This is a genomic window from Halomonas sp. 3A7M, assembly GCF_014897875.1.
Taxonomy (GTDB): domain Bacteria; phylum Pseudomonadota; class Gammaproteobacteria; order Pseudomonadales; family Halomonadaceae; genus Vreelandella.
This window is the reverse complement of sequence record NZ_JABUZD010000171.1, coordinates 1-57671: the sequence shown is the minus strand read 5'-3', so window position 1 is coordinate 57671 and position 57671 is coordinate 1. Positions and strand designations below refer to the sequence as shown.

Sequence of the window (57671 nt, the reverse complement as noted above, 5' to 3'; positions counted from 1 at the left end):
AACATCTGGTGGTACAGGATCTTTTTGTCACTGAAACCGCTCAGTTCGCCGATGTCATTCTGCCTGCCTCTGCTTGGCCTGAGAAGGACGGCACCGTCACCAACACCAATCGGCAAGTGCAGATGGGGCGTGCGGCGTTGCCGCTGCCGGGCCAGGCCAAGCCGGACTGGTGGATTATCCAGGAAATGGCTAAACGCTTCGGTCTCGACTGGAAATACCAGCACCCGCAGGACGTGTTCGCCGAGATGAAGCAAGGTATGGCCTCTCTCGACCATATTTCTTGGGAGCGTTTGGAGCGTGAGCAGTCAGTGACCTACCCATGCCCAGCGGAGGACGCACCGGGGCAAGACGTAGTCTTCAGCGAGGTCTTCCCTACGGCCAGTGGCCGGGCGAAGTTCGCGCCTACGCGTCCGCTGCCACCGGATGAGCCGGTAGATAACGACTATCCGACGGTGCTGACCACTGGTCGTCAGTTAGAACACTGGCATACCGGATCCATGACCCGCCGCGCCAAAGTGCTCGATGACCTGGAGCCAGAAGCCGTGGCGAGCTTGGCGCCCGCTGAGCTTATCCGGCTGGGGTTGGCGCCAGGCGATGACCTAACGATCACCACCCGGCGAGGGGCCATTACCCTCAAGGTCAGGACGGATCCGGGCATGCCCGAGGGGATGGTTTTCGTGCCTTTCTGCTACGAGGAAGCGGCGGCGAATCTACTCACTAACCCAGCGCTGGATCCATATGGAAAGATTCCAGAGTTCAAGTACGCCGCTTGCCGGTTGAGCCGCCCGGAAACCCATATAAAGCGAGTTAGCCAGTAAGCTTTGACTGAAGGCAGTAGCGATTGATCAGGCGCTCAATAAAGGGCGCCTATCAACCAGCTACTCGGAATGATCGGTTGGGTCAGGTTGTAGCGTTGTCTGCCTCGAAATTGTAGAGCCAGTAAAGGTCTACGAGCGCTTAAATATGGTGTGAAAAGCCATTGATATGACGGCTAGATCAGCTTCAATAGTGGAAAGGGAGGCCGTCTTAGTTGACGGTCTCTTTTTATAATATCGTCATAGTTAGCATGTCAGAAGGGTGGAAATAAATTGTCTGGAGTATCAATGTCATAGCATACACCAGGATCATTGAGTGAAATTTTTACAATATGATTACTATACCGCTGGAGAATAGCGGATGCGCCGTTGGGGTGGCTTAAGTCAGCGATATGTTCCCAAAATCTTCTACCAAAAATAACCGGGTGGCCTGGGATCTGTAGGTGTGTTGGCTGAACGATATTTTCTGCGCTAGACATGTCTGCTAATAACTTACACGTTTTTTGAGTCACCCAAGGGAGATCGGCAAGCCAAATCGCCGCGGATCGGTAATTATTAAATTTTTCGTCTGAGCATAGATATTTGAAAGCATCGCTAATGCTGTATCCAAGTCCTAAATGACTGCGCGGGCTAACCAGCGTTGGCGTGATTGGAGAAAGACCGAGTGATTGAGCCTTATCATCTTCTCTAAGCACAACGATAATGTTTGGAAAGTGCTTCTGAATAGTTAACAACGTGGAGGTCAGTAGTGTCTTTCCATTGCTTAATTTAGCAATTCTTTTATCGCTACCAAAACGACGAGACTGGCCAGCCGCCATGACAATCACGATGATATCACTACAGCTCATGACGTGTTTTTCCACGATAAATGCGGTGAATATTGGCCATGACGGCTAACGCAATTTCAGCAGGTGTTTTGCTGCCTAAATTAAGCCCAATGGGCATGTTAATTCGTGCTACTTGGGCACTTGTTAGGCCGCCAGAGCGCAGCAGCCGCTCTGCACGTTGTTGTGAGGTCTGATGAGAACCCATGACCCCAATGTAAAATGCATTCGTACGGACGGCTTCGATCATGGCTAAATCATCAATACGCGGGTCATGGGTCAAGGCAACAATGGCGGTATTGGCATGGCAGCCACCTGATGAAATAAACACCGAAGGTAGAACGGCCTGCACTTCTATGCCGGGTACATCGAAATTTTTTCGGACTTCGTCCCTGGGTTCACAGACAATCACTTCAAAACCAAGCGTTTGGGCAAACAGCGCACAGGGCGCAGAGACGGAGGAGATCCCCGCGATAATCAGCCGTAGCGCAGGGCCTATGCGAATATTGACGCTAGCGGTATCAAAAATAACGGTGGGCTCGGTGTTCTTCGAGGGGTTAAAGCGCTTGCCGCTGCCATCCAATTTGATACAGCGGGTTAGCGGTTGGCGACCCAGTAGCGTGGCATGCACCACTTCTAGGTGAGTGAGGTTTTCGGTGTTGGGCGCTAGCCGTTCAACCAGCACTTCAAGGCTACCACCGCAGGGTAAACGAATATTCGCTGAACCAGCGTCACCGCCATAGCGCACCCGCTGAACCGGTTCGTTGAACGCTCCCGTTTGAAGCCTGGTGATAAAGTCCTCTTCGACACAGCCGCCCGACAGTGACCCCAGATAGTCGCCTGTCGAACATGCTACTAGCATGGCACCCGGCTCCCGGGGTGCCGAGCCAAAGGTTTTTAGCACCGTACACAACCAAATAGTCAGCCCCTGGTTGGCCCATTTCAATGCGCGTTCGATAACCTGTAGATCAAGGTGTTGCATTAACTAGCCGCCTCCATCGGGAATCGATGGGATGCTTTCAGCGCGTCGCGAATGGTGTCAGGGGTAAAAGGAGGATGGGTAAAGCGCACCCCCGTGGCATCAAAAAGCGCGTTGGCAATCGCAGGAGCGCCGGGCAGTGAGGCGGACTCGCCTACGCCGAGTGGCGGCAGTTCTGGACGATCAAGCAGCATGACGTTGATGGGGGGGAGCTCCGAGAAACGCAGAATAGGGTAGCCGCCCCACTCTTTGCTGGTCGGTAAACCATCCTCAAAGGTCACCCGCTCCTTTAACGTGCGGCTGAGCATTTGGATCACATTGCCATGCACCTGATGGCGAACGCCTGCGGGGTTCACCATTAAGCCCGCATCCTGACCTACATATAAATTCTCGACGACAATCCGTCCACTCTTCACATTGACTTTAAGCTCAATTACCCAGGCGGCGAGCGCGGCGCCAAAGCCGGGGAATTTGCTATGCACGTACTGGGCGTAAGCGAAGCCTCGGCCGTAGCGCCACTCACCCTCGCTTCTTGGGTTGGTGTTAGCGATGCTGGGCTTCCAGTTCGCACGTTCGGCTAACGCTTCGACAAGTTCGCAAGCGCGATTATCGGCTAAATAGCGCAACCGGTAGGTGACTGGATCTTCATTTGCTAAATAGGCAAGCTCATCAATATAGCTTTCGTGGGCGAAGGTGCTGGGCAATGCCGAGACGCCACGTAGCCAGGAGGCGCGCACCAGAGTCGGGACGTCGTCGCAGACTATTTGGCGATGAGGGTAGCGGTAGGGTGGCACCGACGTTCTATCTCCCATCTCAAAGGGGATATCAATAGGCGAGGCAGCACCGGTTAGCAGTAGTGCCAGGGTGGGCGCACTGTTAGAGGGGTAGCGCGTATTAAAGCGATAGCCTGCCGGGCTGCCATCTGCATTTAAACCGCCCTGGATCGCCATATACTGAGCAGCTCCTTTAGGCTCCCAGGTGTGCTCCTGCTCACGGGTGAGTTGCACACGGACGGGGCGGCCAACCGCCTGAGAGAGTAGTACAGCATCCGCGCCAACATCGTCGGCGCAATTGCGCCCATAGCAGCCCGAGGTTTCCATGCGGGTAATGGTGATAACGCCTTCGTCTAAACCGGTAAGGCGGGCGAGATCGGCGCGCAGGCTGTGTGGATTTTGGGTGCCCGACCATACGTGCAGGCCATCTTCATTGGCATCGGCGACGGAGCACGAAGGGCCAATGGAGCCGTGCAGCTGGAAAGGCCACACATAGTGACGATTGAGCGGATATTGCGCGGCGGCTAGCGCATTGTCGAGATCACCCTCATCGAGGAGTATGCGCTGCTTGTTGGGTAAGTCGAGCAGTGCTTGCTCTATGTTGTCCAACTGAGGCAAGCCTTCGATGGGGCGCCACTGGATCTTGAGCTGTTTGGCTGCGGCAGCAGCCTGTTCTTCACGTTCGGCCACCACACCAACAAAGTCACCGACCACCACGACACTGACCACGCCTGGCAAATGTGCCACGGAGCTTTCATCAACCGCGATTAAACTGTTGCCAATAAAGTCGCCGTTATCATGGCCTACATAAGGCGGGCGAATCACTCGCCCATGCAGCATATCGGGCAGGCGTAGGTCGTGGATAAAGGTCAATTGCCCGGTGGCCTTGGCGGGTATATCCACGCGAGAGGTCGATTGGCCGACCAGGGTATAGTGGCTGACCGGCTTAAGCGGCACCTCATCGGTAAGCTTTAATGCATGACGGGTCCCCCGCAGCAACTCTCCAAAGCTCACGGATGAGTGGTTATCATCACTGGGCATAATAGCGCCGTTTTGGCAGCTAAGTAGTGAGCGCTCAGTGTCAAAGTGCTTTGCTGCCAGTGTTAATAGATACTCCCGCGCTTGAGCCGCCGCGCGGCGTAGAGGTTCGGCAGTGATTTGAATCGACGCACTAGCAATAGTGGGGCCTTGGTTGGGGGCTTCAACAGAGTTGCCCAGCACCATGGTAACGCTGTCGAACGCGACGCTAAGCTCTTCCGCAACAATTTGAGCGAGCGCCGTGCGTATACCGGTGCCCAAGTCTACGTGGCCGTTGAAAGCCACGATGTGGCTATCGCTCAGCACGGCAATAAATATCTCAGGCTCATGGGGAGTGAAGTTTGAGTGTGTACCTGGCTGTCCGGGCGCGGGCTTAGGGGGTGTAACCGGGTCGCGATAGATCACCAGAACATCAGATCCATACAGCAGTGACTCTCTTGTATAGTCTGATTTATCGGCCATGCTTGCCTCCCACGCTAGCGTTTTAAGTAATCAGTGCAGATGAATTTGAGGTGATCAACGAGCAATAACTAAGGTAAAATTGTAGCGTGTACGCCATAAAAGCATGGTGAATTGATCCAGCGCAAGCCGTATTTAATACGTTGATGCATCATTTTGTTAACCAGTGCCATACTCGATACACGTCGTCGCTAATAGATTAAGGAGATGGAATGACAACGGATAGTGCGCTCAAACACTCGTCTTCCGGCGAGCACCCCACGCCTTCAGAGCAGGGGTATGATTTTTCTGAGCAAGTAGGCCATCTACTGCGTAAAGCCTACCAGCGGCATACGGCTATTTTTCAGCGCTACAGCAGTGATAAACAGCTTACGGCCATTCAGTTTGTCACGCTGTGTACGGTGATGGAGCGAGGTCCCAGCTCGTTAACCGACATCGTTAACGCCACGGCGATTGATCCAGCCACCATCCGTGGCGTCATTAAACGCCTTAAAGCACGTGAGTGGATCTCGCTCACCACCGACCCCAATGATCAACGCAAAGTCATGGTAGTGATCACCGAGCCTGGGGAGACATTAGTCGAGGGCATGGTGCCCAGTGCCAAGCAAATTAGCGATCAGACCATGAAAAATCTCAATCCGGCAGAGCGGGTTGCTTTAATGCACCTGCTGGAAAAAATGAACGCGGACGGATGACACAGCTGAGGTGCCCGCTTCACTTGCGTTTTCGGGCACTCCTAACGCTTCATTAAGTAACCCAGTGTTTCATCCAGTCTAATTACATCCCCATATTTGCTATCGATATCAAACAGGTTGGCTTCATGGGGCGCGGGGTGGCGATCGCCCACGCAATCACGTACCACCATCACCCGAAAGCCGTGCTGTACGCCGTCAACGGCGGTGGCGCGAATGCAGCCGCTGGTGGAACAGCCGGTAATGATCAGCGTATCGACGCCCATGGCGACCAGCGTGAAGGCAAGCGAAGTACCAAAGAAGGCGCTGGCGTACTGCTTGGTCATTATCAGCTCATCTTGATGGGGGGCCACCTCGGGGCAGAACTCGGCGTAAGGGTTGCCCGCCACCATCGCCCGCATTACCGGCGACTTCTTGACCCAAATGCCACCATCAATTTGATCCGGGGCGTGATAAAGGATGTTGGTGTGGATGACTGGCGTGCCAGTGCGCCGTGCGGTATTGAGTAGCGGTGGCATATTGGCCACCGCATCCACCACGCCCTGGGCAAATAGCGGCGAGCCTGGCGTGGTGTAGCCTTGCATAAAATCAACCACCAGCAGTGCGGGCCTTTTGCCAAAGCCAATGCGTCCATCCCACACGCCCTTGTAGTTGTCCGAGGCCGTATTATCAGTATTGTGCTGCGACATGGTCGTCTCCTTAATCAGCACTCTAGATCGTTAATCAGCACCTGATCTCGTTAGTAAGCCCCTGACAAGAGAGCACCCGCGCCCGGTACGATGGGTTCCAGGTCGAGTGCCTTGAGCATGGCGTAGGTGGTCGCGATAGCTGCGGTCACCACTGGCTTACCGGTCAGGGCTTCAACCTTGGCAACGGCCGGTAGCGATGGCATTTGTACACAGGCCGACAAGACGATCGCATCCACGTTACTTAAATCGAGGCTGGCGACGATTTCGGGGAGATTGGCGGGATCGTGGCGAGCGACATCCAGGTTATTGGGGATCTCAAGCGCCCGGTAGTCGAGCACCTCAATGCCTTCCTGACGGATGTAGTCGACCACCATTTCGGTCAGCGGCTTCATGTAAGGCGCCACTACCACCACACGTTTGGCTTTCATCACACCCAGGGCATCAACCAGCGCACCGGCGCTGGTGACCACCGGCGTGTCGCAGCCATTCTCTTCGGTGCGGCTGCGCAAACGCTTTTGCGACGCTCGGTGGTAGCCGGGCCCCATCGCCATAATGGCAACCAGGCAGGCATACCCCATCACATCCACTGCTGCATCGGAGAGCTCCAAGGCACAGCGGTCAGACTCCGCATCCATCGCGGCCAGCTCGTCCTTGCTGACGGTTTTCATACGCATGCGGCTGGAGTGGAAGGTAAAGCGCTCCGGGCGGATTAACTGCCGCGCCGTAAGCATGGCGGGTATTTCGGTCTCCATGGTGATATTGGAGCTGGGGACGATTTGGCCGATGCGGTAGGTCTTGGTGCTCTGAGTCATGATTATTGGCCTTGGTTAGAGTTGTGTGCCCAGGAAGTCTTCAAACGCGGCAAAAAAGCCGTCGAAGTCATCCCAAGGAATCATATGGCCCGCCTGTACCGCGGTTGTGATGCGAATGGTCGGCAACAGGTCGAGAATCTCAGCGCGGTCTTCATCCTGGATAACCCCGCCCTTGCCTGCACACATCAGTAGCGTGGGCACTTTGATAGCGGGGAAGTCCTGGTGGATATCGACGCTGTGGAACTCTTCAAACGCCTGAACAATGGCGGGCTCAAAGCAAGTGTGTAACCACTCGGCGCGTAACCGCAGCTGCTCGTCGCTCCAGGTGGGGCAGTAGTGGCGCATGGTTTCGATGTCTGCGCCCCGGGTGCAGTCGCGAATCGAGTCTACATACCAGGGCAGCTTGCTGGGGTACTCACGGCGCCCTGGCCCTGAAACCGGTGGGTCGATAAGTACCAGTTTGTCGATGCCCTTGGCGCCGCGATTCATGGCGCGCAGCGCAAAGCGCGCCCCCATGGAGTGGCCCGCCAGAATGACGTTGCTTAAACCGAGCGCATCAATAAAGGCGATCACATCGTTGGCACAGGTGTCGGTGTCATAAGCAAGTTCAGGCCCGGTGGACGACAAGCCACGCCCACGGACATCCAGCACATAAGTGTCGAAGTGCTGGCCCAGGCGCTCGGCCACAAAGCCCCAGGTAATCGCCGGGCTGGTGATGCCGGGGATTAGCACCAGCGGCTGGCGCGCTGTCTCGGCGCTGTCACCAAAGCGCAGGTAGTGCTGACGAATTCCATTGGCGTGTACGTTGGCGCCATAGAGATAGGTGCTGCTCATGCTGGGCTCCCTTGACTGGTGGGTTGCTTCAGCGGTACTTCAAAGGGGTCATAGGCGAATACCCAGGCCGGGTCTTCGTCTTCCCGTAACCAGGTATTGTCGTGGGAAACCTGCTGAACCCGCGAAGCGCGTTCAAAACGGTTGGTGCGGTAAAGTTCGAATGCTTGCTGGTAGTTTTTGGCGCCCACTTCTTCCAGGCAGCGTACCAGCATGGCGGCGTCTTCAATGGCCATGGCCGCGCCCTGGGCCATATGAGGCTTCATCGGGTGGCAGGCATCGCCCAGCAGCACCAGTCGATTTTCATGCCACAGTGGCAGCGGGTTGCGCTCCAGCAAGGGCCATTTGGTAACGGTTTCAGTGCAGTCAATTAGTGCTTGTACGGTGGGATGGTAACCCTCGAATGCTTTGCGCATCTCTTCCCGGGAGCTGTCGACGAAGGAAGTGCCGTGGCTCCAGTCGGGTTCAGGCACGCCAGTCACGTAGTAATACTCCTTCTCGTCGCCGGTCACGAAGTAGACCATCATGTGGCGGTCTTCCGACCACCACTTCACGCAGGCTTCGAAATCCAGGTCGTATGCCTTGAGTTTTTCGGCAGAGATAATGGCTCGGTGAGCAACCCAGCCGCTATAGATTGGCGCCTCCGGACCCAGCAGCTTCTCGCGCAGTCGCGAATTGACCCCATCGGCGCCGATCACCAGGTCGGCCTCTTCTGTCGTACCGTCAGCGAAGGTCATGACGACCTTGTCGCCGCTGTCGTCGACATCGACCAGGCGCTTATCGAAATAAAGATTGTCCTGGTCGAGCGTGCTGACCATTAATTCGTGCAGATCGCCACGGTGTACGGTGATATAGGCTGCGCCATAGTTTTCGCGCGCAAACTCGCCTAGCGGGATACGAGACTGGTACTCGCCGGTCATGCCGTTGCGGCTGAACCAGTAATCGGGGTGTGAGCCCATGGTATTGAGCTTCTCTTCAATGCCAATGCGGCGCATTACTTTCATCACGTTGGGGCCAAGGTGAATGCCTGCCCCAAGGCGCGCAAACGCGGGTGCCTGTTCGTACACCTTGGTGGGGTAACCCGCTTTCTGCAGTAGCGCGCCTGCAGCGGCGCCGCCAAGGCCCGCGCCAATAACGGCTATGGTGGGTTTATTGTTCATATTCTGGTTTCCTCGCTGTTTTATTCGCCTATCACTCGTTTCTGCATGCGTTCGCGAATGCTATAAAACAACGTATACACCATTTATTTTTTGGTCAAGAATTAGTTTTGAAATTATTTTTAAACGAAAAAAAAGCGGTGTTTTTATTTAAATATATGAATTTAATGTATTTACAGCTGTTTTTTTGGTTTTATGCAAAAACTTGAAAAACGCATCCATTGAGTGCTATACGTTTATTAGGCTTGTTTTTATAGCGTACACACCTTTAGTGCTCGGTGGGTGTTAGCTCTGCACTTAGCTGGTGCAAGTCGATTGGCCGTATATGAAAGGGAGATGAAAATAGGCTGGATGAAGGTGCTACGAAGCGTGTTTGGCAGGCAGTACTTATTAGTAATATCTAAGTCATATCCAAGCCCTATTCAGAGCAAGAGGGCGGGCTTAACAATAACGATGATGATCCCCTATGACGCTAAAGCTAACTATCAATGGGCACGAACACGAGTTGGCCGTGCCGCCACAGACACCATTGCTCAATGTGCTGCGTAACGACCTAGCGCTCAATGGGCCTAAGTATGGCTGTGGTTTGGGTGAGTGTGGGGCATGCAGCGTATTGATTGATGGCATGGCCGCACGCACCTGCGTGCTGCCCGTGTCTGCTGCTGTTGGTCATGAGGTAACCACCCTTGATGGTCTTTCCCATGGCGATGAGCTTGATCCTGTACAGCAAGCCTTTATCGATGCTCAGGCAGCCCAGTGTGGCTACTGTTTGAACGGTATGATCATCACTATTCGTGCGTTGCTAAATCATAATGCCCACCCCTCTGCGCATCAGATTCGCACCGCTTTAGAGCATAACCTCTGCCGATGTGGCACCCATGTTGAAATTCTCCAGGCAGCGGAGCGTGCCGTGGTTATTAACGCGGCCGCGTTGCAGGAGGCTTCTCATGAGTGAAGGGGCGGTGCTCCATGGCCAGCAAAAACAGGCCGACATCCCCGCGCTGCTAGAGAAGGCACGTTTTGGTGTCGTGGTGCGTCCACCTTACTACCGGTGGAATGGCGAGCGTTTTGAGAGTGATCGCTTGGTTGGCGTCGATCGCAGTAGCATTGCCTCACTCTCTGGCTCTATTGAAGTCGTGGTGGACGGGAATTTTGTGGCGGTGGTTGCCGATAGTTTGGCCTTGGCGACCGACGCCGCTAAACAGTTGAAGATTGAGTGGCAGGCCGTTCACCAGGCATCCGAAAAAGTGCCTGAAGGAGGTCAAGGGCCCTCTGAGTCGCCTCTTGTAAAGCCTAACCAGTCGTCCATGCATTCGAACCATGCGTATGGCTGGCCGAGTCGCATGCGCTGGGGCAATCACCCCAGTTGGGTAATTGCCGATTGTCGCGACCAACAATTGAGCGTGTGGGGGCAAACCGTCACCCCTGCGGCGCTGAAACAGGATTTAAGCCGGTTAACCGCGCTGGATATTAGCCAGATTGAGCTTTACAGCGCCGACGGTAAGCACGCATCAAATCAGGCCTCAGGGCTGGGTCGCCACAGCGGTGACGATGCCGCCGTGGATGCGGCGCTGATGTCGCGGACGGTGGGCGGCCCGGTAGCCGTTTGGCTCGATGCCCACTACGCCAAGGACGCTCAGGCATTAGGCCAAGCGCAGCGAATTAGCCTAAACGCAGACATTGCCAGTAGTGGTGAGATAGCCCGTTATCACTATCAGCAGGCCAACCTCACGGGGGAGGTGGCTGGCGTAGGGTTGCTGTTAAGCGGTAGGGCCGCGATAACCACCGCTAGCGCTGAGGCCACCACCGGTGAGCAAGACACAACGCCATTCTCGCCCTATGTATTTCGCGACCAATACCTTGCCGCACGCTCCCAGCCAGCGTCACTCTCCACTAATGCCACCTTGATGGGGATACAGCAGACGTTTGCGCGGGAGTCTTTTTTAGATGAGGTTGCCCGCGAGAGCGACCAAGACCCTGTCGCGCTGCGGCTTCGCCATCTTGACGATGCCCGTGGCATAGAGTTGATAGAGTCCGTGGCTAAACGGGCCGAATGGCCAAGGGCATCCAATCCATCAGCGGACGCTTTACCCCAGGATCTACTGCGCGGGCGGGGCTTTGCCTACTCGCAGTTGCCCGATCGGAATCAGCGCGTGGAATCGGGAGTGCGCTCTGCCTGGATTGCCGATGTTGAGGTCAATCGTGTTACCGGTGATGTTCAGCTTACCCGTTTGGTGGTGGGGCAGGACGCTGGCCCTGATGTGGATACTGATCGCCTTCAGCAAACGCTACAGGCCCGGGTATTGGGCGAAGCGCGCCCCCTTTTGGGGCAAGCGCCCAGTTTCGACGAGTGGGGTGACGGCAGTCGTACGCTAACGAAAAGTGACTATTCAGCGGGCTTACCAACCAGCGCTTCTTCGTCAAGCCCTGCTGAGGAGGGTGTTAATCACAGCGTCAGTAAAGATGTATTAAGCGGTGCGGAGCTATCGCCGGGTGTTGCGGTAATCGCCAATGCGCTTTTTGATGCCACCGGCCTGCGTTTTCGCCAACCACCGTTTACCGCCAAACGTGTGCGCCAGGCACTCGAAGCTTCGTCCATCGAGGAGGCAGGGCGCCCATCTACATTGAAACCGACGCGGTCAGTGAAACGTCGCTGGTTAGCCGCTGCAGCGTTTACCACCATTGCGGGCACTGCGGCCGTGGCGTGGCCGTGGAAAGGGGCCATTGCGCCTGTCTCACGGCCAGCCGCCAACCTTTATTCCGCCGAGACCATTGAACGCGGGCGACTCGTGGCGGCTGCAGGCGACTGCGCGGCGTGTCATACCACAGAGGGTGGCGTGACCAATGCCGGTGGGCGTGAATTTGAAACCCCTTTCGGGACGCTCTACAGCACTAACATTACTCCGGATGAGGCGACGGGGATTGGTCAGTGGTCTTACGCAGCCTTTGAACGCGCCATGCGCCATGGCATTAGCCGTGATGGCAGCCACCTGTATCCCGCGTTTCCCTATACGGCGTTTGCCAAGACCAGTGATGCCGATTTACAGGCGCTTTACGCCTACTTAATGGCTCAACCTCCTGTCGCGACTGAAAAAAACGCCAATGCGCTCACGTTCCCCTTCAGCGTGCGTAGCTTAATGGCAGGCTGGAATACGCTTTATCACGATGCAACCCCTTTCCAGCCTGACCCCATGCAAAGCGAACTGTATAACCGGGGAGCCTATCTCGCCGAAGGGTTGGGCCACTGCAGCGCCTGCCATAGTCCCCGCAATGCCATGGGGGCTGAGAAAAACGGCGAGGCGTATTTTGCCGGTGCCTTTGTAGATGGTTGGGAAGCACCACCGCTTAATACGCTGTCGCGTGCGCCCATCCCGTGGAGTGAAGCATCGCTCTACGACTATCTGCGCCACGGTGAATCTGAGTTTCACGGCGTTGCCTCTGGCCCTATGGCCCCGGTGGTAGCGGGGTTGGCGGAGCTACCTGAATACGATGTGCGGGCGATTGCTCACTATGTGGCCGCCCAAATGCAGGCACCAACCGGGAATAGCGATGCGGCGATGGCGGACGCTACGCAGCGCGTAACCAGTACAGCCGTTAGCTCAACAGGGCTGGAGGCAGGGGAGCGGCTCTTCGAGGGCGCCTGTGCGGCGTGCCATGTCGATTCTGGCGTTCCTACCTTTTCGAGGGCGAGCACTAATCTGGCGCTGAATACCAATTTGCACAGCGACCATCCCGATAACGTTATTCAGTCAATTTTGGGCGGTGTTCATGCCGAACACGTCCCCGGTATCGGCAGCATGCCAGGCTTTGCCGACAGCTTTAGTAATACCCAGGTCGCTGATTTGACGACCTATCTCCGAGCGCGCTTTGCTCCTGAGAAAGCACCTTGGCAACAAGTAAAACAACGCATCACAGAGTTACGCCAGCCTCACTACAACAACACTCACTCTACTCCCTGACGTAATAAAACGAGGTGGATTATGAAACGCAGTAAATGGATATGGCTAGTATGGGCAGTTGTCCTGCTGAGCTACCTAGTGCCTTACACCCTCCTAAGCGGGGTCGCGTTCTGGTACGGCAGCTTCCTGTTTTGGATGTTGGCAGGGCTGATCATCATTGCGCTGAATGTGTTTATCACTAAAGATTTTGAGGAGCACAGCAATGACTGAGTCACTCATCTGGTGGTCCATTGCCATCTATTTATTGATCGCTATTGGCATTGCGATCATGTCTCGCCAAGGCCCTTCCGAAAGTATGTCGGGATACTTCCTGGGTAACCGACAAATGAACGGCTTTGTCTCGGCGCTGAGTTACAGTGCCACTACCTACAGTGCTTTTATGATGGTGGGCTTGGCAGGTCTTACCTATGCCGGCGGCGTGGGAGCGCTCGGTTTTGAAATCATCTATTTTGCCGGTGTATCGCTTGTGGCTATCTTCGGGCCAAAATTCTGGGCGGTGGGCAAGAAGTTTGGCTTTGTCACCCCCAGCGAAATGTTGGGCCACCGCTACAACAGCAAACATGTGGCCATGGCTGTCTCGATTGCCAGTTGTATCTTCCTGATTCCCTATTCAGCCGTTCAGCTCGCAGGTGTCGGTTACCTGTTACAGGGGATTACTGATGGCGCGATTACTTTTACGACTGGGGTGGTACTGGCCACTGCCATTGCCATCTTCTTCTCCTATATCGCGGGCATTCGTTCGGTGATGTGGACCGACTCGCTCCAGGCCATCATGATGATTGTTGCCTCAACCCTGGTGGCCTTCTTGGTGATCCAAGGCCTGGGTGGTTTCGGCGCACTATTCGATACGCTGGCAACGGAACATCCACAGTCGCTGACGGTGCCCGGCCCTGGCTTGTTCAGCTTTGTCACTTTCCTGGGGCTTACTATTCCCTGGTTCTTCTTTAGCATTTCCAACCCGCAGGTCAGTCAACGCCTGTTTATGCCTTCCTCGCTGCGCTCCATGCGCCACATGCTGATTGGCTTCCTGGTATTTGGTTTTATCTACACCATGGTCTCTGTGCTTTGGGGCTTCTCTGCTTTAGCCGCATTCCCAAGTCTTGCAAGTGCAGATTTAGCCACGCCTACGCTGCTGGCCTCGGAGTTTGTACCGCCAGTATTAGGGGTGATCGTGATGATCGGCATCATGGCGGCTGCGGTCTCTACTATCGATTCGATCATGCTGACCTTGGCCTCTATGGTTTCCCGCGACGTCTATGCCAACGTCAAACCGAACGTCAGTGAAAAGCGCCAACTGCTGGTGGGCAAGTTCGTGGTGCCAGTGATCGCACTAATGGCGCTGGCCTTTGCCGAGCTGCAGCTTGACCTTATTGCAGTGCTGTCGGTGGCCGCTTCCTCCGGTCTGGTAGCGATGGTGCCGGCACTTACCGGTGCCTTCTATTGGAAGCGCGGTACTGGCGTCGGTGCACTGGTAAGCGTAGTGGGCACCAGCGCCTTTGTGCTGTTGATGTATGCCACTGGCAATTCTCTATTGGGCCTACCCGCTGGCGTTTGGGGCATTGTGGTCGCTAGTGTGCTGTTTGTTGGCGTTAGCCTTATGACCAAACCTCATCAAGCCTCTTCGGACGCCTTCTTTACCGCCATCTCGGAAGAGCTGAGTAAAAAGAGCCGTACTACCACCGATCAAGCGACGAAAGAAGCGGCTGCCTAATTGACGTTCAGCTTTGAACCGATAACACCACAGAGCGCTTGGTGTGCCCAAAGGTGAGCACGAGCGCTCTCAGCTAACACTCCCCAGTATGCTATAGCTGTGCTTTCGCCTGGGGAGTTAGGAGTATGTATGGATCACGCAAGCTTTGCCGAAATTTGCCTCCATCAGCTAAAAATGTCCGGCGTACATGAAGGCGAAAAACTCGTCGTACTGACCCAGGGTAGCGAACGCCTTAATTATGCGGATGCCTTTATGGCGGCGGGACAGCGTTTAGGCGCCAATATGTACCACATGCGGTTACCCGCGCCGTTACCTACCGGTGGCTGGGCCGTGGGAACAACGGGGCTTGCTAGCATGCCCGATGCGGTGGAAGCGCTGAAAAACTGCGACATGTTGATCGATTGTATTTTCCTGCTGTTCTCTCCCGAGCAAATGGCGATCCAAGCCGCGGGTACGCGCATCTTGACGGCGGTTGAACCGCCAGAATTACTGGCCAGAATGTTGCCCACCAAGGAACTAAGGGAAAAGGTTGAACTGGCCGCCGCGCTGCTGGAAAAAGCCAAAGTGATGCGCATCACCTCGCGCCATGGCACTGATGTCACCTATCAACTGAATACTTATGAGACGGTTGCTGAATATGCCTGTACTGACGAACCGGGGCGTTGGGATCACTGGCCCTCTGGCTTTGTGTTTACCGGAGGGGATGACGATGGCGTTGATGGCACCATTGTGGTGGCGCCGGGCGATATTCTGCTACCCCAGAACATATATGTCAGAGAGCCCATTACCTACACCATTGAAAAGGGCTGGATTACCGGCATACGCGGTGGGCTCGATGCGGAGCTAGTGAAATCCTATATGGATAGCTTTAACGACCCGCGCGGCATGGGCATGAGCCATGTTGGCTGGGGCATGAACCCGAACGCCAAATGGCACCGCATGGTGCCGGGGGAGTTCCCGGGGGGCATGGGGATGGAGCCGCGCAGCTTTTATGGCAACGTGATGTTCTCCACCGGCCCGAACAGCGAGCTAGGTGGCACAAATGATACCGCCTGCCACTTGGATATCCCGATGCGTAATTGCTCATTGTTTCTTGATGATGAACCCATCGTGATTGATGGTGATATTGTCGTAAAAGAGCTGCAGATGGACAGAAACTGACAGGCAAGCAATACATAGTGCGAAGAATGGTGCGAAGATGAACGCAACGATGCCATTGTACGTTTAAGTATGCCGCTTGCCGCTTGCCGCTTGCCGCTTGCCGCTTGAATATGACCTAACCGATAGCGCCGCTCCTGTCCATGGGGGAATCCTCCATGGGCATTGCTGTGTCTCGATGCCAAAAGATATCTCCCATAGTTGACTTTGCTATGCCTATGTTAGGTTGATATTCAACGCTAATTGTCCTCCCCGGAAATTGTAATGCGCTACAAACTCACCTTATGGTCATTAATAAGTATTAGGAAAAAAATATAAACCAATAGGGGGCCCGGGGATGTGTGGAGGTATGTGTTGAATCGAGCACTTACCTTGGCGCAACGGGACTTTTACCGGGGAATGTGTATGAATGAGACCCTTGCAGATGCTGGGGGCACGACGGCGGCAGCGGCAGAAGTGCCGTCGAGTTTTGCCCGCTTCGTCAATGTCCAAAAGAGCTATGACGGTGTTGAACTGGTCGTCAAGGACTTCAATCTTGATATCCGCAAGGGTGAATTCGTCACCCTGCTAGGCCCTTCGGGCTCTGGAAAGACCACCTGTCTGATGATGATGGCAGGCTTCGAAACCCCCACCCATGGTGAGATTCTACTCAACGACGAGCCAATTAGTGGCTTGCCGCCGCACAAGCGTGGCATTGGCATGGTCTTCCAGAACTATGCGTTATTCCCGCACATGACGGTGGCCGAGAATCTTGCTTTCCCGCTTGAGGTGCGCCATCTCAGCAAAGCGGAGATCAAGGAGAAAGTGGCTAAGGCACTGGCCATGGTACGCCTGGAAGAGTTTGGTGATCGCCGCCCGGCGCAGCTCTCTGGCGGCCAGCAGCAACGGGTGGCATTGGCTCGTGCGCTGGTCTTTGAGCCTGATCTGGTGCTGATGGACGAACCGCTGGGCGCGCTGGACAAGAATCTTCGCGAAGAGATGCAGTACGAGATTAAGCGCATTCACGCCCGTCTTGGGGTAACCATGATTTACGTCACCCACGACCAGACCGAAGCACTGACCATGTCTGACCGGATTGCGGTCTTCAACGATGGCATTGTGCAGCAGTTGGCCTCTCCGGACGAACTCTACGAACGACCGGAAAATGCCTTTGTGGCGTATTTCATCGGCGAGAACAACCGCTTGGTGGGTGACGTTATCGAGCACCTCGGTAGTGACTGCAAGGTGCGCCTGGATAGCGGCGACATGGTGATTGCCAAAGCGGTGGCGTCGGGCGACGTAGGCTCGCGTACGACGCTATCACTGAGACCCGAGCGGGTCAGCATCCTGCCGGATGATACCGACGGCGCGCAGTTCGACAACCAGTTCACTGCTACGGTGCAGGAGGTTATCTACCTTGGCGACCATCTACGCACGCGGGTGTCGGTGTGCGGTAACGAGGACTTTATTTTGAAAACGCCCAATGCCCAAGGGTGTGGGGTGATGCGCCCCGGCCAGCAAATTCAGGTTGGTTGGTCGAGTGCCGATTGCCGCGCGTTGGATGCATGAGCCGGACGGCAGTCAAGTGCGCCGTTTCTCGGTACCTGATGGTGCCGGCGGCGATGACAACAGCAAACGGAGAATCTCTATGAAAATCAGCAATCGCGTTGTTAAGACAAGTATCGCTGCCGTGGGGATGTCGGCACTTGCCGTGGCGGTTAGTGCCCATGCTCAGCAGACGCTGAATATTGTTTCTTGGGGCGGTGCTTACAGCATGAGCCAGCACGAGGCTTACGATAAGCCGTGGATAGAGAAGACGGGTGACGAGATTGTCAATATCGACCGCAGTGGTAACGCTTTGGCCGGTCTGCGTGCTCAATCTCAGGCTGGCAACGTGACCTGGGATTTAGTCGACATGCTCCCCGCCGATGCCATGATCGCTTGTGACGAAGGGCTTATCGAGCCCCTCGACCACGATGAGCTGCTGGCCGACGCCCCGGATGGCACGCCGCCAAGTGAGGACTTCGTCGAGGGGGGCTTGGGGGACTGCTTTGTGGCGTCCATCGTCTATTCCAATATTGTCGCCTTCAATAGCGAGATGTTCCCAGAGGACGCTCAGCCCAGCACCATCGAGGATGTCTTCGACCTGGAGAACTACCCCGGCAAGCGGGCTCTGCTGCGCAAGCCAATTAACAATATGGAATGGGCCTTGATTGCCGATGGTGTCGAGCGTGATGAGGTCTACGCCATGCTTGAGACCGAAGAAGGCGTGCAGCGTGCCTTCGACAAGCTGGATACCATCAAGGATGAAGTCATCTGGTGGGAAGAGGGTGCCCAGCCGCCTCAGCTGTTGGCCGATCAGGAAGTCGCCTTTGCCTCCGCCTACAATGGTCGGATCTTCAATGCCATGGTCACTGAAGACCAACCCTTCGAGATCATTTGGGATGCGCAGGTGTTCGAGCTAGATGGCTGGGTTGTGCCCACCGGCAAGCTCGACAAGGTGAAGGATTATCTCCATTTCGCCACCGATACCCAGCGACTCGCCGATCAGGCTCAGTACATTTCCTATGGCCCGGCACGTCTTTCTTCCTCTGAGCTGGTGTCCACCCATGCCGAAACCGGTATCGATATGACGCCGCACATGCCAACCCACGAACCTAACTTCGCAACGGCACTGCAAAAAGATGACCTGTTTTGGGCTGACTACAACGATGAGCTGACCCAGCGCTTTAACGCCTGGCTATCCCAGTAAGGCGCTGCCGCCGTCCGTCGACAATCGGGCGGCGGCATAACCGATAGCCGATCGTTGCTGATCGCTTTTCTTGCCTGACGGAGAGATCTACGTGTCCGAACCGCTTGCAGCTCCTCTGACAACGGCCGATGGCGTGCCGCTCAAGGTTAGCCTGCGTCGCACCGTACGACGCTCGAAAATCAAGGCGCTGCTGCTGGTTGCGCCGCTACTGGCATTCCTGTTTATCGCCTTTCTGATGCCCTTGTTCGAAATGCTGTGGCGCAGTGTCGATAACCCTGAAGTGTCTACCCATCTATCACGAACCGTTTCAGCGCTGGAAGGCTGGAATGGGGAGTCATTACCCGATGAAGCCGCCTTTGCCGCCTTGGCTGAGGACCTTCGTGTCGGACAGCAGGAACGCAACCTGGGGTTGTTGTCCAGCCGGCTGAACTATGAAAAGTCGGGCATGCGTTCGACCATTAGCCGCACGGCGCGACGTGTTGGTAGGCTGGAACCGCCGTATCGCGAGTCTCTGATCGAGGTCAACGATACCTGGGGAGAACTCGATACCTGGAAGCTGATCCAGCGTGAGGCGTCGCCCTACACCATTTCGTATTATCTGGCAGCGGTCGACCGTCAGTTGAACGCGGACGGCGAGATCGCCAAAGTGCCGGAACATATGCAGATCCACGCCACCCTGTTTTGGCGAACGCTATGGATGAGCGCTGTCATCACGGGCCTGACGCTAGCGCTCGGTTTTCCGGTGGCCTTTCTGCTGGCGAACCTGCCGACGCGTCACTCCAATCTGCTGATGATCCTGGTACTGCTACCGTTCTGGACCTCGCTGCTGGTGCGCACCACTACCTGGATTGCCATCCTGCAGTCGCAGGGGGTGCTCAATGACGTGATGGTAGCCCTCGGCGTGATCGCCGATGAGGCGAGGTGGCAGATGATCCACAACAAGATGGGCACGATCATCGCCATGACGCATATTCTGCTGCCTTTCATGATTCTACCGCTTTACTCGGTGATGAAGACCATTCCACCCAGCTATATGCGCGCCGCGCGCTCGTTGGGCGGCAAGCCGTTTCTCAGTTTTCGTCGAGTCTATTTTCCGCTGACCATCCCAGGCATCGCCGCTGGTGGCATCTTGGTATTCATACTGTCGATTGGCTACTACATCACACCGGCGTTGGTGGGTGGGCAGTCGGGTCGCTTCATCACTAATTACATCGCCTACCATATGCAGACATCGCTCAACTGGGGACTGGCGGCTGCGATTGCCTCCATCCTGCTGTTCGTGGTGATTATCTGTTATTTGGTATTCAATCGTCTGATCGGCGTCGACAAGGTCAAGCTGGGGTAAACGATGGCTATTCCTTCCTACGCCACCCGTGGCGAGCGCATTTGGCATTACATCTTTCTGGCTATCTGCGGCCTGGTGTTCCTATTCCTGATCGGGCCGCTATTGGTGATCATACCGCTGTCATTCAACGCGCAGCCCTACTTCACCTTCAGTAAGGAAATGCTGACTTTCGACCCAGCCGGTTATTCGTTGCGCTGGTATCAGGACTTCTTTACATCGAGTGAGTGGCTCAATGCCATCAAGAACAGCTTTATCATCGGTATTGCGTCCACGCTGCTAGCCACAGTGCTAGGGACGGTGGCGGCGTTAGGGTTGTCGAGTCGGCATATGCCAGCGCGTGGCGCGATCATGGCGCTGTTGATCTCGCCGATGATCGTGCCGTTGATCATCTCAGCGGCGGCGATGTTTTTCTTTTTTTCCAAGGTCAATCTCGCCCAGACCTACGTAGGCGTGATCCTGGCCCACACGGCGCTCGGCATTCCCTTCGTGGTCATCACCGTAACCGCTACGCTATCGAGCTTCGACACCACGCTGATCCGCGCGGCGCATAGCCTCGGCGCTAACCCGACACGGACCTTCTTTAAGGTGGTGCTGCCACTGGTAACACCAGGGGTGGTATCAGGAGCGTTGTTTGCTTTCATTACGTCCTTCGACGAGGTGGTGGTGGTGCTGTTCATTGCCGGGCCCGAGCAACGTACCATGCCGATTCAGATGTGGTCGGGCATTCGCGAGCAGATCAGCCCAACGATTCTCGCTGTGGCGACCCTGCTGGTGCTGCTCTCGATGCTGCTGCTTACCACACTTGAGCTGCTACGCCGTCGCAGTGAGCGTCTGCGGGGGCTCTCTCCCGACTAAGCCCAAGCAGCGTTTTTACCGCGCCGGTTTGATGCGAAAACTAAAGGTCTTTGACCAACCTAAGCGCGTCGTAGATGGCCGCGTGAGTATTGCGGGACTCGACGGCATCACCGATACGGAACAGTTGGAAGCTGCCATCCGGATTGCGCGTTATGCTCTGGGGGGCGCCCACGATTAGGTCATCGTAATTCACCTCGCCGCGGTTGCTGGAGTGCGGCTTTAGCTCAAAATAGAGTTCGGCCATCGGTGTAATGCCGTAGTTGACCACCACTTGGTCGATGCGCCGCTCATACCCCTTATCCTGCTGGCCGTGAACAACATAATCGCTGGTGATTTCGGCGAGCAGTTGGTTGCCGTCGCGCTGCACGGACTTCAGTCGGTAAGTCGGTGTGAATATGACGTTGGCGCGCTGTAGGGAGCGCATGTAGGGCACCAGGTTCATGGCCATGATCTCTGCGGAGAAGGTGCGGTCCGGCGTCATAATCTCAAGCTCTGCTCCCGTGGCGGCAATGATCTCTGCCGCCTGCAAGGCGGCATGGTCGCCTGCATCGTCGAACAGTAATACCCGCTTGCCCGGCGGCACGTGCCCGGAAAGAATGTCCCAGGTGTTGATCACTAAGTCGTGGCCGACGGTGGGTTGGTCTTCCATGGGGTAGCCGCCGGTGGCCACGATCACCACATCAGGTTTTTCGGCGAGCACGTCCTCGGCTTCGGCCCAGACGTTGTAGCGGATCTCGACACCGAGTGCCTCGCAGCGCGACAGACGCCAATCGATGATGCCCAGCATCTCGCGACGTCGCTCACTCTGCGCCGTGAGCCGTATCTGCCCTCCAGCATCGCTGGCAGCTTCTAATATCACCACCGAATGGCCACGCTCGCCGGCAACACGAGCGGCTTCTAATCCCGCTGGACCTGCGCCGATAATGACGACTCGCCGTTGCTGTGCCGCTTTGGAAATGGTGTGGGGCATGCTGGTTTCACGCCCGGTGGCCGCGTTATGGATGCAGTAGGCGGCACCGCCTTGATAGATGCGGTCAAGGCAGTAGTTGGCGCCAACGCAGGGGCGGATCTCTTCCTCTCGCCCCTCTACGATTTTGCGCACGATGTGCGGGTCGGCCATGTGGGCACGGGTCATGCCGATGATGTCGACCTTGCCGGAGGCGATGGCATAACGGGCAGTGGCGACATCCTGGATCTTGGCGCCATGAAAAGTGGGGAAATCGGTCTCACGACGTATTTCTCCGGCAAAATCCAGGTGCGGGGCGCTGGGCATGCCTTGGATGGGAATCACGTCGGTGAGCCCCGCGTCGGTGTCGATGTGGCCGCGAACCACGTTGAGGAAGTCTATCAGGCCGCTACTCTTCAAGCGTCGTGAGATCTCCAGCCCATCACTGGATGTCAGTCCACCCGATAGCATTTCGTCGCCGGTATAGCGAACGCCGACGATGAACGCCTCACCAACTCGCTGGCGAATGGCGCGCAGCACGTCAAAGGTGAAACGCAGTCGGTTATCGAGATCCCCACCATAAGGTTCCTCTAAGGTATTGGTCAGTGGCGACCAAAACTGATCCATCAGGTGGCCGTAGGCCTGCAGCTCGATGCCATCGAGACCGGCAGCGTGCATGCGTTCGGCAGCATCGGCGTAGTCACGGATCAAACGTTCGATATCCCAGTCCTCGACCTGTTTGGGAAAGGCGCGGTGGGATGCCTCGCGGCGATGCGAAGGCGACACTGCTGGCAACCAGTCACCTTTGTCCCAGCGGGTACGTCGGCCCAAGTGAGTCAGTTGGATCATTACCGCGGTACCGTGCTCGTGGCAGGCATCGGTCAGCTCACGCATCCAAGGTACGACTTCATCCTTATAGGCGAGAATATTGTTGAACACCGGCGGGCTGTCTTTTGCTACCGCCGCGGATCCTGCCGTCATGGTCAGGCCAAGACCTGCCTTGGCCCGTTCGACGTGGTAGGCACGGTAGAGTGCTTTGGGCATCCCATCCTCAGGATAAGCGGGCTCATGAGCTGTCATCATAAGCCTGTTTTTTAGGGTCAGGTGTTTGAGTTGGAAGGGCTGCAACAGCGGATCGTTAGCCATGGGTAGCACTCTATTTTGTTGTGTATTTAACAAAGTTAGGTGCCGATGTTCATATCTGTCAATTTAATGTTCATTGGTGTACGTTGGCGGGGCGGTAACTGACATAAACCCGTCGCTTATCGTATCGGCCGACTACTCTTCTATGTACCCATGGCGGGCATGGAAGCGTTGCAGCTCCCTTGCGTCAGGAGACTGGCCGGTGAATATTGCGACATAGGCGGGGATGCGCTGCATGCGTACTTTGATCGGCTCCTGCGTCTTCATCGAGATATAGCCGATCTGGGTTAGGTAGATCGTGCGGCCACGAACGTTGGCCGCCAGTGAATCATAACCGTAGCGCTGGAACATGCGTGTCAGGGCTTCGATACGTGTGGCATCGGCAGTCTCGATTTCACTCACCACCGGCGCCGACTGCAGTGCCCAACTGCGCATGGCGAACTCTAGCGGGGAGTCGAATAAGTTAGGGTCTAACCAGCAGTCGAAGACATTAAGCATCGCCTCGACGATATTCTCGGCATAAGCTTCAGTCTGATGCACTAGTCCCTGGGTGTTCTTTTCACGCCAGCGTGCGATCAGTGCTTCCAGCAGTGACTCACGGTCCTTAAAGAACCAGTAGAAACTGGTCCGAGAAAGCTTTAGGCGCTTGGCCAGGGGCAGAATGCGGACGCTATCGATGCCCGATTCCAGTAGCGTCTCAAACGCTGCATCAAGCCAGACGTCTTGGGAGCCCTTGGTGGCGGACGTATTGGGGGAGGGCATGGGGCTAACCTTTAGGAGTGTTGCGATGCAGTGTACACATGTGTCTTTTATGTGTACACGTGGTTAGCGTTCTCGGCTGAGTTCTGGTGAAGGTGACAATCAATCTCTATGCACGCCGCTAAACAAGTCTGGCCCGCATAAGCGGGCCAGATGGATGGGGAAATTACTCTGCAAACGTCAGCCTTGCGCTAACTGTAACACGGGAGCCTCGTGGCCTAGATTCTCAAGCATGCGGGCGGCGTACCAATTGACAAAGTCGATAACACCGAACTCATAGGTTTCGGAATAAGGCCCAGGCTGATAAGCCTTTGAGTTGATGCCGCGCTGGTTCTCTTCGGCGAGCTGGCGATCCTGGTCGTTGGTGGCATCCCATACTCGGCGAAGCTGCTCGGGATCGTAGTCGACGCCTTCTACGGCATCCTTGTGAACCAGCCATTTGGTGGTTACCACGGTTTGCTGCGGACCAATTGGCAATACGCGAAATACCACCGCGTGATCGCCCATGAAATGGTTCCATGAGTTGGGCAGGTGAAGGATACGCAGTGAGCCCATATCGGGGCTTGATAAACGTCCCATCAGTTTCTTGCTGCCGGGCTTACCATCCATTGTCATGGAGACAATGCCATCCAGCAGTGGCGTACGCGTCAGGCGGTTGCGTTTACCAAGCCGCTTTAACTGGTAGGGCACCTGCTCGGCATCCCAATCTGCTTGTTTACGTGCCACCAGCGCTTTATAAGCGGGTGTTGCGCGGGGGTCGTCGGTATCATCAAACTCCTGCAACGAATTAAGCAGTTCAGGGTGGGCGCCGTTACAGTGGTAGCACTCGCGGTTGTTTTCGATCACGAGTTTCCAGTTGGCTTGCTCGACGATGCTGGATTCGGTGGCAACCTTGACGTTGTCCATCTGGTACGGCTCGAGATAGTGCTCAAGCGTTGTCAGAAAATCGTCAATGGCAGGTGGTTCATCGCTCAGGTTGATAAAGATGAAGCCGCCAGCTGTTTGGACGTTGACCGGCTTGAGGCCAAACTGGTTGAGGTCGAAGTCAGTGCCCATGTCGCTACCGGCAAACAGCAATCGGCCATCAAGCTCGTAAGTCCACTGATGATACGGGCAGACGAGTTTTGCTACCTTGCCCTTATCTTTAACGCACAGACGCGAACCGCGATGGCGGCACACATTGTGAAACGCATGAATAACGCCTTCACTACCGCGCACAATAACAATGGGGTTGTCGCCAATATCCAAGGTGATGAAGTTACCCTTGGTGGGGATCTCGCATGTCATGCCTGCGAACAACCACTCTTTTTCGAAAATCTCTTGCATATCAAGAGCAAACAGTCGGGCATCGTTATAAAACGGTTGCGGAAGAGAAAAGGTACGCGCCCTTTCCTGCAGCATATGGGCCGTTGACTCACGAGCCGCAGTGAGTGGGTCGTCCATCATATTAGAAACACTTTTTTCCATACCAGTATCCTCGTAAACCTCCGCTTTCCCCTCAAGGGCTGCGTGGCGGCCGTTAGTCAAGATTGTTTATCTTGTTGTTCTGTTGCGTAACCTGGCGTTTTATTCGAATGGGGCCTGATGTCAGTGTCTGATTGTGTTGCAGGCTAACCCCTACCAGTTATCTGCCCGCGACATCAGGTGGCGTAACGGCGACTAAAGAAGAGCTTTCTAAGCAATAAAGAGTGGCACGAGGTAAGTGCGCGTCGTTGTCAGGTAAGTCGGCTAAGAGGAGCGTCCCCAAAATGCACATCAACGGTGCTGGGCTATAGCGAATATGGTTCGGTAATGCATAGCGATGAAGGCTGGTCAGGCAGAGGCGATAATGACAACTAATTTCTTTAACCCGGTCACGACCCAAACCTGGACTAACGGCCGCCACCAGGTACGTTGCGTTAAGGTGATCCAAGAAACCCAAGATGTACGCACGTTCTGTTTTATGGCGGAGCAACCCGTACTGTTCTTCTTCAAGCCTGGCCAGTTTGTGACCCTTGAGCTTGAGATCGATAATCAGCCGATCATGCGCTCCTATACAATCTCAAGCTCACCCTCTATTCCTTACAGCTTTTCGATCACTGTTAAGCAGGTGCCGGGAGGCAAGGTTTCCAATTGGCTGCATGCCAATTTAAAAATAGGCGACGAGCTGGTGGTGCATGGGCCAGTCGGTAACTTTAACTCGATCGACTTTCCCGCCGAGAAAGTGTTGTTCCTCTCTGGCGGTGTTGGCATTACCCCTTTAATGTCCATGACACGTTGGCTTTTTGATACTAATGCCGCTGTGGATGTTGAATTTATACATAGTGCTCGAGCTCCCCGCGATGTCATTTATCATCGTGAATTGGTGCATATGTTTTCGCGTATCCCCGAATTCAAACTGCATATTATCTGTGAGAGTAAAGAGGATATTGGTGAGGCATGGGCTGGCTACCGGGGGTATCTCACCGAGCCGCTGTTTGAATTAATGGTGCCGGACTTTATGGAGAGGGAGATCTTTTGTTGCGGCCCGACTCCCTACATGAACGCCATCAAGCGTATTTTGCAGCACCATAACTTTGATATGAGCCATTATCACGAAGAGTCGTTTGGCGCCACGCCTGTCGACGTTCGTGATGATGTGCGTGAGCTGGCCGAGCAAGCAGAAGTCGATGCTGAAAATGTTGATAGCAATGACTTGCACTGCATTGAGTTCGCATCGACCGGCAAAAGTGTGCGCATTCAGCCTGGCGAAACAGTGCATGCAGCCGCGGCGAAGTTGGGTCTGCATATCCCCAAAGCATGTGGTATGGGGATATGCGGTACTTGCCGTGTAGAGCTCAAGTCGGGGGAGGTAGATATGGAGCATAACGGGGGCATTACGGATGAGGATGTCGCAGAAGGATACATTCTATCTTGCTGCAGTCGTCCTAAAGGGGACCTCGTCGTCGATTTTTAACGCAGTCATTTTTTAATACTTCAGTAAAGCGCCCTTTATGGCTTTTGCCGTTTAGGGCGCTTTTTTATGGGTAATCAATGACGATCTATCTGCGCAGCCTGGCTAATTGATGTCGATGTCGCAAATGCATCGAGTGGTGACGTCAACAAGTATCTTGGGCTAGGAAACCAACGATAGTATCGCGGTAAGAAAACGTTGATAGGAACCTTGGTTGATAGAAACTCTGGTTGATAGAAAGCTTGGTTTGTCAGCGTTAAAGAGAACGTCCAGCACTTAATAAAAAAGTCACTCATCAGGAGGCGATAATGCTTCAAAGTAATTTTTCCCCAAAAGCACGTTTGGCCAGTTACGACAGTTTGCTTGCAGAAGCAATTGCTGAAGAAACGGTACGCCAAGAAGCGCATATTGAGCTGATCGCCTCCGAAAATTACACCAGTCAACTTGTCATGGAAGCGCAGGGTACCCAACTGACTAACAAGTATGCGGAAGGCTATCCAGGCCGTCGCTACTACGGTGGTTGTGAATTCGTCGACAAGGTTGAGGCCTTAGCCATTGAACGTGCCTGCAACTTATTTAGTGCCAATTATGCCAATGTGCAGCCGCATTCCGGTGCTCAGGCAAATGCCGCTGTGTTTATGGCGCTGGTCAAACCTGGCGATACTATTCTAGGTATGAGCCTTGCCCACGGCGGCCATTTAACCCACGGCGCCGCCCCGAACTTCTCGGGCAAACACTACAACGCTGTTCAGTACGGCCTCAAGCCGGAAACCGGTGAGATCGATTACGAAGAAGTTGAGCGTTTGGCCCGTGAGCATCAGCCGAAAATGATCATTGCCGGTTTCTCTGCCTACTCTCGCGTGGTGGATTGGCGTCGTTTCCGCACTATCGCTGATGAAGTGGGTGCTTACTTAATGGTCGACATGGCCCACGTTGCAGGTTTAGTGGCAGCTAACCTTTATCCGAGCCCGCTGCCTCATGCCCACGTCGTCACCACGACTACCCACAAAACGCTGCGTGGCCCCCGCGGTGGTCTGATTCTGTCTGCGGATGGCGACGAGGCGCTCTACAAAAAGCTTAATGGTGCGGTCTTCCCAGGCCAACAAGGTGGCCCATTGATGCATGTTATCGCGGCGAAAGCGGTGGCGTTCAAGGAAGCCATGAGCCAGGAGTTTGTGCGTTACCAGCAGCAGGTGATTGACAACGCCCAAGCCATGGCCAACGTATTCATGGAGCGCGGCTATGATGTCGTGTCGGGTGGTACCGAAGATCATCTTTTCTTAGTCTCGCTTATCCAGCAGGGCGTCACGGGTAAGGATGCGGATGCCGCATTGGGCCGCGCGCATATCACCGTTAATAAGAACACGGTGCCCAACGACCCGCAGAGCCCCTTCGTGACATCGGGTCTACGTATTGGTACCCCCGCGGTCACCACGCGTGGCTTCAATGCCCAAGAGTGTGGCGAACTAGCTGGCTGGAGTTGCGACATCCTAGACGTATTAGCTGCTGGGAGTGATACCGCTGCCATCGAGGCCGAGGTGCTGGCTAAAGTGAGTGACGTGTGTGCCCGGCACCCTGTCTATGCTGAAGCTGTCGCTGAAGCCGTCGAATCTATTGCTTGAATCGGCTTGCCGGCAAGGCCCGGCGCGGCTGAACTAAGGAGACCACTATGCAACGCTATTCCGGCTTCGGCCTGGTCAAGCACGCGCTGAGCCACCATGAAAACTGGGAGCGCCAATGGCGCAATCCCACGCCTAAAAAGCAGTACGATGTGATCATCGTCGGTGGTGGTGGCCACGGTTTGGCCACGGCTTACTACTTGGCCAAAGAATTCGGTGTCAAGAATGTCGCGGTGATCGAGAAGGGCTGGTTGGGCGGTGGTAATACCGCCCGTAATACGACTATCGTGCGTTCGAACTACTTATGGGACGAATCGGCTGCCCTTTACGAACATGCCATGAAGCTGTGGGAAGGGCTTTCCCAAGACCTTAACTACAACGTCATGTTCTCCCAGCGAGGGGTGCTCAACCTGGGGCATACCCTGCAAGATATGCGCGATATCCAGCGCCGGGTTAACGCGAATCGCCTAAACGGCATTGATGGCGAAGTGCTGGACACCAGGGGTGTGCAGGCGCTGGTGCCAATCATGGATTGTTCCAAGAATGCTCGCTATCCAGTGATGGGCGCTTCCTGGCAGCCGCGTGCTGGGGTAGCGCGGCATGATGCTGTGGCCTGGGGCTATGCGCGCGGTGCTGATGCTCACGGGGTGGACATCCTCCAGCAGACCGAAGTTACCGGCTTCAAAATCCGTGACGGTAGGATCTACGGTGTGCACACCAACCGTGGCGATATCGAAGCCAAGACAGTGGGCTGTGTGACCGCCGGTAATTCTGGTGTGTTGGCCAATATGGGCGGCTTTCAGTTGCCTTTGGAATCTCACCCGCTACAAGCCCTGGTCTCCGAGCCGATCAAACCGATTCTCGATACCGTGGTGATGTCTAATCACGTACATGGCTATATCAGTCAGTCTGATAAAGGCGACCTAGTCATCGGCGCTGGCATTGACGGCTATAACGGCTATGGTCAGCGCGGTAGCTATCCTACCGTGGAACACACCCTTCAGGCGATCGTCGAGATGTTCCCGATCTTCTCTAGGGTGCGTATGAATCGTCAGTGGGGCGGTATTGTCGATACCTGTCCGGATGCCTGTCCGATTATCTCTAAAACACCGGTGAAGGGGTTGTTCTTCAACTGTGGTTGGGGCACGGGTGGCTTCAAAGCTACTCCAGGATCGGGTCACGTGTTCGCTGCCAGCTTGGCTAAGGGTGAGATGCACCCCATTGCTGAGCCGTTCTCCATGTTCCGCTTCCATAGCGGTGCGCTGATTGATGAGCACGGCGCCGCCGGCGTGGCCCACTAGGGTTCATACGAGAGGAGTATTCGTCATGTTTTATATCTATTGCCCCTACTGCGGCGAGCACCGTGAGGAAGAGGAGTTTCACCCCAAGGGCCAGGCGCATATTGAGCGACCCAAAGAGCCCGAGGCGTGTAGCGATGAAGAGTGGGGGAACTACCTTTTCTTCCGCAACAACCCCAGAGGGGTGCATCACGAAATGTGGGTGCATGCGGTAGGTTGCCGCAAGTTCTTCAACGTGACGCGTCATACGGTGAGCTACGAGATTCTCGAGACCTACAAAATGGGCGAGCAGCCGACGATAACTGCCGACAGCCAAAAGCAGCCTCGCGAGGCGGCAGCGGTAAGCCATCAGGAAGGAGTGCGGGCATGAGTCAGTCTAAGCAACAAGTGTTCCGCCTAAAGGCAGGCGGCCGAATCGATCGCTCTCGCACGTTGAGCTTTACCTTTAACGGTCAGCGTTACCAAGGGCATCCTGGAGATACCCTGGCTTCGGCGCTGCTGGCTAACGGTGTGGATATCGTTAACCGCAGCTTTAAGTATTCCCGCCCCAGAGGCATCGTCGCCGCAGGCGCTGAAGAACCCAATGGCATTGTTCAATTAGGCAGTACCGAAGCGGCACAGGTGCCCAATGTTCGCGCTACCCAGCAAGCACTGTTTGATGGATTAGCCGCCTGTAGCACCAACGGTTGGCCTAATGTACAGCGCGACTTGATGGGCTTGATAGGCAAGTTAGGTGGGCAATTTATGCCGCCGGGCTTCTACTACAAGACGTTTATGGCACCAGCGTCGATGTGGCTGACCTACGAAAAGTACATTCGCAAAGCGGCAGGTCTGGGCCGTAGCCCTATGGAAGCCGATCCAGACAGCTATGACCACCTTCATCAACACTGCGATGTGCTGGTCGTTGGCGCTGGCGCGGCTGGCTTGTCTGCAGCATTGGCTGCTGCCCGTGGCGGTGCGCGGGTGATCGTTGCCGATGAGCAAGAAGAGATGGGCGGCTCACTGTTGGGTAGCCGCGAAACTCTGGATGGCAAGTCGGCAGACCAGTGGGTTGCTCGAGTGCTTGAAGAGCTAGCCGGATGTGACAACGTCACACTGCTGCCACGCACCACGGCTAACGGTTATCACGATCACAATTTTGTGACACTGTACGAGCGGCGTACTGAGCATCTGGGCGAAACGGCGCCTGTCGTCAATGGCCGCCGCCCGGTACGCTCCCGCATGCATCGAGTTCGCGCTGGTCAGGTGATCTTAGCCACAGGCGCTCACGAGCGGCCATTGGTGTATGCGGGAAATGACGTTCCAGGCAACCTACTGGCAAGCGCTGTTTCTACCTACATTCGACGCTATGGTGTCGTGCCAGGTCGCCAACTGGTGCTCTCTACCAGCAACGATGATGGCTATCGCGCCGCCTTAGACTGGAAGGAAGCAGGCTGCGAGGTGGTGGCGGTTGTTGATGCCCGCGAAGCACCTGCAGGGGATTGGGTCGATGCCGCCCGCGCCCAAGGTATCAAGATCATCACCGGCAGTGCCGTTATCGAGGCGAAAGGCAGCAATCGAGTCACTGCCGCACGGGTGGCCAAGATCGATATTGGCGCTTACCGAGTCAGCGGCCCAGTCCAGGAATTGGCCTGCGACACTATTGCTAGCTCAGGTGGCTATAGTCCGGTCATCCACTTGGCTTCCCATACCGGCGCGCGGCCTACTTGGCGTGACGATATCCTCGGCTTTGTACCAGGGCTAGTGAAGGGCGTTCATGCCTGCGGTGGCGCTAATGGCACCTATGCGTTGGGAGACGTACTTGCTGAGGGGGTTGAGGCTGGTATTAAAGCAGCGGCAGCCACAGGCCACGCGGCTCAGCCGGTTAACCTGCCTAGCGTTGAACGTCTCCAGCAGGGGCCTGCGGTGGCACTTTTCCAGGTTCCCCATGAGAAACCCACGCTGCGCGGGCCGAAGCAATTCGTTGACCTGCAGAACGACGTCACTGCGGCGGGCATCGAACTGGCTACCCGGGAGGGCTTTGAGTCTATCGAGCATATTAAGCGCTATACCGCGATGGGTTTCGGTACCGACCAAGGCAAGTTGGGCAATATTAACGGTATGGCCATTGCAGCTCGCTGCCTGAATCGCTCCATCCCCGAGGTGGGCACCACGGTATTTCGGCCAAATTATACGCCGGTGACCTTTGGCGCCATTGTGGGTCGCCACTGCCGTGATCTGTTCGATCCCGAGCGCTATACCGCTCTTCATCAGTGGCACGTTGAGCGCGGCGCCGAGTTTGAGGATGTCGGTCAGTGGAAGCGTCCCTGGTACTACCCACAGAAGGTGAATGGCAAGACCGAGACCATGCACGAAGCGGTCGCCCGGGAATGTTTAGCGGTGCGCGAGAAAGTGGGTATTCTCGATGCTTCGACGCTTGGCAAGATCGACATTCAAGGGCCGGATGCACGTGAATTCCTGGCGCGTGTCTATACCAACAAGTGGGAGAAGTTGGCAGTTGGTAAGTGCCGTTATGGCTTGATGTGCAAAGATGATGGCATGGTCACCGATGACGGTGTGACTAGCTGTCTTGCTGAAAATCACTTTTTGATGACCACCACCACCGGTGGTGCAGCAGCGATATTGGAATGGTTGGAGTTATGGCATCAGACCGAGTGGCCAGAACTGGATGTCTACTTCTCTTCAGTGACTGACCACTGGGCCACCATGACGATCACTGGCCCCGAAGCACGCAAACTGCTGGCTGAGATGACGGATATCGATCTCGACCGCGATAGCTTTAAGTTTATGGAGTGGCGTGCTGGAAAAGTGGCCGGGGTGCCTGCGCGTGTTTATCGGATCTCCTTTACCGGTGAGTTGACCTTTGAGATTAACGTTCAAGCCAACTACGCCATGCACGTGTGGCAGACCCTGTTCAAGCATGGCGAAAAGTATGGCTTGACGCCCTACGGCACAGAGACCATGCACGTCCTGCGTGCTGAAAAAGGCTTTATTATCGTTGGCCAGGAAACCGACGGCTCGGTAACGCCGGAAGACCTGGGCATGCAGTGGTGCGTAGGTTACGACAAGCCTTTCTCATGGATTGGTAAGCGAGCCCTGACGCGAACGGATACCAAGCGCGAAAACCGCAAGCAGCTAGTGGGGCTCAAACCGAAGGACCCTACGGTGGTGCTGGAAGAGGGCGCCCAGATTGTGTTTGATCCCAAGCATGCGATCCCAATGCCGATGGCAGGGCATGTGACCTCAAGCTACTACAGCCCAATTCTGGACTCTGGATTTGCCTTAGCGGTGGTTAAGGGCGGCCTCAAGAAAATGGGCGAAACCGTCTATCTGCCCATGGCAGACGGCCAAGTTCACGAAGCCGAAATTGTCAGCACCATTTTTTATGATCCCAAGGGAGAGCGCCAAAATGTCTAATGCGGCCACTTTCGATACCCGTACTGATACCGCTATCCCGGTAGAGTCTCCGTTAGCCTTTAGCTACCGTCATAGCGGCGCTCCTCGTGCTGGTAGTTCAAGTCGGGTTCAGCTACGCGAGCGGGCAATGCTTGGGCATCTGATCTTACGAGGCGGTGCTATCGTTCTCGATGAGGCGGTGCGCGATGTGCTGGGGATTAGTCTGCCTGGCAAGCCCCAGGCGCTAGTGCAGGATGCCAGCGGCGAGCGGTCCATTCAGTGGCTTTCCCCTGACGAGTGGCTGGTGATTGTGCCTAGCGGTGAGGAATTCCCGCTAGAGACGCAGCTGCGGGAGCGTTTGGGGGATTCCCATTACGCCATCAGCGATGTCAGCGGTGGGCAGACGGTGTTAGAGATTACCGGAGAGGCGGCCCGCGAGCTGTTGATGAAAGCGGTGATCTACGACGTTCATCCCCGCCATTTTCCCGTGGGCAAAGGTGTTACTACCGTTTTCGCCAAGGCCACGACCATCCTTCGTCGGCCCAGTGAGGAGCGTTGGGAGTTAGTCGTGCGGCGCAGTTTTGCCGACTACTGCTACCGCTGGCTACTGGATGCAGCAGCAGAGTATGGCGTGAACGTAGAACAATAAGCAGGCAGGCCGAAACGCTGTTTCGGCCGCTATCTTCTGCCGCTAACAGAGATACATGCATTATGAGCCGAATGAGTGATACCTGGATACTTGCCGCCCAATGCCCAAGCCGTTTGGGAACGGTGGACGTCGTCACGCGCTTTTTAAAAGAGCAGCAGTGCTATATCACTGAGCTTAACTCTTTCGATGACCGGCTTGGCGGACGCTTTTTCATTCGTGCCGAGTTTCGTCCAGAGCGAGACGACTTCCATGAAGAGCGCTTCCACGCCGATTTTACAGCGCGGGCAGGCGAATTCGATATGCAGTTTGAGCTGACGGCGCCGGGCAAACGCACAGGCGCCGTGATTATGGTCTCCAAGGCCGATCACTGCTTGAATGATCTGCTCTACCGTTATCGGACGGGCCAGCTTCCGCTGGATATCAAAGCGGTGATTTCCAACCATCCTGATCTGGAGCCGTTGGCAGCATGGCACGATTTGCCCTATCACTACCTGCCGATCACGCCCGAGACGAAATTGCAGCAGGAAGCGCAGATACGCGAAATCATCGCGGATACTGACGCTGAGCTGGTGGTGCTGGCAAGGTATATGCAGGTACTCTCCCCCTCAATGTGTGAACTATTAGCCGGGCGCGCTATCAATATTCATCACTCGCTACTGCCCGGTTTTAAAGGCGCTAAGCCTTATCATCAGGCGTACGAAAAAGGCGTCAAGCTAGTGGGGGCAACGGCACATTATATTAATAATGACCTTGATGAAGGGCCAATTATTGCTCAAGGGGTCGAGCCAGTGGATCACACCCACTACCCAGAGGATCTGGTTGCCAAGGGAAGGGATATCGAGTGCCTGACGCTGGCTAGAGCGATTAGCTATCACTTGGAACGTCGTGTGTTCTTTTATTCTGGGCGTACAGTGGTGTTTGGTAACTAAGGTTTTTTGCTTATAGCTATTAACGATAAATACACACAGTTATAGCGCGCTTTTATAACGGGGCTACTGTCAGCACCAAGCGTTTTTTAGTTCGCTAGGTAGCCCTTAGTTATGTATAAGCATGCTAATGCGTGCTTAAGAATTTCGGTTTATAAAAATAAAAACTTATCCATAAAAGATAGTTTCGTTTTATTTTTCATCACATCAATAACTTATTAAAACTTTCAGGCGCCGCCTGAGTTTCCCCTGTTTATACGTCAAGAGGTGCTCCAATGCCTATCAGTGTTTTCGACCTTTTTAAGATTGGAGTAGGCCCCTCCAGTTCCCATACCGTAGGGCCCATGCAGGCCGCTTTTAAGTATGTTACATCACTACGCGAAGCCGACCTTCTTGATGAAGTGGCCCGTCTAGACGTTCATCTTTATGGCTCACTGTCAGCGACGGGTATAGGGCACGCAACGGATCACGCGATTATTATGGGGCTAATGGGTGAGCGCCCCGACACGATTGATCCTTTGATTATTGGGCCATCTATTGCGTCGCTTAAAGAGAGTCAGTTATTAGAACTTGGACGCCAAAAAAAAATTGCTTTTGATTGGAATCGCGATATTTATTTCCATGAAGAGAGTTTGCCTCATCATCCTAATGCCATGCGGCTTGCTGCCTTTACACATCAAGGTGAGTTGCTGCATGAAAATATCTACTACTCGGTAGGGGGCGGTTTTGTTGTTGAACAAGCCCAGGTGGATATGCCGTTAGAGGACTTTGATGGGGCAACTATTCCCTACAACTTCGATACAGCTGAAGAACTGCTAGCATTATGTAAAAAAGAGCAGCTGAGTATTAGCCGCTTAATGCTAGAGAATGAGAAAGTATGGCGGACGGAAGACGAGGTCAGAAATGAGCTATGGCGAATCTGGCAAGTCATGTGTGAATGCATTGACAACGGGTTAGCCCATGAAGGGATATTGCCGGGTGGGTTAAACGTGAAGCGCAGAGCTAAGCTATTGCATCAGCGGCTTTTAGCCGCTGAGCAGAATGATTGCCTAATCGCATCGACATTTTCAGCAATGGAGTGGGTCAATATTTTTGCCCTCGCGGTTAATGAAGAGAATGCCGCAGGAGGGCGCATGGTAACGGCGCCCACTAACGGCGCTGCAGGCATTATTCCCGCCGTTCTGCACTACTATATGAAATTTCAGCCCAACGCCTGCGAGAAAAACGTCGTGGATTTTCTGCTAGCGGCAGGTGCCATTGGCATTCTCTGTAAGAAGAACGCGTCGATATCAGGGGCAGAGGTGGGCTGCCAGGGGGAAGTGGGCTCGGCGTGCGCCATGGCGGCAGCTGGCTTAGCGGATGTGATGGGAGGAACGCCCGAGCAAGTAGAGCATGCGGCCGAAATCGGCCTGGAACACAATTTAGGATTAACCTGCGACCCGGTGGGAGGGCTGGTTCAGGTGCCGTGTATCGAGCGCAACGCTATTGCCACCGTAAAAGCCATTAATGCAGCGCAAATGGCATTGCACGGTGATGGTACTCACTTTATATCGTTGGATAAGGTCATTCGCACTATGCGCGACACGGGGAGGGATATGCTTGATAAATATAAGGAAACATCCAAAGGTGGACTGGCCGTCAATGCTATTGAATGCTGATCGCTAATGTATTCGGCAGGGTAGTTAAATTATCAGTCGTTTGGGTGCGCTTCATTGTCGGCATGCCTAACACCGATGACTCCCAAGAAGATTTACTTGATGGCGTTGGTGTTGCGGCGTCAGGACCAATGGCAGAGATGATGCGAGCCCCGGCTATTACGGTATTCAGCTTCTGAAACGTTAGTGCCATGCTGGCAGTATGAAGCCGCTACTTTTTAGTAGCGGCTTTTCTATGTTGGAGTGTTGCAGCATGAGCTTTTCCAACAATACTTGAGAAATTATTGATACTCATACCATTAGTAGGGTGTACTTACGGTTATCCACTTTTCGAGTGGTTGCTCCATGGAAATGTGACTGGCTCTAACGCTGGCAGCGTTGTTTTGCACGGCATGACCATGTTCCCTGGAGGTTTACTTGTCTCAAGATTACCAACCACTCGGTATGCCATAAAGCTATGAAATACACAGATTCCTCTATTACGCGTAAGTTAAAATTTCATCAGCTAATGGTCTTTGAGCAGGTCGTTTTAAGCGGCTCAATGCTACGAGCTTCCCAGGTGCTCAATCTGACACAGCCAGCCGTTAGCAAAGTGATACATGATTTAGAAGTGTATTTTGACAGCCCGCTTCTCGTCAGGGGAAACCGAGGGGTAGTTCCCACTGAGCTAGGTGAGCTTGTTTTGAAACGTGCAAAGCTGCTGATGGCAGAGCTGCGTAGTCTGACAGACGAAGTGAATGCTTTTCAGGAGGGAACTAGCGGTCATGTCGTCGTCGGCACGTTGATTTCGGCTTCAGTTTCCTTACTTCCAAAAGCAATTCAGTTGCTTAAGCAAAGAGCACCCAACGTCATGGTATCTTTGCGTGTCGGCCAGATGGATCAACTGTTTCCGGCAGTGGAAGTGGGCGACGTTGACTTAGTGGTTGGACGTGTCCCTGATGATTGGCGTTGGCGAGATGAGGCTAATAGCCTTACGGTGGACACTCTCTACAGTGAAGAGTTATGCATAGTCGCTGGCTCGAAACATCCCCTACACGAAAGCCAATCGCTGACCCTTGAGAAGTTACATTCTTTTCCATGGGTTCTGCCTACTCGAGAGTCATTACTAAGACGTACTGCCGATAAGCTTTTTGCTGAAGAGGGTTTGTCTGTTCCCAGCAATGTGGTGGAGTCTTTATCCATTCTGACGAATTTAACCTTGATGCAAGATCAAGAAACCGTTGCGTTGATGCCTTACGAGGCGGCTTCGCCTTTCGCAGAGGCGGGGCTACTCAAGGTTTTTAAGCTTGGAAAGTCGCTGGCTTTTGGCGATATCGGTTGCTTTTCCGCTTCTGGTCGAGAGTTAGGCCCTGCTGCAAAACTGTTTCGTGAGTGCCTCAAGGAAGCGTGACTTCAGTGAATTTCTGCGCTCAGAGTTCTATGGCTATGAGTTTACAACGCTTATATAACCAGATGCCCTTTTGGATTAGCGGTTTGATGGGGGCTGGGCGCTGGTAATGCCAGGTATTCCTTTTTTAAATATCTAATGGGTTTTTATTGATTATGAAATGATATCTGCTCTGCCTACACTCTTTCCGAAATGAATTAAAACAACGTTTCGGAGACAACCGTGTCGACCACAGCTCCCCAGCTTCTCAATTATGTCGGCGGTGAATTTCTTGCCACCGAACAGACTTTCCCCAATATCTCACCCATTGATGGCCGTTTGCTGAGTCAGGTCTGTGAAGCCGACGAAGCCTTAGTGGGGCGCGCCGTTAGTGCCGCCAAAGCCGCCCAAACCGGCCCTTGGGGCCGCACCAGTGCCAGTGAACGAGCCGATGTGCTGATGCGCATCGCCGCGGGTATCGAGAGCCGTTTTGATGAATTTGTGGCCGCTGAAGTGGCCGACACCGGTCGTCCGGTAGAGCAGGCCCGTCGTCTGGATATCGCGCGTGGTGTGCACAACTTCCGTACCTTTGCTGAGCTTATCCGCCAGTCTGGCGGCGACTACTTCGAGATGCGTGCTCCCGACGGCAGCGATGTTTTCAGCTACTCGGTGCGTAAACCCCACGGTGTGGTTGCGATTATCTCCCCCTGGAACCTACCAATGCTGTTGCTCACCTGGAAGGTGGCACCCGCACTGGCTTGCGGTAACTCGGTAGTGGTTAAGCCCTCTGAAGAGTCTCCCTCCACAGCTACTCTGTTGGCCGAAGTGATTCATGACGCGGGGCTGCCTGAAGGCGTATTCAACCTGGTCCACGGCTTCGGTCCAGGCTCTGCCGGTGAGTTTTTGACCAAACATCCCGACGTAGACGCTATCACCTTTACCGGTGAATCTCGCACCGGCAGTGAAATCATGAAGGTGGCCGCCGAGGGTGTTCGTGACGTTTCCTTCGAATTGGGCGGCAAGAATGCCGCCGTGGTCTTCGCTGACTGCGACTTTGAGGCGGCGGTGGCTGGCGTGGCCCGCTCCAGTTTCACCAATGCCGGTCAGGTGTGCCTCTGCTCCGAGCGAGTCTATGTAGAGCGTCCTATTTTTGAGCGTTTCGTGGCCGCTCTCAAGGAGAAAGCCGAAGGGCTCAAAATCGGCTATCCGGACGAGCCCGGTGTTGATATGGGTTCAATGATCTCTCGCCAGCATCGCGAGAAGGTACTCAGCTACTTTGAATTAGCTCGGGAAGAGGGCGCCACAGTGGTGACTGGCGGCGAAGTGCCAACGTTTGGCGATGCTCGCGATCAGGGGGCTTATGTACGACCAACTATCTGGACCGGCCTGTCAGACGATGCTCGTTGTGTCCAGGAGGAGGTCTTTGGCCCTGTCTGCCATATCGCCCCCTTCGACCGTGAGGATGAGGTGATCGAGCGGGTTAACAATACCGTTTATGGCCTGGCAACAGCCCTCTGGACCCAGGATCTGGGCCGTGCCCACCGAGTTTCCCGTCAGTTCCATGTGGGCATGGTGTGGATCAATACCTGGTTCCTGCGCGACTTGCGCACGCCCTTCGGAGGAGCGCGGCTTTCTGGCCTTGGCCGCGAGGGTGGCCGCCATTCCCTCGATTTTTATTCCGAACTGACCACCATCTGCGTTAACCCGTGAGCGAGGAGATTGCTATGCATACTGCCCTGATCGAGGCCGCAGAGTGCCTCAGCCAAGCCCAGGCGACGGGACAACCCTGTAAGCCGGTGCGTGAGCTGATTGCCCGTGCCCAGGTGGAGGAGAACGCCGCTGACCCGGTGGCCTTAGCCTATACCGTCCAGCAGCACAACACTCGCCTAGCCCGGAAGCAGGGGCGTCGCCAAGTGGGCTTCAAGGTAGGGCTTACTTCCCGCTCCGTTCAGCAGCAGTTAGGGGTGAATCAGCCTGATTTCGGAGTGCTTTTCGCCGATATGGCGGTGGGGGACGGTCAGCCTATCGCAGTGGATGCCGTGCTTCAGCCCAAAGTGGAAGCGGAGATCGCTCTGGTGCTGGCGCATGACTTGGATCACGAGCGCCATACCTTAGCGGATCTGATTCGGGCTACCGCCTTCGTTTTACCTGCCATTGAAGTGGTGGGGAGTCGCATTGCTAACTGGGATATCCGCCTTGAGGACACCATCGCCGACAACGCCTCATCGGGCTGTTTTGTACTCGGCAGCCGTCCAGTGACGCTGGAAGCCCTCGACTTAGTGCGTTGCGGTATGAAGATGACCTTGCGCGGTGAGCCAGTGTCAGTGGGTGCGGGTGCTGCCTGTCTCGACAATCCCTTGAATGCCGCCGTATGGCTGGCCGATACCATGGCCCGCTTTGGGGAGCCGTTGCGCGCTGGTGACATCCTGCTTACCGGTGCTCTCGGCCCCATGGTGCCCGCAGCTGCAGGCGATATCTTTCACGCCGAAATACAAGGCCTGGGTGGTGTGACCGCTGCTTTCGCCAAGCCACAATGAGAGAAAAGATCATGAGCAAAAAAGTCAAAGTGGCCATCATTGGCTCCGGCAATATCGGCACCGATCTGATGATTAAAATTCTGCGGCACGGCCAGTATCTTGAAATGGGAGCCATGGTGGGAATTGATCCGGCCTCGGACGGTTTGGCGCGCGCCCAGCGCTTCGGCGTCCCTACGACTGCCGAGGGAATTGATGGTCTGCTGGCTATGGAGAATGTTGACGACATCAAAATCGTCTTTGACGCCACTTCTGCTGGCGCCCATAAGCGTCACAACGAGATGCTACAAGATCGCGGCATCAACGTCATCGACCTGACTCCGGCAGCCATTGGTCCCTATGTGATTCCGTCGATCAATATGGATGAGCATCTGGACGCCCCGAATATCAATATGGTTACGTGTGGCGGCCAAGCCACCATCCCCATGGTAGCAGCAGTTGCCCAGGTTGCTAGGGTGCACTATGGCGAGATAGTCGCCTCTATTTCCAGTAAGTCTGCTGGCCCGGGTACCCGCGCCAAGACCGGATTTGAACCGATGACCTTCGGGTTATGAGCTGGATTGATTTGATTTTCTTAGCGCTGCTTTATTTGTTGTTAATTTGTCTAAATAGCCTGCTATATAAGGGTTTCCGTCGGTTTTTGAAATGCTGTCTAGGTAATTTAAGGTCAATCTAGCACGCTAAAGAGTGTCACAAAATAAAATGTAAAATTTACAGCATAAATGACCGTTAGGCTGCTGCTGAGGTCGGCAGCGGGTTAGCCGGACTCTGAAACCGGCGAGACTGGCATCATAGGTTTTGTCAGAACGGATTGTTTGGTATGCCAGTTCCCGTGAGATGGCGCTGGGCGGATGTTCCAATTGTCGGGCGATGGTTCGGATTTAGTAGTGAACCCGCATCTGCATGATGGCGGCTCGGTCTTCAGTAGAGAGGTCGCAATAGCAATGAGTCGTGGCAAAACCATACCGGAGGGTCAGATATTGCATTTGGTCATTGAGACCGCCAACCCAAGTGCGAATAGTCAACGGCATCTTATTGGTGATACGGCTACAGTGGAAGCAGCTTGAAGCATTCGATTGATGAGTTTATTATATCTGAACTGATATAAATTTATGGCAGTTAAGGAGCCAGCGTGGCGCGCAAGAAACCTGTTGCATTCGTTGGAGACTCGAAGGATCGGCTGCGCGACTTCTCTCTGGACGCCAAGCGAGAAGCGGGGTTTCAGATAGACAAGATTCAGGCTGGAGGCCAGCCGGACGATTTCCGCCCAATGCCAAGCGTTGGCCCTGGTGTCATGGAAATCCGCATTCGGGAACACAACGGCGCCTTTCGGGTCTTCTACGTGGCCAACCGGGGCGACGCGGTATTTGTGCTCCACTGCTTCCAGAAGAAAACCCAGCAGACCGCCAAAAAAGACATCGACTTGGGCAAGCAGCGATACAAGGAGCTGCCCTGAGCCCAACCACCAAGCGAGGTTAGAAAATGGCCATCGAGTATTACGACAGTGTGTGGGACGCCATCGAGGACACTCCTGAAGAGGCGCTGAACATGCGGCTGCGCTCCGAGCTCATGGCGAGGATTGCTGGCCGTGTAAGGGAGTGGGATATTACTCAGAAAGAGGCTGCACATCGGCTGGGAATCACCCAACCCCGCCTCAACGACTTGCTGAACGGCCAGATTAATAAGTTCAGTCTCGATGCTTTGGTCAACCTGACGGGGCCAGCTAACTTCCATCTCGAACTGGAGATTGAAGACGAGAAGGAAGTAGCCGCCTGAGAGTGACCAGATAAACTGGGTTCAGCTAGACAAGTGAAGAAATTCTTGGCCTCAGTTCACTTGATGAGCTTTTAACGACTGACTGCCTCTCAAAGGCTAAAGCAATCTGGTTTGCCCGGAAGCGATAAACTTATACCCCATAGCCTTATAGCCTTTCTCACGCTTTCGGAACATTCGCTCAAGCATAGGCAGGCCAGTATCCAAGTAATCATAGACAGTGACTTCTAGTTTGCCTTCGGTGTCTCGATGGAGTCTGCCTGCATACTGTGACAGCGTTCCTTTCCATGCGATGGGCAGAGCTAAAAACAGGGTGTCCAGTCGAGGCAAGTCAAAGCCTTCTCCAATGTATTTCCCAGTTGCAACGATGACTTGAACCCTATGCAACTCTTTTTCTGCCAACTGGCGCTCTTTGACGCGCATCCCACCACGTAAGATAACTGACGATATGGATTCAGCATCCAGCAGTGTCGCCAAGGTCTCGGCATGTTCTCGTCGTTCCGTCAGCACAAGGCAATTTGCTTGGTTGTGCGCACAGCTTGCAACATCCTGAACAATGGCCTCATTTCGGGCGCTGCTCTGGGCAAGCCAATGGTAAACCGATGCGATATGGGGCCGCACACTAGGCTGGCAGATGTGGGTGGGTGGCGTTTCGTGATGCTCTCGAACAATGACGTGTTGGATAAATCGGTTACTGTGGTGCGCCTGGGCTTTGTGACGAATGGGCCCTGCAACCATCAACATGATTTTTTGGTGGCCATCCTGACGATCAGGCGTTGCTGTCAAACCAATGACGTATCGAGCGCTGACCTCATTAAGCAACATCTCGTAACGTGGCGCTGAGATATGATGGCATTCATCGATGATGACTTGCCCGTACTCCTTGACCTGCTTCGAGACTGTATTGTCTTTCTTATTGATCAAGCTTTGGTAAGTGGCAACGTCGACCTGCCCAGTAGGTTTCTTTTTACCGCCGCCAATTACACCGATGAGCGCACCCTCAAGGAAGGTGTCGAGTCGCTCCTTCCATTGATCAAGTAGCTGACGACTGTGCGTGAGGATCAGTGTGTTGACTTGCCGCCTGGTTATCACGCCAATAGCCGTTACGGTTTTACCGAAAGCGGTCGGTGCATGAAGTATTCCGGTATCGTGTTGGATAAGTGCCTGCACCGCCTTGTCCTGGTCGCTACGCAGCGTTGCTTTTAGGCTGACTCCAGGTAAAAACTGGCCTGATATTCTACGGTCATCAATGTCCACCGTGATTCCCTGTTTCAGCAGCAGATCTTGAAGCTCATCCAAGCAGCCTCTGGGAATAGAAAGATAACCTTGCTCAATATGGGCGCATGATATGTAGCGAGGGATGCCATGCGTCGAGAAACGAAGCGACTGTGTTTTGAAAAATACAGGATTAGCAAAGCTGGCCATTCGCTTTATTCGTGTCGCCAATGTTCCTGGAATGCCTGATAACTTTATATAAATGTGACTGGTCAGGATGAGCGTGATGCTTTCAGGACATCCAGAAAGCTTCCCTGTATCAACCGGTAACGTTGACTCCCACGGCAACACAGTATCTACAGTCACACCGGAATTAGCCTCATTGCCGATCAGCTCTTCAAGTTGAGCTGATGCAAGTGTCTGTTGCTGACTGAGCAGTGCCCATTGATCCGGGTATGGCGCAAAGTTGTCGTCGACGAAGACGGTGCATCCGCGACTTCGCGCCTCGTGTTGAAGCGGCAGGGCAATCAGATTGCCAAACCCACCATCAGGCATGGTGTCTTGGTTGGGAAATAGCCGGTCATAGGAGTCGAAGGATAAGCCTGGATGAAGCTCCATGGCCTTATCCAACAATTTGAATCCCAACCTCCTCGCTGACGAAGCTTGAACAGCTTCTGAAAAGAAAACCCATAGATGGGCACCCGCACCGGACCGAGAAACCTCCATAAGATAGGGTACGCCTTCACCACGACAGGCCTGGGCTAGTGCACGAACATTCGCTTTCCAGTCCCCCTTATCAAAATCCGCCGCCAGCAAGTAACAAGAGCTATCCGGCAGTAAAGGGTAAAGGCCGGTCACATGTTTGCCAGACAGGTGGTCATAAACTGCATCAAAATCGAGGGGCTTGAAATTTTTGTGTCGACATTCTCCGCACTTGATCCTTGGTTTCTGACAGATGACCGGCATCCACTCGTTCGCACAAGCGACAGCATAGCCGGAACGACCGCCGGAACTCTGCCAGCGAACCGCATAAACATCCTGCCTGCCTCGAAAGAGTTTTCGGTATACTTCAACTTTCTGGCCAGGGGTGAGTAGCGGTAAATCATGTCGGTTTGCAGAGCGATACAGCTCTTGCTTTCGAGAAAGGAGAGCAGCCTTTTCTTGTTCAAGCTCTGATAGTCTCAGCTCAATAGTGACGAGTTCTTGATCTGTACGGATACCTACCTCGTGCCCAGTAAAGCTATAGGGGTCTACGGTTTAACAGGTTAGAGACGCTTATTTGTAGTCTAGCTTATCGTCAGCACTCGGCTGACAGACCACACTCGTCACCATAAAAATTTACGGCGATCTATTTTGATATAATAGTAATGCATTGGACTGACAACACTGAGGCATGGTGTGACAAAGTTGGTAATATCGAAGATCAAACCCCCTTCCGGAGCGCTCGCTGAGATCGAGCGAGTCAACATTAACATTGCCAATCAATTGCCCGTGTCGTCATGGCTGGATGCTGAATTAGCCGATACCTTACTTGCCTACCATCCCGTTTCTGTGCAAAAGGTATCGAGGCATTACGAAGTGGTCAGTGGATTTCGCGCGTTTCATGCCGTTAGTGCCTTGCTGGATCCAGAGGCTTCCATCTCGGTAGGCATCACAGATGCTCACGAATCTGATCTGGTCAGAGGAGCGTTGTTTGAGCTTATTAGCCATAGCCTGATGCACTGTCCTGAGGCTGTGGATGCGAAAGAGCGCGTCTATCGACAGTTAAAAGAGCTCTCCATTACGCTGCGTAAGACGCACGGCATCAAGGTGCCTAAGAGTCTGTCCACACGCAATCTAAAGGCATTAATGGGACTAGAAGAGCGCCGCATCACGCATTCAAGGAAGCGAAAATCAGAACTCCAGCGGATCATGGAGTCCCAGTGACATGGTGATGCAAGCAGATTTGGAGAAATTGGCAACTTTGAGTAGCGTGGAGCTTTCCAGAATAGAAAAGCTGCTTGCGCTGCTGAAAGCGCCGGATGATCTAACCCACCTTCTCCTAGTTATGGAAAACTTGAACCGTGCTTTACAAGCAGTTCAAAGAAGCCAAAAAATTCGGGAGGATCTTGATGATGCGACCGAGAAAAAGGAGGAGAAAGGCCTCTTTCATTACCTTCCTGTCATTACCCAGATTATCGCCGTGCTGAAGGGATTTGATCGCGAAAGCTGCCCAGAGACGTGGTTAGATCAGTCGGGGAAGCAGCGCGGCATTATCAATGACCACCCTGAATGGGCGATGCTGATTCTTACCCCCGATGCTGAGTGCTATGGCAATGATGCGTATTGGCAGCATACCGGTGTAGTTATGGCGTGCTCAGCCGTTCAGCGAAAGCGGCACCAAGCGCATATTGGTTCCGAAATCACCGCTGCTTGTCGTGATATCCGGACGATTGGCAATGGCAAGAAGTCTCTCGGGCTGTTGGTAGAGATTGAGATGGACGCCACGCTCAAAAGCTACCGTCAACAATATTTGCTAAAGAGCGACGAGATCCTCGAGCCGCTGTCGGGTATCGAGCTGCTCGTTCGAAAAGTACTCGACCATAAGGGAAAGACGAGAGACGGTGGAGGTGGGGGTGGCCACCCGGCCCGAACGATCGAGCGGCGCGTTGATGTGTCGGATTCGGATGACGAGGAAAATGAGGGGCCAGAAAAGTCGATGCAACTGTTGGAATCGGCCGGTGACGAGCAGGCGCAGGGCCGTCAGCGTGCCGCCGGTTTGCACCCCAAAGAATCCCAGACACTGCGTGCTGTTTCCTTCACGGAAAGTAAAGCATCACCGACATTAGGGTTTGATCTAAGGGACTTGATCCGGCGCCAGAGCAGCCGTATCCAACATATCAGCCAGTCCAACCAGAGGCTTCCTTTTCGCTACGCCAGCTTAAGTCGGGTCGAGCTATCGCTGGCAGCGAAAGCAGCTTTCGAGCTATTTACGGGCCGAGGCCGCTTTGAAAAGCGTGATGACGAAGATGTCTATGCCGGTCTACTGCTGCTGTTGATGATCTGGCTTGGACGTCCCGTCGAGCAGATTCTGGGGATGCGGGTCTATAACCATCGACATGAGCTACCGAAACACCGCAAGGACGTACTCGCTTTTTTGATTGAAGAGCACGCCTTTGTGCTCCCCATTCCGTCGCCGGAGTGGCTCCAGGACGACGCAAAGAAACTGCTCTTTACAGCCGGTGGGAGCACGCCTGCATTGGTGGATGAGGTGGTAGTGGTCGCCAGTCCCGTGCGGATGGGGAAGTTTATCTCGCGTCTCAGCTTGGTGCGGAAAAGTCGGACAAAATATCGCGAATTGTTTCCCGAATGGCGTCATGGCGGCATTGAGGAGGCAATGCGGGTGGCGGTTTCAAAGATCAACCGCACCCACCGTATGCGGCTGACACCCCGTCGGATCAGTCAAGCGCTATTCGATGAGATCGTCGGCCACTCCAGCGATTGGGTTGATGCTTACCTGTTGACCGGGCACCGTTTCACCGTCGCTGATGTGGCCGCACATTATTACAGCGTGCCGGCTGGCTATCTTGAGACACTCTATCATGCTGCTGCTGTTTCGCTGCGTAACAGCATCTATCAGTACCTTAGCGTGGAAGAGAAGCATTACTACGCCTTCAAACAAGTCGTTCAAAACAAGGGTGACCATGGCAGTAAGCTGAACCTCAAACCGATATTGCTGACACGCCTGGTCAAACACTTGAAAGGCGAACTGCGGGCAGCTAGGCGTCTTCAGCCTGGGGAGGAGAGTTGGCGACAAACGCATAATCACTACGTGGCTTATATCGCTTTCTGGATACTGTTCGCGACGGGCTACCGTGCTGTCAATGACTTGGTTTTTCGCTGGCGGGAAATCGACTTTGCGTCCGGTTTTCTGGCCATTTCCGACAAGGACGACGAAGCGATGAGTCAGGCACGGGTGGTTTGGCTGTTGCCGGAGTTGCGTGATCAAATACGCCAGTATGCGAGCCACTTGGAAGTGCTACAGGCCCGGTTTTATCAACGTGCGTCTCTTTACGAGCACCTCGAAGCAGTGTTGAGTGAGCCTCAGCCAGACGTGCCGCTGATGTTTTTTATCAGTGACAGCTGGCAGATGGTTCAGCTTTCTCCAGAGAATCTGCGGCGCCACGTACCGCTCTTTACGCTGCCAGTCAACGCAAGTCGGCACTATCTTCGCAGTGCTTTGCGTGCTGAAGGGGTTCGTGGCGAACTGGTTAATGCCTTTATGGGGCACGCTCAACAAGGGCAGGAGCCGTTTGGCGCTTTCTCTACCTTGACCCCCGTGGAAATGTTTCGGGAGCTAGCGCCTGTCCTCAGTAAAATGCGCCGGGAAGCGGGATGGACAGTGCAGCAGGGGCTAGCGGATGACTGATCATGTCGAGGAAGTTTGGAGCGGCTGGAAGCTAATACAAGTTCCGGAAGGGGCAGGTGGTGCCGAGGCACGCCATCGGCAGCATCTGCTAAATAGGCGTCGTCACCAAATGGCAGTGCTGGAACTGCTACAGGAAACGCACCCTGGCCTTGTCCGCGGTGAATCGGATGTCAGCGTGCCGACGGATATCGCCCAGCAGTGGGAAGAAGCCCTACAAACCGGTGACAACCGTTCAGTCGTCGAAATTCGCAACAAGGTTAACTTCTTATCACTGGGGCTGTCGCGTGGGCAGCGTGAGTTGGGGTGGGACGTGCGCGTTCCAGCGCCGCTGCACCTGGTCAGGCCAGCGGCGAGTCCTTTTACGCCCTTGTCCTTCAAAAATTTAAGCGATTACCGTGACTGGTGCCAGGATGCCGATCATGAGATTCAGCAGCCAGACTTTCAGGCGCTTCTTTGGCACGGCAATGGAAAAAAGGGACACCGTCGGCTTGAGCCTGAAATGATCAGTTGGGGGCTGTTTCTTTATTGTGTGATTGCCAATGACGGCCTGCTGGGCAGCAAGCACCTGAACTCACTACCATTGGCCACCACTACATTGGCAGTGCACGGGGCTTCTGCCTGGTTGGTGCTGCATGAGACAGTACCGGAAGGCATGCCAAAATCGAAACGGGTGTTGCCACGTAGCCGTTGGCTGTTGGGAGTGTCGGCCTTAGCGGTGTTGATGCGCCACATTCAGCATTTTGGCCACCCTGGCGAGAAGTGTGGCGGTTATCAGCAGGCGAGGACTTATACCCAGACGGCTTGGCTGCATTTCTGTGGCGCTTTAAAGACTGAGCCGGTGTCACTTCCGACGTTTAGCGAGCATGCCTCGACCGCCTTTCGCTTACATGTACCGGCTTATATCGTGAACAGCGCACACGGCAAACACCCAAGCACGTCAATTGCTGAAGAGCGTTGGCATCAGCTGCTCACCGGTGGGTACGTAAAGCATGCCAAGCCAAAAGCCGAGCAGGAGGATGTGCTTCCAGGAGAAGGATCCGGGCTAACGCCAATGGTGACCGAGCGTTGTGAGCGGGACCAACCGTTATATGAAGGGCGTGCGCTGCTGAAATCGTTACACGATACGCTCTATAAGCGTCGTAACCAGAAACGCCTCAGGTTTCGAGACCTTTCTCGCGAGCTGGAAAGTGCCATTGTTGCTTCTCAGCGTATGGCTCCCACCGTTGAATGCCTGTGTCGCTGGCTGCTGTTCTTGCATCAGAAGCAGAAGCGAAAGCAGTCGACGCTGTACAAGTATCTCGGTGTAAGCATGCCGCTTCTGCAGGCTTTGGGGGAGACGCCGGTTGATCAGGACCGGATGGATGCGCTCATTGAGGCCTATCAGTTCGTGGTCGAACAGGCCAAGACCGAGAAAAACCGCCACTACCGTTGGACGGTGTTGCGCTCATTCCATTCTTTTCTTGTGATTGATCAAGGCCTGGCCAACGTCTCTATGGTGTTTGCTGACGGTGGGGCAACTATCGCGCATCACGCCGATGCCAATTGTCTGTCAGAGGATGAGTATCGTCTGATAGCTAGCTTTCTGGCCTCCCGCTCGTCAAACATCATGGGGCAAATTCGCTATTGGGTATTTGTGCTTGGATTTCGCGCTGGTCTCAGGATAGGAGAAGCACTTTCCATTCAGTTAGATGATGTCTTGCTTCATCAAGAGGTGCAGAATACCGACGTTACCCTTCTGGTTCGTAACAATGAGTATGTGGGGGTTAAGAGCCATGATTCACGGCGGCAGCTTCCGCTTCATTATCTGCTGACGGACAGCGAGCTGGAAGCATTCAAGGCCTTCATCGCCAATCGACAAGAGGTGTCCCTTCACGGTCGAGTCATGCTGTTCGGTGAGGGAAGTGGTTCGGTGGCTCCACTACGCGATGATGAGGTGCAGGCAGAGATCCACGAAGCCATGCGACGTATCACCGGGGATTACAGTCTGCGCTTTCATCACCTGCGTCATTCACTGGCTAACTATCTGTTGCTCTCTTTTCATGGGGTGGAGATACCCTGGTCAGGGCCTTCCCATCATGCTTTTCTTTGGGACAAGGTCGCTGAGGGGCCCACGCGATCAGGGCTGTACTTTATCGCGCAACTGATGGGGCATGCGTCCCCCGATGTGACATTACGAAGCTACTTGCACTTTACCTGCCTGCTCCTTGACCATTACTGCCACAAGCAGTCCTCCTCGATGGAGAGCTGTATTCCGAGCCACGCAATTGCTCAGTTGGAACCCTTGGCCAACGTGCTCCAAATCAAGCCGGCGACCCTGCGTAAATGGAAAGAGCGTTTCGGGGGAAAACCGCCACGTTGGCTTAAAAAGGCCTTTCCCAAATGTTCTGTGATAGACGTAGCTCAGCAGGCGCTAGCCCCCTATCCTGAATTGCCAGCCAAGATACTGCTTGAGCGCCAAGGTCTGAGTCAGCTATCGCTGGAGCAGGTCGCCGCTGCGCTGGATGCTTTGTATCAACGCGATTTTGACGACGTTGAGCATATCTTTAATTTGTGTAAAGGCGAGGCAGAGCGGCTAACGTCTTGCGCGCGGCGGGTTCTAACAGCGCGCACGCGGCAGGGGATGAGCGCGTTTCGTCACTACCGGATGACGAAAGGTAAGCAGTCAGCACCGAATGATTTTGCCCACCCACGCCTGGCAATGCCGCGCTCGCTGGCGGAACGCCCAGTGGCGAATGCGATGTACCAAGCCATCTGGTCGTGGTGGTTTAGCCATCATCCGGATGAATTGCGTAGGCATCTTCGTTTGTTCTACCGCTACCACCGTGCCACCGACGGTCATGTATGGATTCGCGATGCCGATGATGGCTTGGCCTTTGTGAGTTGGGTGCTGGGTCTGGATGCTCGCATCAGAGCAGTCGTTGAGCTGACACCCAGTGCGCGATCGTCCCTGTCTGAGAAGCAGCAGCTGAGTGAATGGAAGAAGCGGCTTCCCTCACATCAACATAAGGTGGAATGGCAAGCTAAGCGTCCAGGCAACCGTTTTTCAAAACCGCTGGGCACGGGCAACGTTACTTTCTATGTAGTCAATGAGAATAAGCGCTCTCGAAGTGGCTACCCCGTGCGCTATATGCTGGTGATGGCGTGTATCGTAATGGCTACGGTCGCCCAACATGGGAGCTCTAAAGTGAGGTAGGAATAGGCGACACTTCTCCTGCTGGAGTCGCCGTTTGTCCGCTATGCCAAGACCTTGCCAGGACTTTTTGTATCGGTTTTAGTGCATAAGCATCTGTTACTTCTCGATAGACGGGCCTGAACGTTAATCTTTGAGCTTAAGCAGTGCTGCCAGCGGCATCGGTTTAGCAAATAAAAAACCTTGCAATAAATCACAGTGGCGCTGTACAAGATCCTGCTGTTGTTCATAGGTTTCGATGCCTTCTGCCACCACGACTAAGCCTAAATAATGCGCCATGGTGATCACGCCTTGGACAATGGCGGCATTTTTATGGTCGTTGGTTATATCGTGAATAAAGGCGCGGTCAAGTTTGACTTTATGAATAGGCAAATCGCGCAAGTAGCTGAGGCTAGAAAATCCTGTACCAAAGTCATCAAGTGCGACTTTGATGCCCATTAGCTTGAGCTGATTAATCAAGTCGGTTGCTTTATCCGCCCCATCGAGTAGTACGCTCTCGGTGACTTCTAGCTCCAGGGCGTTAGCAGGCAGACCAGCCGCCCACACAGCACGTTGAACATCCCCCAAAAAGCCAGCACGCCTGAACTGTAGTGATGAAATATTAACGGCCACTGGTATAGCTTTGCCTGCGGCATGTAGTTTCGCAGCGTCTTGGCAAGCTTGCTGTAATACCCAGCGCCCTAAAGGGATGATCTGGCCAGTTTGTTCGGCTAGTGGAATGAAAATACCGGGTGAAATTATACCTTTTTGTGGATGATGCCATCGTATAAGGGCTTCCACCCCACGAATGCTCCCACTAGTGGCGTCCACAATAGGCTGATAATAGAGCTCAAACTGCTGCTGCTTCAGTGCTGCCTGGAGATCGTGGCGTAGCATAACCGAGGCTTCAGTCACTTGCTGCTCATCGCCTTGGTACCATTGCCATGTATTGCGGCCTTGCTGCTTTGCTTCACCCATGGCTAGGTCAGCGCGTTGCATAAGTTCATGGGCATGCGCGACTGCGGTGGTATTACATGCAATGCCAATACTGCCGCTGATGTGAATTGACGTGTCGTCGATTTTAAACGGTAAAGAGAGAGTGCCGAGTATCTGCTCTGCTAGATCAATAGCCGCTTGCTCAGTTGGCATTTGGGAGAGCAGTAGAGCAAATTCATCACCGGTGAGGCGCGCGAGAGTGTCACCCGGTGTGATAAGTCGTTGCAGTCGATTGGCTACCTCAATCAACAATTGATTGCCCGTCGGATGCCCAAGCCCATCGTTAATCGCTTTAAAGCCATCCAGATCCAGGTGCAACACTATGAGTTTATGGCCGGTTTTTTGTGCATTGCTAAATGTATATTTTAAACGCTTTTCAAATTCAGAGTAGTTCGGCAGATGTGTAAGCAGGTCGTGGGTGGCTTGATAGGCCAGCTGTGCCTTTTGTTCATGTTGCACCGTTGTATCTTTTACAATGCCGAAGACTCCCTGGGTCACTCCTTCTACAATCATAGGCATGGTGGTTAGGTCAAGAACTTTTATATGCCCATCGCGATGCTTGAGCTGAAAGGTTACTTGTTTTGTCTGGCCTGCTAGCGTAGCGGTAAAGAGCTTCTGTAGTGGTGCTATATCTTGTGGCTCCAATAGTTTAGAAAAATGGTTGCCTAGAATCTCGCTATTGTTGCGACCAGTAATCGTGCTGCAGGCTTTATTTGCATTGGTGATGCACCCCTGGTGATTAAGGGAAAACACTCCATCAGGATGATAGAGGTAAAGTGAGCGAAAGCGCTGCTCAAGGTCGTACTGCGCTTTAATTTGCTGTCTAGCTATGAGTAGCTGGCCAGAATGTTGTCGCACTAATTTAATCAGCCCAAGGCTAAGTGCTAACAAGTAACTAAGCGTTAACCCCGCAATAGCAAAGCTGGCGGGCATGATACTTGCGTTTAATAGTGTCGAGCGAGAGCCCAAGTGGGCATCTAACGTGAGGTGTGCGCCGCCGGGCAAGCCAATATGGCGCCGTTCTAGGTGCGGCAAAGGGCGTGAGGCGGTAGATTGGGGGATCGTATCGTTATGCCGTAACACTAAAAATGGCGTGTCACCACCTACTGAGAGATGGAATTGCGTAAGTAGCACGCTAAGTTCGCGTGTTAACAAATCGATAAGATCTACTTCAGCGGCCACATAATGGCGCTGATTGTTTCCGGTTGGCGCGACAAGCAGCAGAGTGTTTGGATGCTCTTTGGGTTGGAGTGTCCACGCTTCTGGCCACGCCAGTAATAGCATGTCCTGAAATTGATCTAGCGGCTCATTTTGCCAAATAGGGGAGGTGTGCAATTCTGTTGATGTTCGCAGATCGATAAGCTCGCCATGGCTATCAAACAAAGCCACGCTTTTTAAATAGGGTGCATGCTGAAAGTAGGCGTGAACGTCGGGGAGCCAGCCATCGTCGGGTTGCGAAAGCAAAGGGAGGTCGTGCCGCCAAGCGAGACGCTGAATCCACTCCAGTCGCGTTCTCATGGCGTGGCGTGCGTTCAGCGTCGCATTATCCATTAGGGATGTCACTTGGTTTTGTAGAGTATTTTGGGCGCTCCAGCTTAGTGTGTACCACGCAAGACAGCTGGCCATTACCCCTGCTACGACAGCCGTGATGGTAAGACTCCCAAGTGGAAGCAGACGGCGGTTACCGCGCCAAGCTGCCCCAATAAATGCACTACCACCTAATAGTGAATACAATGTGGCGAGTATTGGCCCAGATACAAAGCCTTCTGACCAGCTAAAGCGGCTTGATGGTAACAACAGAAGGAGAAGGGAGAAGCCGCCCATGCCAACGGCTAGTAACCCACAGCCCGCCCACGCTACCCTGTGCCATGGCTTTTTCATGCCCAGTAGGGTACATGCGGCCACCAGCAGCAGTAGAAGTGCAGCCGCTGAGAGGATTCTTGGCCCGCCTGACACCCATGAGACTGATACCCACGGCCCGCCGACCCAGACGTTATGGACTAGCGTATAGAGCGTGATGGCTGCTAACGGAACGGCCGCGACAGCGATTAGCCCACGGTAATGGATTAACCACCCCAGAAGGCAGCAGCCTGCTAATAGGCCGGTTAGCGCTGCATCGGTCACCATTAAACCGCTTAGTGGGTAATCAATGCCTGCCCAACGCCCTATAAGGCCTGTGCTTCCCAGGAGTATAAATGTGGCAGCGACCATAAGCAGGCCAACATCTATCGCAATATCACGTATTCGATAGGGCGCTGTAGCAGTATCATTCGCGCTTGATTTAGCCCTTTTCGCTTGCATGGCTGCTCCCCATTTAGCCTTTGGCAACGTTATTACGTCCTAGGTGCTTCGCCATATATAGTGCGCGGTCGGCACGGGCCATTAAGCTTTCACTAGTATCCTCTAACAGATAGCTTGTCACGCCGATGCTGGCGGTAATCGGCTTAGGCAGCCAGGGGTGTACCTCTATCGCGTGTCGTAATCCCTCTAAGGCTTTGCCTGCTTCTTCAAGTGACGTTTCAGACATGAGAAAGGCAAACTCTTCGCCACCAATTCGTGCAACAAGGTCACTTCCCTGTATGAGAGAAGTGAGTAGTCGAGCTAGCTGTTGCAATACCTGGTCTCCCACTGCATGGCCATAGTTGTCGTTGATAGGCTTGAAAAGGTCTATATCCAGTATCGCTACGCTAAACACTTTTGGAGCCTGGTTGACAAACGCACTTGCTAGCCGTTCTTGAAGGACGAGATCAAAATGGCGACGGTTAGGCAAACCGGTAAGGGGATCGCTGCGAGCTTCCTGAGCCAGTCGTAAAGTGAGACGGTGGAGTTCTTGGTTGTGAGATTCTAGCTTGATACGCATTGACTCCAAAGCGGCAATAGTCTGCCTATTTTCCTCTAATGTGCCCCGATCTGATTGGCGAGACTCTAACCGTTCGCGTTCTAGTTTATCCATACGCGCAATCGGCAGCATGGCCAGAAGCGTTAAGGGCGGGTCAGGCGCGGTTAAACGGCGCGCGCTGGACAGGACTGGAAATGGCTCGCCACTTTCCGTGCGCAGGTTAAGGTGAATTTCATCGACTGCCCCCACATCGCTTAGCCTGAAAGAAAGCACCCCTTGGTAGAGTAGACGCGCCTCAGTGGTAAACAACGTGCTGACTGGCTGGTGGACAAGCTGATTTTCCGCGTAGCCAAGCCAATGGCATAGCGTTTGGTTAACCTGCAGTATACAGCCTTGTCCGTCTACGATGATTAGGCCTGAGGGTGCAAGCTGCCACCAGTGCGCAATGTTCACGGCCTTTGGCGTCATCTATAGTTGCTTCCCTGTTAATGCAAGCCGTGACCGTAGCGCATTAGCCAAGGTATCAGGAGCAGTCATCTGAGGGTAATGACCGCCTGCATCCAGCATGACTAGCTGACTTTTAAGAAGATTCGCTTGTAGATACTGGGCGGCTTCAACCGGCACAATAGCATCGCGAGCAGTCTGAAAGATGACACTGGGTACTGTAACGTGAGGCAGGTGATGCCGGGTATCGCCTAGAAAAATACTTCTGGCCAATGGGCGTAATATGTTGGGTGATATCCTAAGAAAGAGCTGCTTTAAGCTGTGTTGATGTTCGTAAGTAATGGCATCACCTAGCGCCACTCGGGACATCGTACTCACCCATTCGAGGTAGTTTTGCTCCATTAGTCGCATTAAGCCATCAAGCTGCTTCTGGGAGTAGCCGCCGTGATAGTCGGGTGGGTCATCCAGGTAGCGCGCTGAGCTACAGACCAACCCCAGGCGGCTAAATGCCTGAGGACGCAAAATAGATGCTAGCATCCCTATAGTTCCCCCAATTGAGTGGCCCAGCATCATGGCGTTTTCTAGCTGCAGTTCATCGCACAGTGAGGCAATATCCTCTGCATGACCAGTAGGCGTAGTGTGCCGCTGGCAGTCGTAGAATTCCGGTGCCGCGCCGCCGAAGCCTGCTAGGTCGACAAGAATCAGTCTATAGTCGTTCTCAAGTGAGGGAATAAGGCGATGCCAAACTGTTTGGTCACAGCCAAACCCATGGATAAGTAGTAAGGGCGTGGTGCCAAGGCCGTGTTCATTAACATTGAGAAAGTCGATAAGTGACGTCATTCAAGTGCCCGTATTTTTATTATAGTTAATACTATTACGTTAGCATGTGTCGCAGTGCTAGGCATATCAACGCCGTTGAATAACGACAAGGACAGCCCAGTGAAAACTATTTTTATAGAGTTTCAATTCAGTAGCGATTGCCCATGAACGATGAACAGGAAAGTGCAAGATCACGAAGCATCTCGTCTAGCGGCCTTGGTGGAATACCACATTCTGGATACCCCTCAAGACCCCTTATTCGATGAGATTGTGGAATTGGCCGCTATCATCTGCCAGGCTCCGATTGCCGTGATCAATTTCATCGACCGTAATCGGCAGTGGTTCAAAGCGGCTAAAGGGCTTTCAGTGCGTGAAACACCCCTGGATATTTCAATTTGTGCTCACGTTATCTTACAGCCGGGCCTTTTTGTGGTGCCCGATACAACGCAAGACGAGCGCTTTGTAAGCAACCCACTAGTTGCCGGTGATCCCTGTTTACGCTTTTATGCAGGGGCGATACTGAAAAGCCACGATGGTTATCCATTAGGGACGCTTTGTGTGCTTGACTATCATCCTCGAGATATCGACCAGCAACAGCGCTTTGCTCTTCAAGCGTTGGCTAACCAAGTGATGGCGCATATGGAATTAATGCGCTCGCACCGTGAGCAAAAACGTCTAATCGCCGAGTTGGAGAACGCGCGGCGCAAAATGTCGAAATTAGCCGCAACAGATGTGCTTACCGGGTTGCTCAATCGCAGGGCGCTAGAGCGGCGTCTGAATAATACTCTGGCGTCTATAAAGCGTGGGGCCGCTCCAGCGGCGATAGTAATGATCGATATCGATTATTTTAAGCAGATTAATGATACCTACGGCCACCCAGTGGGAGATCGCGTCATCAAGCGCTTTGCAGAGCGCTGCCGTTCAATTGTGCGGCAAGCGGATGTGCTAGCCCGCTGGGGTGGTGAAGAGTTTATGTTACTCATGCCCCATACAACCCTTGATGAAGCGTACCAAGCCGCTAACCGGTTGCGAGAAAAGCTGGCCGGCCATCCGTTGATAGCCAATATCGCCGAGCCGCTCTACGTTACGGCTAGTATGGGGATTTGCAGCCTGGATGAAGCTAGCGACCTTCAAGAGCGGCTAAACGTTGTTGACCAACTGCTTTATCAAGCCAAGGATCAAGGCCGAGACTGCATCGTGTTAGAACAACCATTGTCAGAGACATTAGACACAGCGCTTAAAACTGGTGTGGCTCACTAGCAATTTGCTTTCCTATTTTTCACAGAACCCGTTGTAAAGAATCTTTTTTGCCAAAGGTGGCATTAAATTTCCAGCCTAAATTCCCGCTTTCATCAATCTATAAGTCGTTGCATAGGTGAGATCAAATGCTGGAGTAGACAAAAGGCCACTGCGATAGCAATGGCCTAAAGGTCAGACTTTATCCCTGGAACCGGCGCACAAATCAGTACGCTTACGGTGCTTAATTTATCCTGGTTATCCAGAACCTACTCGCACATACAAACAGTTGATGAATCCGCAAATGCGGTCAGCCGTAGATATTATCTAGGCCAGCCTAGCAGCTTATTGTCTTATCACCTAACCAGCCGTCATTGTTCGTTTTCCTGCTGGGCTTGACCGAGGGCGGCGAGTGCTGAGAGCACTTCGCTGACGCCTTTGACCGGTTTGCGTTTGAACTGTCTGGCCAAACTTTCCGCGCTGTGGGGGCTGGCGGCGAGCATATCGCGCAGCAGGGTGACCTGGGTGGCAAGGTCTTTGGGCCAGCTGGCCTTGGTTTTGTCGGCTACGGGGGCGACTTCTTCCGGGGGCTAGGTAGCCTGAACACAGTGATTAAAAACGCGCCATACAGTTTATATCATAGTCACCTACTTCTAGGTTTTTTGCCAGAATAGCCTTCCTAACCTGGATTTCTCATAGTACCTCAGCCAGTACCGCACTC

Annotated in this window: 43 protein-coding genes (1 of these 43 running past the window's edge); 29 read left to right on the top strand and 14 right to left on the bottom strand. The window is 54.0% G+C overall.

Annotated features, from left to right (window positions below; translation table 11 throughout):
* Nucleotides 1–818 carry the 3' portion of a formate dehydrogenase subunit alpha gene (gene fdhF / locus INT19_RS17850; RefSeq protein WP_193061721.1) on the top strand. It extends 2035 nt beyond the left edge of the window, so 818 of the gene's 2853 nt are visible here — the last part of the coding sequence; the start codon falls outside the window, past its left edge; its stop codon occupies nucleotides 816–818.
* 251 nt (nucleotides 819–1069) lie between these two features.
* Here fdhF and INT19_RS17845 read toward each other — a convergent pair whose 3' ends face one another.
* The 3 genes from INT19_RS17845 to INT19_RS17835 are packed head-to-tail and all read right to left on the bottom strand — an operon-like array spanning nucleotide 1070 to nucleotide 4891.
* Complete coding sequence (locus INT19_RS17845) at nucleotides 1070–1663, bottom strand: nucleotidyltransferase family protein (protein ID WP_193061720.1); 594 nt, start codon at nucleotides 1661–1663, stop codon at nucleotides 1070–1072.
* The gene (locus INT19_RS17840) at nucleotides 1653–2621 is read right to left on the bottom strand and encodes an XdhC family protein (protein WP_193061719.1); all 969 of its coding nucleotides are present in this window, start codon (nucleotides 2619–2621) and stop codon (nucleotides 1653–1655) included. Before INT19_RS17840 ends, INT19_RS17845 begins: the two co-directional genes overlap by 11 nt.
* Complete coding sequence (locus INT19_RS17835; protein WP_193061718.1) at nucleotides 2621–4891, bottom strand: xanthine dehydrogenase family protein molybdopterin-binding subunit; 2271 nt, start codon at nucleotides 4889–4891, stop codon at nucleotides 2621–2623. The genes INT19_RS17840 and INT19_RS17835 overlap by 1 nt, the downstream gene beginning before the upstream one ends.
* Nucleotides 4892–5100: 209 nt before the next feature.
* Between INT19_RS17835 and INT19_RS17830 the strand changes: the two genes are divergently transcribed.
* A complete protein-coding gene (locus INT19_RS17830) occupies nucleotides 5101–5583 on the top strand; it encodes a MarR family winged helix-turn-helix transcriptional regulator (protein ID WP_089039328.1) in 483 nt (160 codons plus the stop codon).
* Between the two features lie 41 nt (nucleotides 5584–5624).
* Here the strand turns inward: INT19_RS17830 and INT19_RS17825 are convergent, their stop codons facing one another.
* Genes INT19_RS17825 through INT19_RS17810 form a run of 4 tightly spaced genes read right to left on the bottom strand, consistent with a single transcriptional unit; the run spans nucleotide 5625 to nucleotide 9072 of the window.
* Nucleotides 5625–6269 (bottom strand): N-carbamoylsarcosine amidohydrolase, encoded by a 645-nt coding sequence (locus INT19_RS17825; protein ID WP_193061717.1) that lies wholly within the window; start codon nucleotides 6267–6269, stop codon nucleotides 5625–5627.
* Between the two features lie 50 nt (nucleotides 6270–6319).
* Nucleotides 6320–7081: a maleate cis-trans isomerase family protein gene (locus INT19_RS17820; protein ID WP_319022110.1), complete on the bottom strand. Its 762-nt coding sequence runs from the start codon at nucleotides 7079–7081 to the stop codon at nucleotides 6320–6322.
* 15 nt (nucleotides 7082–7096) lie between these two features.
* Complete coding sequence (locus tag INT19_RS17815; RefSeq protein ID WP_193061716.1) at nucleotides 7097–7915, bottom strand: alpha/beta fold hydrolase; 819 nt, start codon at nucleotides 7913–7915, stop codon at nucleotides 7097–7099.
* Nucleotides 7912–9072, bottom strand: coding sequence for an FAD-dependent monooxygenase (locus INT19_RS17810; protein WP_193061715.1), 1161 nt, complete (start codon nucleotides 9070–9072; stop codon nucleotides 7912–7914). Before INT19_RS17810 ends, INT19_RS17815 begins: the two co-directional genes overlap by 4 nt.
* Nucleotides 9073–9535: 463 nt before the next feature.
* Between INT19_RS17810 and INT19_RS17805 the strand changes: the two genes are divergently transcribed.
* The 9 genes from INT19_RS17805 to INT19_RS17765 all read left to right on the top strand — a co-directional run bounded on the left by INT19_RS17805 (nucleotide 9536) and on the right by INT19_RS17765 (nucleotide 20828).
* Nucleotides 9536–10024, top strand: a complete 489-nt coding sequence (locus INT19_RS17805; protein WP_193061714.1) for a (2Fe-2S)-binding protein — start codon at nucleotides 9536–9538, stop codon at nucleotides 10022–10024.
* Nucleotides 10017–13028, top strand: coding sequence for a c-type cytochrome (locus INT19_RS17800; protein WP_226912909.1), 3012 nt, complete (start codon nucleotides 10017–10019; stop codon nucleotides 13026–13028). Before INT19_RS17805 ends, INT19_RS17800 begins: the two co-directional genes overlap by 8 nt.
* A gap of 21 nt (nucleotides 13029–13049) precedes the next feature.
* Nucleotides 13050–13238: a hypothetical protein gene (locus INT19_RS17795; RefSeq protein WP_089039321.1), complete on the top strand. Its 189-nt coding sequence runs from the start codon at nucleotides 13050–13052 to the stop codon at nucleotides 13236–13238.
* The gene (locus INT19_RS17790) at nucleotides 13231–14739 is read left to right on the top strand and encodes a sodium:solute symporter family protein (protein ID WP_193061712.1); all 1509 of its coding nucleotides are present in this window, start codon (nucleotides 13231–13233) and stop codon (nucleotides 14737–14739) included. The genes INT19_RS17795 and INT19_RS17790 overlap by 8 nt, the downstream gene beginning before the upstream one ends.
* A gap of 129 nt (nucleotides 14740–14868) precedes the next feature.
* Nucleotides 14869–15900, top strand: a complete 1032-nt coding sequence (locus INT19_RS17785; protein WP_193061711.1) for a leucyl aminopeptidase — start codon at nucleotides 14869–14871, stop codon at nucleotides 15898–15900.
* A gap of 402 nt (nucleotides 15901–16302) precedes the next feature.
* Nucleotides 16303–17445: an ABC transporter ATP-binding protein gene (locus tag INT19_RS17780; RefSeq protein ID WP_193061710.1), complete on the top strand. Its 1143-nt coding sequence runs from the start codon at nucleotides 16303–16305 to the stop codon at nucleotides 17443–17445.
* 79 nt (nucleotides 17446–17524) lie between these two features.
* The gene (locus INT19_RS17775) at nucleotides 17525–18628 is read left to right on the top strand and encodes an extracellular solute-binding protein (RefSeq protein WP_193061709.1); all 1104 of its coding nucleotides are present in this window, start codon (nucleotides 17525–17527) and stop codon (nucleotides 18626–18628) included.
* Nucleotides 18629–18719: 91 nt separating this feature from the next.
* Complete coding sequence (locus INT19_RS17770) at nucleotides 18720–19973, top strand: ABC transporter permease (RefSeq protein WP_232471383.1); 1254 nt, start codon at nucleotides 18720–18722, stop codon at nucleotides 19971–19973.
* A 3-nt stretch (nucleotides 19974–19976) separates the two neighbouring features.
* Nucleotides 19977–20828 (top strand): ABC transporter permease, encoded by an 852-nt coding sequence (locus INT19_RS17765; RefSeq protein WP_089039316.1) that lies wholly within the window; start codon nucleotides 19977–19979, stop codon nucleotides 20826–20828.
* A gap of 40 nt (nucleotides 20829–20868) precedes the next feature.
* Here the strand turns inward: INT19_RS17765 and INT19_RS17760 are convergent, their stop codons facing one another.
* The 3 genes from INT19_RS17760 to INT19_RS17750 all read right to left on the bottom strand — a co-directional run bounded on the left by INT19_RS17760 (nucleotide 20869) and on the right by INT19_RS17750 (nucleotide 25143).
* The gene (locus tag INT19_RS17760; protein ID WP_193061708.1) at nucleotides 20869–22920 is read right to left on the bottom strand and encodes an oxidoreductase; all 2052 of its coding nucleotides are present in this window, start codon (nucleotides 22918–22920) and stop codon (nucleotides 20869–20871) included.
* 132 nt (nucleotides 22921–23052) lie between these two features.
* Entirely contained in the window at nucleotides 23053–23679 is a 627-nt protein-coding gene (locus INT19_RS17755; RefSeq protein WP_193061707.1) for a TetR/AcrR family transcriptional regulator, read from the bottom strand.
* A gap of 177 nt (nucleotides 23680–23856) precedes the next feature.
* Nucleotides 23857–25143: an aromatic ring-hydroxylating oxygenase subunit alpha gene (locus INT19_RS17750; RefSeq protein WP_193061706.1), complete on the bottom strand. Its 1287-nt coding sequence runs from the start codon at nucleotides 25141–25143 to the stop codon at nucleotides 23857–23859.
* A 361-nt stretch (nucleotides 25144–25504) separates the two neighbouring features.
* Between INT19_RS17750 and INT19_RS17745 the strand changes: the two genes are divergently transcribed.
* From INT19_RS17745 to INT19_RS17680, 14 genes are all read left to right on the top strand, one after another.
* Nucleotides 25505–26611, top strand: a complete 1107-nt coding sequence (locus tag INT19_RS17745) for an FAD-binding oxidoreductase (RefSeq protein ID WP_193061705.1) — start codon at nucleotides 25505–25507, stop codon at nucleotides 26609–26611.
* Nucleotides 26612–26916: 305 nt separating this feature from the next.
* Nucleotides 26917–28230: a serine hydroxymethyltransferase gene (gene glyA / locus INT19_RS17740; protein ID WP_193061704.1), complete on the top strand. Its 1314-nt coding sequence runs from the start codon at nucleotides 26917–26919 to the stop codon at nucleotides 28228–28230.
* Between the two features lie 47 nt (nucleotides 28231–28277).
* Complete coding sequence (locus INT19_RS17735) at nucleotides 28278–29528, top strand: sarcosine oxidase subunit beta family protein (protein WP_193061703.1); 1251 nt, start codon at nucleotides 28278–28280, stop codon at nucleotides 29526–29528.
* 25 nt (nucleotides 29529–29553) lie between these two features.
* Nucleotides 29554–29895, top strand: coding sequence for a sarcosine oxidase subunit delta (locus INT19_RS17730; protein ID WP_038480866.1), 342 nt, complete (start codon nucleotides 29554–29556; stop codon nucleotides 29893–29895).
* Nucleotides 29892–32942 (top strand): sarcosine oxidase subunit alpha family protein, encoded by a 3051-nt coding sequence (locus INT19_RS17725; protein WP_193061702.1) that lies wholly within the window; start codon nucleotides 29892–29894, stop codon nucleotides 32940–32942. Before INT19_RS17730 ends, INT19_RS17725 begins: the two co-directional genes overlap by 4 nt.
* Entirely contained in the window at nucleotides 32935–33570 is a 636-nt protein-coding gene (locus tag INT19_RS17720) for a sarcosine oxidase subunit gamma (protein WP_193061701.1), read from the top strand. The genes INT19_RS17725 and INT19_RS17720 overlap by 8 nt, the downstream gene beginning before the upstream one ends.
* 62 nt (nucleotides 33571–33632) lie before the next feature.
* Nucleotides 33633–34499 (top strand): formyltetrahydrofolate deformylase, encoded by an 867-nt coding sequence (gene purU / locus INT19_RS17715; RefSeq protein ID WP_089039309.1) that lies wholly within the window; start codon nucleotides 33633–33635, stop codon nucleotides 34497–34499.
* A gap of 272 nt (nucleotides 34500–34771) precedes the next feature.
* Complete coding sequence (locus tag INT19_RS17710) at nucleotides 34772–36154, top strand: L-serine ammonia-lyase (RefSeq protein ID WP_193061700.1); 1383 nt, start codon at nucleotides 34772–34774, stop codon at nucleotides 36152–36154.
* Nucleotides 36155–36608: 454 nt separating this feature from the next.
* Entirely contained in the window at nucleotides 36609–37541 is a 933-nt protein-coding gene (locus INT19_RS17705; RefSeq protein ID WP_193061699.1) for a LysR family transcriptional regulator, read from the top strand.
* 219 nt (nucleotides 37542–37760) lie between these two features.
* The gene (locus tag INT19_RS17700; protein WP_193061698.1) at nucleotides 37761–39227 is read left to right on the top strand and encodes a 2-hydroxymuconic semialdehyde dehydrogenase; all 1467 of its coding nucleotides are present in this window, start codon (nucleotides 37761–37763) and stop codon (nucleotides 39225–39227) included.
* Nucleotides 39228–39241: 14 nt separating this feature from the next.
* On the top strand, nucleotides 39242–40054 hold the full coding sequence (locus INT19_RS17695; protein ID WP_226912910.1) for a 2-keto-4-pentenoate hydratase: 813 nt from the start codon (nucleotides 39242–39244) through the stop codon (nucleotides 40052–40054).
* Between the two features lie 11 nt (nucleotides 40055–40065).
* Nucleotides 40066–40605 (top strand): Gfo/Idh/MocA family oxidoreductase, encoded by a 540-nt coding sequence (locus INT19_RS17690; protein WP_442311229.1) that lies wholly within the window; start codon nucleotides 40066–40068, stop codon nucleotides 40603–40605.
* Nucleotides 40606–41183: 578 nt separating this feature from the next.
* Nucleotides 41184–41507 (top strand): type II toxin-antitoxin system RelE/ParE family toxin, encoded by a 324-nt coding sequence (locus INT19_RS17685; protein WP_035565904.1) that lies wholly within the window; start codon nucleotides 41184–41186, stop codon nucleotides 41505–41507.
* A gap of 26 nt (nucleotides 41508–41533) precedes the next feature.
* Nucleotides 41534–41827 (top strand): helix-turn-helix domain-containing protein, encoded by a 294-nt coding sequence (locus INT19_RS17680; RefSeq protein ID WP_039860777.1) that lies wholly within the window; start codon nucleotides 41534–41536, stop codon nucleotides 41825–41827.
* 96 nt (nucleotides 41828–41923) lie between these two features.
* On the opposite strand, the gene INT19_RS17675 is transcribed toward INT19_RS17680, so the two are convergent.
* Nucleotides 41924–44224, bottom strand: coding sequence for a TOTE conflict system archaeo-eukaryotic primase domain-containing protein (locus INT19_RS17675; protein ID WP_442311560.1), 2301 nt, complete (start codon nucleotides 44222–44224; stop codon nucleotides 41924–41926).
* A 213-nt stretch (nucleotides 44225–44437) separates the two neighbouring features.
* Here INT19_RS17675 and INT19_RS17670 point away from each other — a divergent pair, with 213 nt between their 5' ends.
* Genes INT19_RS17670 through INT19_RS17660 form a run of 3 tightly spaced genes read left to right on the top strand, consistent with a single transcriptional unit; the run spans nucleotide 44438 to nucleotide 50640 of the window.
* Entirely contained in the window at nucleotides 44438–44965 is a 528-nt protein-coding gene (locus tag INT19_RS17670) for a hypothetical protein (RefSeq protein WP_193061696.1), read from the top strand.
* 1 nt (nucleotide 44966) lies between these two features.
* Nucleotides 44967–47447, top strand: a complete 2481-nt coding sequence (locus INT19_RS17665; RefSeq protein ID WP_193061695.1) for a hypothetical protein — start codon at nucleotides 44967–44969, stop codon at nucleotides 47445–47447.
* Nucleotides 47440–50640 carry a tyrosine-type recombinase/integrase gene (locus INT19_RS17660; protein WP_193061694.1) on the top strand — a complete coding sequence of 1067 codons (3201 nt, stop codon included), beginning with the start codon at nucleotides 47440–47442 and terminating at the stop codon, nucleotides 50638–50640. The genes INT19_RS17665 and INT19_RS17660 overlap by 8 nt, the downstream gene beginning before the upstream one ends.
* 123 nt (nucleotides 50641–50763) lie before the next feature.
* Here the strand turns inward: INT19_RS17660 and INT19_RS17655 are convergent, their stop codons facing one another.
* From INT19_RS17655 to INT19_RS17645, 3 genes are read right to left on the bottom strand one after another with little or no spacing between them, the layout of a single operon-like run.
* Entirely contained in the window at nucleotides 50764–53913 is a 3150-nt protein-coding gene (locus tag INT19_RS17655) for a putative bifunctional diguanylate cyclase/phosphodiesterase (RefSeq protein ID WP_226912912.1), read from the bottom strand.
* A 13-nt stretch (nucleotides 53914–53926) separates the two neighbouring features.
* Complete coding sequence (locus tag INT19_RS17650; protein ID WP_193061693.1) at nucleotides 53927–54919, bottom strand: sensor domain-containing diguanylate cyclase; 993 nt, start codon at nucleotides 54917–54919, stop codon at nucleotides 53927–53929.
* Nucleotides 54920–55735, bottom strand: coding sequence for an alpha/beta fold hydrolase (locus INT19_RS17645; RefSeq protein WP_193061692.1), 816 nt, complete (start codon nucleotides 55733–55735; stop codon nucleotides 54920–54922).
* 162 nt (nucleotides 55736–55897) lie between these two features.
* Here INT19_RS17645 and INT19_RS17640 point away from each other — a divergent pair, with 162 nt between their 5' ends.
* Complete coding sequence (locus tag INT19_RS17640; protein WP_319022112.1) at nucleotides 55898–56974, top strand: sensor domain-containing diguanylate cyclase; 1077 nt, start codon at nucleotides 55898–55900, stop codon at nucleotides 56972–56974.
* Nucleotides 56975–57671 lie beyond the last annotated feature (697 nt).

Coding starts and splice junctions, on each gene's coding strand:
- INT19_RS17780 (WP_193061710.1), top strand. CDS start 16,303: ATGAATGAGACCCTTGCAGATGCTGGGGGCACGACGGCGGCAGCGGCA.
- INT19_RS17815 (WP_193061716.1), bottom strand. CDS start 7,915: ATGAGCAGCACCTATCTCTATGGCGCCAACGTACACGCCAATGGAATT.
- INT19_RS17845 (WP_193061720.1), bottom strand. CDS start 1,663: ATGAGCTGTAGTGATATCATCGTGATTGTCATGGCGGCTGGCCAGTCT.
- INT19_RS17795 (WP_089039321.1), top strand. CDS start 13,050: ATGAAACGCAGTAAATGGATATGGCTAGTATGGGCAGTTGTCCTGCTG.
- purU (WP_089039309.1), top strand. CDS start 33,633: ATGAGCCGAATGAGTGATACCTGGATACTTGCCGCCCAATGCCCAAGC.
- INT19_RS17830 (WP_089039328.1), top strand. CDS start 5,101: ATGACAACGGATAGTGCGCTCAAACACTCGTCTTCCGGCGAGCACCCC.
- INT19_RS17730 (WP_038480866.1), top strand. CDS start 29,554: ATGTTTTATATCTATTGCCCCTACTGCGGCGAGCACCGTGAGGAAGAG.
- INT19_RS17705 (WP_193061699.1), top strand. CDS start 36,609: ATGAAATACACAGATTCCTCTATTACGCGTAAGTTAAAATTTCATCAG.
- INT19_RS17650 (WP_193061693.1), bottom strand. CDS start 54,919: ATGACGCCAAAGGCCGTGAACATTGCGCACTGGTGGCAGCTTGCACCC.
- INT19_RS17655 (WP_226912912.1), bottom strand. CDS start 53,913: ATGCAAGCGAAAAGGGCTAAATCAAGCGCGAATGATACTGCTACAGCG.
- INT19_RS17840 (WP_193061719.1), bottom strand. CDS start 2,621: ATGCAACACCTTGATCTACAGGTTATCGAACGCGCATTGAAATGGGCC.
- INT19_RS17645 (WP_193061692.1), bottom strand. CDS start 55,735: ATGACGTCACTTATCGACTTTCTCAATGTTAATGAACACGGCCTTGGC.
- glyA (WP_193061704.1), top strand. CDS start 26,917: ATGCTTCAAAGTAATTTTTCCCCAAAAGCACGTTTGGCCAGTTACGAC.
- INT19_RS17750 (WP_193061706.1), bottom strand. CDS start 25,143: ATGGAAAAAAGTGTTTCTAATATGATGGACGACCCACTCACTGCGGCT.
- INT19_RS17710 (WP_193061700.1), top strand. CDS start 34,772: ATGCCTATCAGTGTTTTCGACCTTTTTAAGATTGGAGTAGGCCCCTCC.
- INT19_RS17690 (WP_442311229.1), top strand. CDS start 40,066: ATGAGCAAAAAAGTCAAAGTGGCCATCATTGGCTCCGGCAATATCGGC.
- INT19_RS17810 (WP_193061715.1), bottom strand. CDS start 9,072: ATGAACAATAAACCCACCATAGCCGTTATTGGCGCGGGCCTTGGCGGC.
- INT19_RS17725 (WP_193061702.1), top strand. CDS start 29,892: ATGAGTCAGTCTAAGCAACAAGTGTTCCGCCTAAAGGCAGGCGGCCGA.
- INT19_RS17665 (WP_193061695.1), top strand. CDS start 44,967: ATGGTGATGCAAGCAGATTTGGAGAAATTGGCAACTTTGAGTAGCGTG.
- INT19_RS17805 (WP_193061714.1), top strand. CDS start 9,536: ATGACGCTAAAGCTAACTATCAATGGGCACGAACACGAGTTGGCCGTG.
- INT19_RS17820 (WP_319022110.1), bottom strand. CDS start 7,081: ATGACTCAGAGCACCAAGACCTACCGCATCGGCCAAATCGTCCCCAGC.
- INT19_RS17775 (WP_193061709.1), top strand. CDS start 17,525: ATGAAAATCAGCAATCGCGTTGTTAAGACAAGTATCGCTGCCGTGGGG.
- INT19_RS17755 (WP_193061707.1), bottom strand. CDS start 23,679: ATGCCCTCCCCCAATACGTCCGCCACCAAGGGCTCCCAAGACGTCTGG.
- INT19_RS17720 (WP_193061701.1), top strand. CDS start 32,935: ATGTCTAATGCGGCCACTTTCGATACCCGTACTGATACCGCTATCCCG.
- INT19_RS17735 (WP_193061703.1), top strand. CDS start 28,278: ATGCAACGCTATTCCGGCTTCGGCCTGGTCAAGCACGCGCTGAGCCAC.
- INT19_RS17825 (WP_193061717.1), bottom strand. CDS start 6,269: ATGTCGCAGCACAATACTGATAATACGGCCTCGGACAACTACAAGGGC.
- INT19_RS17790 (WP_193061712.1), top strand. CDS start 13,231: ATGACTGAGTCACTCATCTGGTGGTCCATTGCCATCTATTTATTGATC.
- INT19_RS17765 (WP_089039316.1), top strand. CDS start 19,977: ATGGCTATTCCTTCCTACGCCACCCGTGGCGAGCGCATTTGGCATTAC.
- INT19_RS17800 (WP_226912909.1), top strand. CDS start 10,017: ATGAGTGAAGGGGCGGTGCTCCATGGCCAGCAAAAACAGGCCGACATC.
- INT19_RS17760 (WP_193061708.1), bottom strand. CDS start 22,920: ATGGCTAACGATCCGCTGTTGCAGCCCTTCCAACTCAAACACCTGACC.
- INT19_RS17680 (WP_039860777.1), top strand. CDS start 41,534: ATGGCCATCGAGTATTACGACAGTGTGTGGGACGCCATCGAGGACACT.
- INT19_RS17835 (WP_193061718.1), bottom strand. CDS start 4,891: ATGGCCGATAAATCAGACTATACAAGAGAGTCACTGCTGTATGGATCT.
- INT19_RS17785 (WP_193061711.1), top strand. CDS start 14,869: ATGGATCACGCAAGCTTTGCCGAAATTTGCCTCCATCAGCTAAAAATG.
- INT19_RS17745 (WP_193061705.1), top strand. CDS start 25,505: ATGACAACTAATTTCTTTAACCCGGTCACGACCCAAACCTGGACTAAC.
- INT19_RS17660 (WP_193061694.1), top strand. CDS start 47,440: ATGACTGATCATGTCGAGGAAGTTTGGAGCGGCTGGAAGCTAATACAA.
- INT19_RS17695 (WP_226912910.1), top strand. CDS start 39,242: ATGCATACTGCCCTGATCGAGGCCGCAGAGTGCCTCAGCCAAGCCCAG.